The 52,350-nt window shown below is 41.9% G+C and carries 49 protein-coding genes; 13 read left to right on the plus strand and 36 right to left on the minus strand.

Going from position 1 to position 52,350, the window contains the following annotated elements:
* Positions 1 to 66 precede the first annotated feature (66 nt).
* A complete protein-coding gene (locus tag G5T77_RS12680) occupies positions 67 to 273 on the minus strand; it encodes a hypothetical protein (protein ID WP_004782155.1) in 207 nt (68 codons plus the stop codon).
* A 173-nt stretch (positions 274 to 446) separates the two neighbouring features.
* Between G5T77_RS12680 and G5T77_RS12685 the strand changes: the two genes are divergently transcribed.
* Entirely contained in the window at positions 447 to 944 is a 498-nt protein-coding gene (locus G5T77_RS12685; protein WP_159124143.1) for a phosphate-starvation-inducible PsiE family protein, read from the plus strand.
* Between the two features lie 91 nt (positions 945 to 1,035).
* Here G5T77_RS12685 and G5T77_RS12690 read toward each other — a convergent pair whose 3' ends face one another.
* Complete coding sequence (locus tag G5T77_RS12690; protein WP_166138992.1) at positions 1,036 to 1,476, minus strand: RcnB family protein; 441 nt, start codon at positions 1,474 to 1,476, stop codon at positions 1,036 to 1,038.
* A gap of 178 nt (positions 1,477 to 1,654) precedes the next feature.
* Here G5T77_RS12690 and G5T77_RS12695 point away from each other — a divergent pair, with 178 nt between their 5' ends.
* Entirely contained in the window at positions 1,655 to 2,107 is a 453-nt protein-coding gene (locus G5T77_RS12695) for a hypothetical protein (protein ID WP_159124087.1), read from the plus strand.
* Between the two features lie 76 nt (positions 2,108 to 2,183).
* Here the strand turns inward: G5T77_RS12695 and G5T77_RS12700 are convergent, their stop codons facing one another.
* Both G5T77_RS12700 and znuD read right to left on the minus strand, forming a co-directional pair.
* Positions 2,184 to 3,647 (minus strand): phospholipase D family protein, encoded by a 1,464-nt coding sequence (locus G5T77_RS12700; protein WP_166138996.1) that lies wholly within the window; start codon positions 3,645 to 3,647, stop codon positions 2,184 to 2,186.
* Between the two features lie 105 nt (positions 3,648 to 3,752).
* Positions 3,753 to 5,879, minus strand: a complete 2,127-nt coding sequence (gene znuD, locus G5T77_RS12705; protein ID WP_166138999.1) for a zinc piracy TonB-dependent receptor ZnuD — start codon at positions 5,877 to 5,879, stop codon at positions 3,753 to 3,755.
* A gap of 141 nt (positions 5,880 to 6,020) precedes the next feature.
* Between znuD and G5T77_RS12710 the strand changes: the two genes are divergently transcribed.
* The 4 genes from G5T77_RS12710 (at position 6,021) to G5T77_RS12725 (ending at position 9,953) form a co-directional block, all read left to right on the plus strand.
* On the plus strand, positions 6,021 to 6,785 hold the full coding sequence (locus tag G5T77_RS12710; protein ID WP_166139001.1) for a DUF4184 family protein: 765 nt from the start codon (positions 6,021 to 6,023) through the stop codon (positions 6,783 to 6,785).
* A gap of 161 nt (positions 6,786 to 6,946) precedes the next feature.
* Complete coding sequence (gene aspS, locus G5T77_RS12715; protein ID WP_166139004.1) at positions 6,947 to 8,731, plus strand: aspartate--tRNA ligase; 1,785 nt, start codon at positions 6,947 to 6,949, stop codon at positions 8,729 to 8,731.
* A gap of 113 nt (positions 8,732 to 8,844) precedes the next feature.
* Positions 8,845 to 9,066: a hypothetical protein gene (locus G5T77_RS12720; protein ID WP_166139008.1), complete on the plus strand. Its 222-nt coding sequence runs from the start codon at positions 8,845 to 8,847 to the stop codon at positions 9,064 to 9,066.
* Between the two features lie 5 nt (positions 9,067 to 9,071).
* Positions 9,072 to 9,953 carry a lysophospholipid acyltransferase family protein gene (locus G5T77_RS12725; RefSeq protein WP_166139011.1) on the plus strand — a complete coding sequence of 294 codons (882 nt, stop codon included), beginning with the start codon at positions 9,072 to 9,074 and terminating at the stop codon, positions 9,951 to 9,953.
* 76 nt (positions 9,954 to 10,029) lie between these two features.
* On the opposite strand, the gene G5T77_RS12730 is transcribed toward G5T77_RS12725, so the two are convergent.
* The gene (locus tag G5T77_RS12730; RefSeq protein WP_166139014.1) at positions 10,030 to 10,845 is read right to left on the minus strand and encodes a glycosyltransferase family 25 protein; all 816 of its coding nucleotides are present in this window, start codon (positions 10,843 to 10,845) and stop codon (positions 10,030 to 10,032) included.
* Between the two features lie 159 nt (positions 10,846 to 11,004).
* Between G5T77_RS12730 and G5T77_RS12735 the strand changes: the two genes are divergently transcribed.
* The 3 genes from G5T77_RS12735 to G5T77_RS12745 all read left to right on the plus strand — a co-directional run bounded on the left by G5T77_RS12735 (position 11,005) and on the right by G5T77_RS12745 (position 14,924).
* Positions 11,005 to 11,913 carry a glycosyl transferase gene (locus tag G5T77_RS12735; RefSeq protein ID WP_166139017.1) on the plus strand — a complete coding sequence of 303 codons (909 nt, stop codon included), beginning with the start codon at positions 11,005 to 11,007 and terminating at the stop codon, positions 11,911 to 11,913.
* A 60-nt stretch (positions 11,914 to 11,973) separates the two neighbouring features.
* Positions 11,974 to 12,921 carry a hypothetical protein gene (locus G5T77_RS12740; protein WP_004697717.1) on the plus strand — a complete coding sequence of 316 codons (948 nt, stop codon included), beginning with the start codon at positions 11,974 to 11,976 and terminating at the stop codon, positions 12,919 to 12,921.
* 74 nt (positions 12,922 to 12,995) lie between these two features.
* Positions 12,996 to 14,924: an acyltransferase family protein gene (locus G5T77_RS12745; protein ID WP_131230600.1), complete on the plus strand. Its 1,929-nt coding sequence runs from the start codon at positions 12,996 to 12,998 to the stop codon at positions 14,922 to 14,924.
* 3 nt (positions 14,925 to 14,927) lie between these two features.
* Here G5T77_RS12745 and G5T77_RS12750 read toward each other — a convergent pair whose 3' ends face one another.
* The 16 genes from G5T77_RS12750 to mazG form a co-directional block, all read right to left on the minus strand.
* Positions 14,928 to 15,839 (minus strand): capsular polysaccharide synthesis protein, encoded by a 912-nt coding sequence (locus G5T77_RS12750; RefSeq protein WP_004697714.1) that lies wholly within the window; start codon positions 15,837 to 15,839, stop codon positions 14,928 to 14,930.
* A 54-nt stretch (positions 15,840 to 15,893) separates the two neighbouring features.
* The gene (locus tag G5T77_RS12755; protein ID WP_166139021.1) at positions 15,894 to 16,652 is read right to left on the minus strand and encodes a glycosyltransferase family 25 protein; all 759 of its coding nucleotides are present in this window, start codon (positions 16,650 to 16,652) and stop codon (positions 15,894 to 15,896) included.
* Between the two features lie 9 nt (positions 16,653 to 16,661).
* On the minus strand, positions 16,662 to 17,636 hold the full coding sequence (locus G5T77_RS12760) for a Stealth CR1 domain-containing protein (protein WP_166139023.1): 975 nt from the start codon (positions 17,634 to 17,636) through the stop codon (positions 16,662 to 16,664).
* Between the two features lie 41 nt (positions 17,637 to 17,677).
* A complete protein-coding gene (locus tag G5T77_RS12765; protein WP_166139026.1) occupies positions 17,678 to 18,448 on the minus strand; it encodes a glycosyltransferase in 771 nt (256 codons plus the stop codon).
* Positions 18,449 to 18,845: 397 nt separating this feature from the next.
* Positions 18,846 to 19,772: a branched-chain amino acid transaminase gene (locus G5T77_RS12770; protein WP_005232095.1), complete on the minus strand. Its 927-nt coding sequence runs from the start codon at positions 19,770 to 19,772 to the stop codon at positions 18,846 to 18,848.
* Between the two features lie 24 nt (positions 19,773 to 19,796).
* Entirely contained in the window at positions 19,797 to 22,547 is a 2,751-nt protein-coding gene (glnE, locus tag G5T77_RS12775) for a bifunctional [glutamate--ammonia ligase]-adenylyl-L-tyrosine phosphorylase/[glutamate--ammonia-ligase] adenylyltransferase (RefSeq protein WP_166139029.1), read from the minus strand.
* A gap of 86 nt (positions 22,548 to 22,633) precedes the next feature.
* Entirely contained in the window at positions 22,634 to 23,902 is a 1,269-nt protein-coding gene (locus G5T77_RS12780) for a HAMP domain-containing sensor histidine kinase (RefSeq protein ID WP_166139032.1), read from the minus strand.
* A 654-nt stretch (positions 23,903 to 24,556) separates the two neighbouring features.
* Entirely contained in the window at positions 24,557 to 25,090 is a 534-nt protein-coding gene (yjgA, locus tag G5T77_RS12785; protein ID WP_005232100.1) for a ribosome biogenesis factor YjgA, read from the minus strand.
* Positions 25,091 to 25,092: 2 nt separating this feature from the next.
* A complete protein-coding gene (locus tag G5T77_RS12790; RefSeq protein ID WP_034169914.1) occupies positions 25,093 to 25,362 on the minus strand; it encodes an HPr family phosphocarrier protein in 270 nt (89 codons plus the stop codon).
* Positions 25,359 to 26,210: an RNase adapter RapZ gene (gene rapZ, locus G5T77_RS12795; RefSeq protein ID WP_004782131.1), complete on the minus strand. Its 852-nt coding sequence runs from the start codon at positions 26,208 to 26,210 to the stop codon at positions 25,359 to 25,361. Before rapZ ends, G5T77_RS12790 begins: the two co-directional genes overlap by 4 nt.
* Before the next feature lie 18 nt (positions 26,211 to 26,228).
* On the minus strand, positions 26,229 to 27,077 hold the full coding sequence (gene panC / locus G5T77_RS12800; protein WP_004782130.1) for a pantoate--beta-alanine ligase: 849 nt from the start codon (positions 27,075 to 27,077) through the stop codon (positions 26,229 to 26,231).
* Between the two features lies 1 nt (position 27,078).
* Entirely contained in the window at positions 27,079 to 27,888 is an 810-nt protein-coding gene (gene panB / locus G5T77_RS12805) for a 3-methyl-2-oxobutanoate hydroxymethyltransferase (RefSeq protein WP_004782128.1), read from the minus strand.
* A gap of 52 nt (positions 27,889 to 27,940) precedes the next feature.
* Positions 27,941 to 28,426: a 2-amino-4-hydroxy-6-hydroxymethyldihydropteridine diphosphokinase gene (gene folK / locus G5T77_RS12810; protein ID WP_166139035.1), complete on the minus strand. Its 486-nt coding sequence runs from the start codon at positions 28,424 to 28,426 to the stop codon at positions 27,941 to 27,943.
* The gene (pcnB, locus tag G5T77_RS12815) at positions 28,423 to 29,898 is read right to left on the minus strand and encodes a polynucleotide adenylyltransferase PcnB (protein ID WP_166139039.1); all 1,476 of its coding nucleotides are present in this window, start codon (positions 29,896 to 29,898) and stop codon (positions 28,423 to 28,425) included. Before pcnB ends, folK begins: the two co-directional genes overlap by 4 nt.
* A 136-nt stretch (positions 29,899 to 30,034) precedes the next feature.
* Complete coding sequence (locus G5T77_RS12820; protein WP_166139042.1) at positions 30,035 to 30,460, minus strand: ComEA family DNA-binding protein; 426 nt, start codon at positions 30,458 to 30,460, stop codon at positions 30,035 to 30,037.
* The gene (mazG, locus tag G5T77_RS12825; RefSeq protein WP_166139045.1) at positions 30,420 to 31,232 is read right to left on the minus strand and encodes a nucleoside triphosphate pyrophosphohydrolase; all 813 of its coding nucleotides are present in this window, start codon (positions 31,230 to 31,232) and stop codon (positions 30,420 to 30,422) included. Before mazG ends, G5T77_RS12820 begins: the two co-directional genes overlap by 41 nt.
* An 89-nt stretch (positions 31,233 to 31,321) precedes the next feature.
* Between mazG and G5T77_RS12830 the strand changes: the two genes are divergently transcribed.
* Positions 31,322 to 32,092, plus strand: a complete 771-nt coding sequence (locus tag G5T77_RS12830) for an SDR family oxidoreductase (RefSeq protein ID WP_166139048.1) — start codon at positions 31,322 to 31,324, stop codon at positions 32,090 to 32,092.
* A gap of 25 nt (positions 32,093 to 32,117) precedes the next feature.
* Here the strand turns inward: G5T77_RS12830 and G5T77_RS12835 are convergent, their stop codons facing one another.
* Positions 32,118 to 32,756: a 4'-phosphopantetheinyl transferase superfamily protein gene (locus G5T77_RS12835; RefSeq protein ID WP_346773774.1), complete on the minus strand. Its 639-nt coding sequence runs from the start codon at positions 32,754 to 32,756 to the stop codon at positions 32,118 to 32,120.
* Between the two features lie 244 nt (positions 32,757 to 33,000).
* Between G5T77_RS12835 and G5T77_RS12840 the strand changes: the two genes are divergently transcribed.
* Entirely contained in the window at positions 33,001 to 33,570 is a 570-nt protein-coding gene (locus G5T77_RS12840; protein ID WP_166139051.1) for a hypothetical protein, read from the plus strand.
* Positions 33,571 to 33,626: 56 nt separating this feature from the next.
* Here the strand turns inward: G5T77_RS12840 and der are convergent, their stop codons facing one another.
* From der to G5T77_RS12910, 14 genes are all read right to left on the minus strand, one after another.
* Entirely contained in the window at positions 33,627 to 35,039 is a 1,413-nt protein-coding gene (gene der, locus G5T77_RS12845) for a ribosome biogenesis GTPase Der (RefSeq protein WP_166139054.1), read from the minus strand.
* 176 nt (positions 35,040 to 35,215) lie between these two features.
* On the minus strand, positions 35,216 to 36,364 hold the full coding sequence (gene bamB, locus G5T77_RS12850; protein WP_166139057.1) for an outer membrane protein assembly factor BamB: 1,149 nt from the start codon (positions 36,362 to 36,364) through the stop codon (positions 35,216 to 35,218).
* Positions 36,361 to 37,059, minus strand: coding sequence for a tetratricopeptide repeat protein (locus tag G5T77_RS12855; RefSeq protein WP_166139060.1), 699 nt, complete (start codon positions 37,057 to 37,059; stop codon positions 36,361 to 36,363). The genes bamB and G5T77_RS12855 overlap by 4 nt, the downstream gene beginning before the upstream one ends.
* A 30-nt stretch (positions 37,060 to 37,089) precedes the next feature.
* Positions 37,090 to 38,385 carry a histidine--tRNA ligase gene (gene hisS, locus G5T77_RS12860; protein WP_166139063.1) on the minus strand — a complete coding sequence of 432 codons (1,296 nt, stop codon included), beginning with the start codon at positions 38,383 to 38,385 and terminating at the stop codon, positions 37,090 to 37,092.
* A gap of 3 nt (positions 38,386 to 38,388) precedes the next feature.
* Positions 38,389 to 39,510, minus strand: coding sequence for a flavodoxin-dependent (E)-4-hydroxy-3-methylbut-2-enyl-diphosphate synthase (gene ispG, locus G5T77_RS12865; RefSeq protein WP_004782104.1), 1,122 nt, complete (start codon positions 39,508 to 39,510; stop codon positions 38,389 to 38,391).
* 23 nt (positions 39,511 to 39,533) lie between these two features.
* Complete coding sequence (locus tag G5T77_RS12870; protein WP_166139066.1) at positions 39,534 to 40,319, minus strand: helix-turn-helix domain-containing protein; 786 nt, start codon at positions 40,317 to 40,319, stop codon at positions 39,534 to 39,536.
* Positions 40,310 to 41,110, minus strand: a complete 801-nt coding sequence (gene pilW / locus G5T77_RS12875) for a type IV pilus biogenesis/stability protein PilW (protein ID WP_166139070.1) — start codon at positions 41,108 to 41,110, stop codon at positions 40,310 to 40,312. Before pilW ends, G5T77_RS12870 begins: the two co-directional genes overlap by 10 nt.
* A 14-nt stretch (positions 41,111 to 41,124) precedes the next feature.
* Positions 41,125 to 42,360 (minus strand): 23S rRNA (adenine(2503)-C(2))-methyltransferase RlmN, encoded by a 1,236-nt coding sequence (gene rlmN / locus G5T77_RS12880; RefSeq protein WP_005232136.1) that lies wholly within the window; start codon positions 42,358 to 42,360, stop codon positions 41,125 to 41,127.
* A 121-nt stretch (positions 42,361 to 42,481) separates the two neighbouring features.
* Positions 42,482 to 42,913: a nucleoside-diphosphate kinase gene (ndk, locus tag G5T77_RS12885; protein WP_004782097.1), complete on the minus strand. Its 432-nt coding sequence runs from the start codon at positions 42,911 to 42,913 to the stop codon at positions 42,482 to 42,484.
* 109 nt (positions 42,914 to 43,022) lie between these two features.
* Entirely contained in the window at positions 43,023 to 43,223 is a 201-nt protein-coding gene (gene iscX, locus G5T77_RS12890; RefSeq protein WP_005232138.1) for a Fe-S cluster assembly protein IscX, read from the minus strand.
* 88 nt (positions 43,224 to 43,311) lie between these two features.
* Positions 43,312 to 43,863 (minus strand): phosphatase PAP2 family protein, encoded by a 552-nt coding sequence (locus G5T77_RS12895; RefSeq protein WP_004782094.1) that lies wholly within the window; start codon positions 43,861 to 43,863, stop codon positions 43,312 to 43,314.
* 1,165 nt (positions 43,864 to 45,028) lie between these two features.
* On the minus strand, positions 45,029 to 46,045 hold the full coding sequence (ilvC, locus tag G5T77_RS12900) for a ketol-acid reductoisomerase (protein WP_005232140.1): 1,017 nt from the start codon (positions 46,043 to 46,045) through the stop codon (positions 45,029 to 45,031).
* 107 nt (positions 46,046 to 46,152) lie between these two features.
* On the minus strand, positions 46,153 to 46,644 hold the full coding sequence (ilvN, locus tag G5T77_RS12905) for an acetolactate synthase small subunit (protein ID WP_004782091.1): 492 nt from the start codon (positions 46,642 to 46,644) through the stop codon (positions 46,153 to 46,155).
* Positions 46,641 to 48,368, minus strand: coding sequence for an acetolactate synthase 3 large subunit (locus tag G5T77_RS12910; protein ID WP_166139073.1), 1,728 nt, complete (start codon positions 48,366 to 48,368; stop codon positions 46,641 to 46,643). The genes ilvN and G5T77_RS12910 overlap by 4 nt, the downstream gene beginning before the upstream one ends.
* 681 nt (positions 48,369 to 49,049) lie before the next feature.
* Between G5T77_RS12910 and G5T77_RS12915 the strand changes: the two genes are divergently transcribed.
* Positions 49,050 to 49,400 carry a DUF4124 domain-containing protein gene (locus tag G5T77_RS12915; protein WP_166139076.1) on the plus strand — a complete coding sequence of 117 codons (351 nt, stop codon included), beginning with the start codon at positions 49,050 to 49,052 and terminating at the stop codon, positions 49,398 to 49,400.
* Positions 49,401 to 49,522: 122 nt separating this feature from the next.
* Positions 49,523 to 52,144 carry a leucine--tRNA ligase gene (gene leuS / locus G5T77_RS12920; RefSeq protein WP_166139080.1) on the plus strand — a complete coding sequence of 874 codons (2,622 nt, stop codon included), beginning with the start codon at positions 49,523 to 49,525 and terminating at the stop codon, positions 52,142 to 52,144.
* Positions 52,145 to 52,350: the final 206 nt, after the last annotated feature.

A 52,350-nucleotide genomic window follows, 5' to 3' on the forward strand; every position in this document is an offset into this window, starting at 1 on the left:
AACTTATTTCAGGACGGGACAGTGAATCCATATAAAAAGCCCTGCATCTGCAGGGCTTTTTATACACTATACTTTTTCAATCAAGATCGTATCTGGTTGCGTCGTTATTTTAGGATTGAAATGCTTATTTACTATTTTAATTCCCCCTTGCGACTCTAGAGATTCACACAGTTCAAGTACCTTCTGCATCTCTTCAGCCTTGATCCCCGCGCCCAGGATTAATTTTTTTCCTGCTTCTAATTGACTAATTTTTGTTTGAATTTTGTCCAACATTTTTTTTCTCCTATTTATTCAATGTAGTTCTCATACAATATAACAAGTTAGTGCAAAAAAGTGCAAAAGTTCGAATAATTTCACTTTTATTTTATTTTTCTCTTTTTGTGCATGATCTTTGCTAGTTCTTTCCTGTTCATATGTTATTTCACATGAAAAATCTGGAGGAGAACATGAGTAAATCTGAGTCTAAAGTAAAAAGAATAGAAACTCTCCTCGACCGTTTTGGCAACCTTGCCGTTGAAAGTTTCCATTATCTTGCGCTGTTTATTATTGGCTGTATGGTGATCTGGTCCGCAGGTCATACCGTATTTGACATCTTGGCCGTCAAACAGTTTGCCACCATTGACGATATTCTTTTGCTGTTTATCTATCTGGAACTTGGTGCCATGGTCGGCATCTATTTCAAGACCAATCATATGCCGGTTCGGTTCCTGATTTATATTGCGATTACTGCCCTGACCCGTTTACTGATTTCCGATATTCAACATACGCACAAAGCCAGCATGGATCAGGTCATTATTACCGGTTCGATTCTGATTCTGGCTTTTGCCATCCTAGTGGTTCGTTATGCATCCTGGACCTATCCATCCGTCATTCGCGACAAGCATAGCGAAAAGCCATTGCCAGAAGGTAAAACTCCACGACCTGAGGATGATGAGTTGGCATAGTCATAGAAAAGTCCCCCTTTGCAAAAGGTGAGAAGCACTGCTTCGCAAGAGGGTAATTAATCACCTCTCCTAACAAGAGAGGGAATTTCTTTTAACGGTTATTCATCAACACATAACGTCCATTTTCATAAATCCAGTAACTTCCGCGTGGTGGTGCCGGTAATCCCAAACGCTGCCAGTCACTAATCACTGTATATCTCGAACTTTCAATGTGGGCTACATTCGGATCACCATTGACCCAGCTATAGCTATTGGAATTCTGGTAAATCGTGGTTGGTGCCTGATACTGGATATTGAACCCACTTTGGCTCTGGGCAGGAGGATAATATCCACCATGGGATGGACGTTGCGGATAATAAGGCCGCTGCGAATGAGGCGGCTGTGGTGCATAATGAGGACGCGATGGAGGACGATGTTGAGGTTTAGAACGATCAACACCAGTATAGCCTACCCAGGCATTATCCGCCCAAGCGGGCACCGCAATACCAAACAGGAATGAAGCCAGCAATGCACCTGAAGCTAATTTTTTCATAAGTGCGTCCTCCAAAGATTTCTGACCATATTTTAACCAAAATCCATGCAGAAAATATGGATAAATCCCCTGCCGCTGCAAAGTTTTGTAATTGATTCCATGACTTTAATCAGCTTGCGTGATGAGCGCTGAAGTGCGTATGCTAATATCACCTTTTTAATGCTTTGAGTTGCATACTGTGTCTGATTTAAATTTCGATCGTTTATATGAATATTTTTGCAAGGTACCCAGTGTTCAAAAAGGACTGATTGATAGCTATGGCTCGGATGGAAAACAGGCTTGGTGGTTTAAATTTCAGATCAATGTCGATCATCCTTTAGCATGGCAAACTGTGCAGGAACTGGGTCATGTCCTGAACTATATTTCTAAAAATGAGCGCCTGCCGACTCAGTTTCTTCCAGTTTCTCCACCGCCTTATATGAATGGTGTCGCTAAAGATTTCCTGTCTTGGGTCATTCAGTGTAATCATGCCGACTTCCCACCAGATGTAGTGTGCGACTGGCTAGAAGCACGTTTGCCAAATCCGGTGGATGATGAATCTCAATGGAAAATCAAGACTGATATTTCTGAACTGGATGAGCTGACAGATAAAGAACTGGATCAATTGGTTCCGCCTAATCCAGAAAAATAACTCCCCTCATCCCAACCTTCTCCCATAGGGAGAAGGAGTTCCCTCTCCTTTCAGGAGAGGGCTAGGGAGAGGCCAATCAAAACGTCGACCAACCACTCCATTCCATAAAACGGTATAACCAGTATTTCCAGAATGACTCTTCAGCATATTGAGCATAGTCCACGCTCATCGAACGGCCATTCAAATTAGACCAGGCCGTATTGAAATACTGCTGCGCATCGCTAAAGACTTCCGCCTGAGGTTGTCCTACCACACGCAGATTGGTCTCCAGATTATAATTTTTTAGGTTACGTGCCGTGAAATTAGCGGAACCTAAAATCATTTCAGATTGCTGGGCACCATATTTCATCAGAAGTTTATTATGACATTGCTCGCCTTGAGTATTACACCAGCGTACCGGAATACCAGCTTTATGCAGTTCTGAAGCCACCTGCCGGTTAGGGATGCCATTTTTTTCACGCCCAAATGCATCTTTGTTTGGATCAAGTAAAATCCGAAGTTTCACTCCGCGCTCATGCGCTGCAATCAACCCTTTCACAATCTTACGTTCTGACAGATAGAACATGGCCAGATCAATCTGCTCATCTGCTTTCGCCGTTTCAAGCAGCTTTAGAACTCCCTCATAAATGGCTTTTTCAGTTAGCACCTGAACCTGAGGCTGTTTTTTTTCTGCTTCAAACTCACCTGCAATCACAGCCGGCATATTGGCTTGAGACATGATCCCGACCGCCTGTTCTGTCGCAAGAATATCAATCGCTGTTCTGCCCCAGACCAGTAGACCAATATTGGAGTGCCGTGAACTGCCATCATGTGGGTTCATTGAGGTAACCAGTGCTTTCCAGCCCTGATCTGTATCCACGACCAGTGTTTTACGATGATTGGCTTTGAAATTAAACAGGTCGAAATAACTGCGTAAGGTCACTTTTTCTGGACCAAACGGATTTGGCAACCAGCCTTTTTCCGGATTATTGCCAACTCCTTGACAGCACAGATACCAGAAACCTGACCAGCTTGGATTAGAAGCACGTAACGGTGTCAGATTGGTTTCGATTACATCCACCCCTGCCTGACGCAGTTCTCGATAATGCTGCGCTGTAATTCCACCATAGACAGAATTAATCGGATCGGTAATAAATTTGATTTCGACTTCAGGCTGCATCAATCGCTTGTTGAGTAAGGCATCTGTGAGCTGTTTGCTGAGTGCCTGATGTTCTTGCTTAGAGGCACCGGTCTGCTGATTAAACAGAAACATATCCAGCACGATCAGGGATTTTGCTTCCTCAACCATTTTCAGCATTTCATTAAAAATATGATGATCCAGTTGCTGCTTGCCCTGTGCATCCAGATAAGTCTGATCGACCAGAAATTTCACCTGTGCATGGCGCAGCTTACCCGTGTAATTCAGCCCTTCAGGTAACGGTTTATAAGTATGATAAATTGCTGAAGCCAGATAACTGGCCATCAGCACACCAATGATCAAGGCCGCATAACGGCGGTTTGACCAGTTCAGTTTATTGTGAATTCGTTGAAAGATACGCATAAGAAAAAACCTAACCCAATATGCTCAGGCTAGGTTTAATCTGATGATTTTTCAAGTCTATTTCAGTGACAGTACTTGGATTTGGTCAGTTATTTCATCTGAATCCTAGAAATCATATTGTACGCCGACTGTGAAATTACGTCCGACTTGTGGAATATTCGACAGGAATGAGCTATGCGAATAGACCTGATCATCCAGCAGATTATTGGCTTTAAAATAAACCCGATAGGCATTTTTATCAGCAATGCTATTGGCATAGCTTAGACCGACATTGACCATGTTGTAGCCTTGGGTCTCATCTTCATAACTGGCCGTTTTGTCCTGATTAAAGACATGATAATACTCTGCCATTCCTGACCAGCCATCGGCAAAGTCTGCTTCAACCTTGGTTCCTAAGCGGCCTGCTGGAATACGGGGTGCATTTTCACCCTCAATTTTACCGCGCACGTAATCACCGAATACACCAAGCTTGTATGTATCATTTAATGCATAAGTAGCTTCCGCTTCAGCCCCATAGAAACGGGCTTTATCTTGGGTATATTCTACCCCACGCAAATTTCCATTTCTGGCGGTTGTCGCACCGTAGATATAGTCATCAAACCAGTTATGGTAAATATGCGCATGATAATCCAGCTTAGCACCTTCATATTCGAAACCCAGCTCCAGGTTATTCGAGCTTTCTTTATCCAGATCAGGATTACCGACTTCATAGGTATTGGTGGCAAAATGCAGGCCATTGGCATACAGCTCTTGCGCCAGTGGTAAACGTTGCTGATGTGAACCTACAATGGATAACTTATAGTTCGGGGCAAATTCCCAATTCGCAGCAGCAGAAGCAGAGACGCCCGTGCCTGAATAATTTTTCTGTTCAGATTCAACCTGTACTTTCTGATGATCAACACGTGCACCCAATTCGACATGCACATCGCCGAGTTGTTTATGCTCTAAGGCAAATAGACTGTATTTTTCAGTTTTGGTATCTGGCATGACCACGCTTGAACCATGGACATGATGTTCTTCATCATCCTCGTCACCATCTTCATGATGATCATGTTCTGTAGCAGCCAGATTGATTTTCTGCTGGCTATATTGGGTACCAATTACTCCTTCCCAACCAGCAACCGGAACATGGACTAGTTCTAAACGACCATCGTAGCCTTTGCTTTTGAAATTACTAATGACTTCATTTTCTTCCAGCTCATCATGCTCATAATCAGTAAAACTGGCATGGGCACGTAACTTGTCAAAACCGGCAAAAGGCTGTTCCAGTTCAGTACGTACTTCATAACGTTCAGATTTCAGATCTACCCATGGTCCGCCATGCTCTTCTTCATGTTCTGCGGCAACACCCGGCTTTGGACAGCCATGGAAATGATCACCATGTAATACACAGCCATGATATTCATGACTATGCCCCGGCAAGCCATATTCATCCTGACGGTTACTATAAGATAGCCCCACAAAACCACGATCATGAATCCATGATCCACCAATATTTACAGTCTGGCCTTCAGCAAAAGTATTGCCTACACGACGTTCTTTGTGAAAATGTGAATGATCGCCATGAGATTCTTCTACTACATAATCAGGTGCAATATAGTCATTGGCTTTGTGTTTAGTACCTTCGACACGCAGGGCAAAATTTTCACCGACTGCAGCAGTCACGCCTGCACTTGCCAGTTTTTCATCACTGCCCGAGTTGTAACGTAGTCCAGCAGTTCCTTCCAGACCGTCTTCCGGCATTTGGGTTGGGATTTTCTGGTCAGTGACATTGACCAGACCACCGACGGTTCCCGCGCTATAAAGCAAAGTTGATGGGCCACGAATCACTTCGACCTGTTTGGCCAGAATCGGATCAACCGTCACCGCATGGTCAGGAGATAGAGTAGATACATCAGCCGTTTCGGAGGCATGCTGCAAAACTTTGACACGTGGACCATCCTGGCCTCGAATTACCGGTCGGCTCGCTCCGGTTCCATACTGATTTGAATACACCCCAAGTTCATCAGCCAACGCATCACCAATAGTCGTCGCACGTTCAGATAAGGCTTTCTGATCCACCATCAGATCAGCAACTGCAAAATCTGCCGCAGTCTGTACCAGTGGATGAGCTTGTACCTGAATGGTATCCATGGTTTGTACAGGAATAGAAGAAGATGACTGTTCAGCAAATACCGTAGGCGCAACTACAGCAAAAATTGAGAGTGTTATTAGATTCTTAGAAAAGGACATGACCCAAGCTCAAATTCAGCAATTTCGAATAGTGTTATAATATAACATTTCATTGCTTTTGCAATCCTTTACGGTAATCAATGAGATATTTTATTAGAATGTCGTTTGAATATTTTTTATTGCAGTAAGACACTATTTTTTATGCCCTTTACTTTATCCCATGCTGTACTGGCTCCGCCTATTTCATATTTAACCGGCAACAGGCTACCTGTTGCTGCGCTGGCAATTGGCAGCATGGTTCCAGACCTGTACCGCCTTTTTACCCAAAAAGAATCTAATATTACTCATTTATGGTCTTCACTGATTCATCCTGATTTATGGATTGGTCTTATTTTTTGTGCGGTCTGGTATTTGATTTATCGGCCAGTGATTTATCGTTTCATTGGCATACAGCATGATTTAAATATTCATAACCTATTTTCAGCGTTCAGATTTATTTGCGCTATGTGTATTGCAGTGGTGATTGGAACAGCAACCCATATTATTTGGGATGGTCTGACCCATGCGGATTTTCGAACTTTTGCCTTTTATGACATTCTCAGCCAGCAGTATCAAATTTTAGGACGAACTTATCCCCTACACCGGATTTTACAGATCGGGACTTCTGCCCTAGCTCTACCTTTTATTCTGTGGATGAGTCTGCATTACTATAAAACTCATCGGCAATATCTAAGCGTCAGTCACAAGATCCTCATCTTTTGCTGGGGTTTATTAGGTTTATCTACGCTCACAGGTTTATTTTCGACATGGGACTATATGCGCTACATTCCGGATGATGCTTGGCGATCTGATCTGTATTATTTTACCGGCCGCTCTATCAATGAATTTAGCCAGGGCTTTTTAATCACTTTTAGTTTGGGCTGTCTGCTATTTTTATTTCTGGATCGTGATCGGCGTATGGGCTAGGAAAATCTCTCACTTCCTGCTTATTCACTTTAAAATGATACTGTTTTTGCCTCAAGTTCTTGTGACAACATGCCCAAAGAGGCATAATCCTACCTTTGCTAAAGGCGGTACGCTGTTTACGTATACGCTTCCTTAACCCATATAGTTGGATTTTTAACGCTATGATGCGAACTCATTACTGCGGTTCTTTAACCGAAGCTCAAATTGACCAGACCGTAACATTATGCGGTTGGGTACACCGTCGCCGTGACCACGGTGGTGTCATCTTCCTTGACATGCGTGACCGTGACGGTCTTGTTCAAGTGGTTATCGACCCAGATACACCTGAAGCGTTTGCAACAGCAGACAAAGCACGTTCTGAATACGTATTAAAAATTACAGGCCGTGTACGTCGCCGTTATGCGGGTACTGAAAATGCCAACATGGTGAGTGGTCAAATCGAAGTATTGGGTAAAGAAATTGAAGTTCTTGCTCAGTCTGAAACTCCTCCATTCCCATTAAATGACGAAAATACAAGCATTTCTGAAGAAATCCGTTTGAAATATCGTTTCCTGGACATCCGTCGTCCTGAAATGATCGATCGTTTACGTTTCCGTTCTAAAGTGACCAACCTGATCCGTAACTATTTAGACGATCACGGTTTCCTGGACGTTGAAACTCCGATCTTGACTCGTGCGACCCCTGAAGGTGCGCGTGACTACTTAGTTCCAAGCCGTGTATCTAATGGTAGCTTCTATGCTCTTCCACAATCACCACAGCTGTTCAAACAGTTATTGATGGTAGGTGGTGTAGATCGTTACTACCAAATCGCAAAATGTTTCCGTGACGAAGACTTACGTGCGGATCGTCAGCCTGAATTCACTCAAATCGACATCGAAACATCGTTCATGAGCGATGACGATATTATGGATTTGATGGAAGGTATGACTGTTAAGATGTTCGACGAACTTCTTGGCATCAAATTCGACAAATTCCAACGTATGCCTTATTCAGAAGCAATGCGTGACTACGCTTCTGACAAACCAGACTTACGTATTCCTTTGAAACTTGTTGACGTTGCAGACTTGATGCAAGACGTCGAGTTCAAAGTATTCGCAGGTCCTGCTAAAGATCCTAAAGGCCGTATCGTTGCGCTTCGCGTTCCAGGTGCGGGCTCACTGCCACGTAGCGCAATCGATGAATATACTAAATTCGTTGGTATTTACGGTGCGAAAGGTCTGGCTTACATCAAGGTCAATGAACTTGAGAAAGGTATTGAAGGTCTTCAATCACCTATCGTTAAATTCATCGAGCCAATCGTGCTGGATCTGTTGAAACGTGTTGGTGCTGAAAATGGCGACATCGTATTCTTCGGTGCAGACAAAGCCAAAGTTGTGAATGATGCAATGGGCGCACTTCGTGTGAAAATTGGTCATGACATGAACCTTGCAACTTGCGAATGGGCTCCGCTTTGGGTAGTTGACTTCCCGATGTTCGAAGAAACTGATGATGGCAAATGGACTTCTGTTCACCACCCGTTCACGCTTCCTAAATCAAGCGTTGAAGATGTGAAAAGCAATCCAGGCGAAGCATTGTCTGTTGCCTATGACATGGTCTTGAACGGTACTGAAATTGGTGGTGGCTCACTGCGTATTTATACTTTAGAAATGCAAAAAGCGATTTTTGAAGCTTTAGGCATTGAAGAAGAAGAAGCCGAAGAGAAATTCAGCTTCTTACTCAATGCGTTACGTTATGGTGCGCCTCCGCATGGTGGTTTAGCATTTGGTTTAGACCGTTTGGTGATGTTAATGACAGGTGCATCGTCTATTCGTGATGTGATTGCCTTCCCGAAAACCAAGACGGCTGAATGTCCATTGACTCAAGCACCTGCACCAGTTGAAGCCACTCAATTGCGTGACTTGGGTATTCGCTTACGTGAAAAACCAAAAGCAGAATCTCAAGAATAATTTTTGAAACTCTAAGAAAAACCCTGCAAATGCAGGGTTTTTTTATGAATTGAGATAAAGCCAAGCTAGTGGCATAATAGCGCTTCGTTTTGAATTTTTAGTTGAGCGTTACTATGGCTATGCGTCCTGCAGTTCGTAATCGTGGCATTATGCTAATTGTATTTGCTGTCGCTCAATGGTTATTCATGCGTTACATTCTAGCCAATAACCTATTTGCCTTAGACACTAATGACCGTATTTTATACTTTAGCTTAAGTAGTATTGGTGGTGCTTTTGTGATTTTTGTGGGGCTGATCTATATGGTGCTCAAGGGCAATACCGATAAGCAAGACTGATGGTCATGTCGTTTTACATTACCCTACTACGTATTCTACCTTTAACATTTTTGCGTAGTATCGCAAAAGTGGCAGCCTACTTTATCAATCAAAATCCTAGTAAAAGTATGCTGTGGAAAACCCGCGTCAATATTGCTCTCGCCTATCCAGAACTTAACCCAGAACAAAAAGAACAATTGGCACGGGAAAGCGTCACCAAACAATGTCTCAGTTATATTGAGTCTGGAAAATGCTGGGCTATGCCTCCCGAATGGAGTATCCAGCAAATCCATACTGTGCATAACTTAGAAGTCCTGACGAATGCGCTAAAAGACCCGAAAGGTGCACTGATTATTACTCCACATCTGGGTACATGGGAAATGATGAATGCGTGGGTAAACCAATATGGCACCCCGACTATTATGTATAAACCCATGAAAGATAGTGGTTTTAATGCCTTTGCCTTACATGCCCGCCAGCGGCTCAATGCAACACTGGTTCCTACTGATGCCAATGGGGTAAAAGCACTGTTTAAAAACCTAAAGCAAGGTGGATTCAGCGTGATTTTGCCTGATCATGTCCCTCAACCCTCTGGTGGTGTCTTGGTTCCTTTTTTTGGAATTCCCTGCTTAACCAGTACTTTAGCCAGCAAAATGGCACAAAAAACTCAATGCCGCTTAGTGGGATTAAGTTGTTTCCGTAGAGAGGATGGTGAAGGTTTTGAGGTCTACTGTGATGATCTCAATGATCCTGAACTTTATGATCGAGATATAGAAGTTGCGACAACTGCATTAAATAAAGCGGTAGAGCAAATGATCAACCGCTTTCCTGCTGAATATATGTGGGGATATAAGCGGTTTAAGGGAAATCCTAATTTTGAAAATTACTACCAACCATCATCTCAATAATAATCATTCCTTCCTAAATTTAACTAAGCAAATAATCGACTCAGAAGTCTGTTCATCACTCATAACCGCCGCCGTATTACTTAAATTTTATTTTAATCAAAGCCTTACCCTTGATAGATTGAATTCTTTCTTGGAAAAATACATGAACTTGCAAGATTAAACGACTCATTTCACGTTTCATTTTGCCCAATAAAGTTAATTTCTTCTTACTTTTATCCTCACCCTTTCGCGCATTTCTCACGTTTTCAAGTGAACTTGGAAAGTTTGTCTTGCCTTTGGTTAAAATCACATCTTGAATACATATTGCTGGGGACAATTGAAAAATCTTTTCGCCTGAGGACTCAGGGAATTCTCTAAAAATAATATGATCAATTGGTATTAGTTTTGGACTTCGCAATACATACTCCAATAATTCCTTCGCGACATTTAATGAAAGTATATAACCACCTGCACCCATATGTGGCTCGCCCAATAACATGAGTTTTCTATTCAAATGCAAAGGAATAATTGATTGCATCTTAGGAAGTTGAATCTTTTTATTTAAGGTTTCTAATTTAATGATGCCGCAGAAAGATGGTATCCACGCAACATTGGTAAGAAACGAAACAGCCTGTTTACCCAAATAAATATCATCTTCAAAAATAGCAATATAGTCTAACTGTTCATCTACTGCTTTTTTCCACAACACCACATGACTCAATAGACAAGCAACTTCATTCTGATGTAAATCAGTTTGCTTAGTTACTAAGCCTATTGCAGATGAAGTTGCTTGTAATGTCACAGGGGTAATTGCATCAAAAAACTCGAAATCGACCTTTTCTTTAGCAAACTCCGAACTTATATGCGCTCGTCGAAGAGTCGCGCTAGACAAACTAATAACAAAATTTCTCATAAACTAAGGCTAAATTTATTCTTAAATTCAATAATAACAATTTTCTATAAAATTAAACTAGACATTATTTGAATTCATTTTAACAAAGGGTTTTGTATTATTTGCTTTCAGATTATACTTATCAAACTGCTTGCTATCTTCTGCGTGACGAGAATCAGAATGCCCAAAGAAACAATTAAAATTTTTGTTGGCTGTGATCCAAATAACTGTGATTTAGAACAAATGATGGTGCTTGATTATAGCATCCGTAAAAATACACAGCACCCAATTGAAATTACATGGATGCAGTTGAGCCATGATCCTACTAGTCCGTGGTATAGCAATCAAGAAACGCATGAAGGATGGCATACTGAGAAATGGGCAACCCCATTTTCTGGTTTCCGTTGGGCAATTCCTGAATCATCCAACTTTGAAGGGCGTTCGATCTATATGGATGCTGATGTCATCGTTTTATGTGATATCGCAGAGTTATGGTCGCATCCGATGAAAGATGATGCAATCGTCATCGCCAAAGGTGGCAAAAGTTCAGCTCGTTTATGTACTTGTGTTTGGGATTGTAAAAAAGCTAAACAATATTTACCTTCACTTAAAACGTTGCAATCGGATCCAGATGGTCACAAGAAGTTAATGCAACTAATCAAAGACCAACCTCATTTAGTCCAAAACTACAATAATTCATATAACTGTATTGATGGTGAAGGCTTAAAAATAGAAGACATCAAAATTCTACATTACTCCGACATGGGTACTCAGTTTAGCCATAAATACTCGTTACCGCGCCTAGAAAAAAACAATCAAAAACATTGGTTTGATGGAAAAATCATGCCTCATCCAAGACAAGACTTAGTTGAGTTATTTGATCAATATTATCAAGAAGCATTGGATAATGGTTATAAACCTGAAGACTATTTAGTAAAAGCTTATGGTCCATTTCAAAAAGCGACTCAAATCAATTATCAAGGCAATATAGTTACACGCCCTGTCAAAGGGACAACTTGGCTTACAGCTAGCATCAAAGCCATAAAATCAAAGTTTAGTAAAAAACCTAATTTTACTTTAGATGACTAAAATTGGTAGCAGGCTACGTTGTATCCTGTTTCATATTTTCTTACATAGAATTTGATCTTTATGTCTCAACCAATAATCTCAGCCCAACGTTTTTTTTCAAATTATATCCTTAGAAATCTGTATAAATTTATTTACAAGTATAGTCATCCAAAATCATATAAACACAATCGTCGCTATTGGCCATACTATCAAGTAGAACGTAGTCCCGATGGTGATTTGCAAAAAATTTATTTTAAAAAACAACTTATTGTCGATAATTCCCAATTAAATTTTAGTCCCAATCGAAAATGTATGCTAATTGCAACAGGTCCATCTGTGCATCAACTAGAAACGTCATATTTACAGCGATCGGATATTGATTATATTGGTGTAAATGGTGCAATTGCCTTAAGTGGTGTCAAATTTAAATATTATGTGATCATTGATCACAATTTCACCAACAATCGTTTTGATCTAATTGAAAATGTACTTAAAACTTCCTTTTGTACACTATTTACAACACCACGTTGTTTAGACCTGATTTTAAGAAAAATAAAATTAGAAAATATTCTTTGCGACATTAAAGTTGTTGAGCCTATCACTGAAGGTGAAATTGAGCGATTTTTAGGTGAGCGGATACGCGTGACTGAAACTCCAAATTATTTTCATATCTATGACCGCTTAGGGTTTTCTAGTCACATTTTTAATGCTGTTTTTGACTATTTTACAGTGGCTTATGTTGCACTTCAAATCACTTATCATTTGAAATATAAAGACATTTATATTGCAGGTTTGGATATGAATAATTTTTCCCAACCCAGATTCTATGAAAATAAAGAAAATAAACAACCCACTATGTTGAATCAGTATTTAGATGTAACATTGCCTGCATTCGATGCCGCTGCCCGCTTTCTAAAATCTCAGCAAATAAATGTCTATAATTTATCTCAGAACAGTGCAGTAAAAGCTTTTGAAAAAATACCTCCTGAACAATTACAAAATACTCTATTGACACAAAGTGGTGAGTAGAACTTACAATTCACCTGTAATTTCCTTCCATCCTTATGTGAACGCTCAAGTCTTTCTGTAGTCATCCCAAATATATGAATAATCATCAATTTAGAACTGATATTAATGGACTTCGAGCATATGCTGTAGTTTTTGTTGTTCTTTTCCATTTCAATGTATTCGGTTTCTCTGCTGGGTACTTGGGCGTTGATGTTTTCTTCGTGATATCAGGCTATCTGATGACAAAAATCATTGTGGAAAAGCTTGAACACAATAATTTTTCTTTTGTTGATTTTTACTTATCTCGAATTATTCGTATTTATCCCGCACTATTATTCTTAGTCTTAGTTTTAACGGCTTTGGGGCTATTTGTGTTTATCCCAGAAGATCTAAAAAACTTTGCTAAAGATGCGAGATACAGTCTCACTTTCTTATCAAATAATCTCTTCTATGAACAATCAGGAGACTATTTTGCAACTAGTTCACATGATAAAGCATTACTGCATACCTGGTCTTTAGCTGTTGAATGGCAGTTCTACATCCTTTTTCCCATCATTTTGTACACATTTAAAAAGCTTACAAAACAAACTAAATATATAGGCATATTACTTCTAATATTATTTTCTTGCTCATTTTTGTTGTCTGTAAAACTTACACCAGAAAATCCGATATATGCTTTCTTTAAACTCTCAACACGTGCATGGGAGTTAATTGCAGGTGGACTGGTGTACTTTTATTTTAACCAATATTCTTTATCATCGATTAAGCAAAAAATTATTGAATATACAGGTTTTGGACTTTTAGCGCTAAGCTTGATTTTTTTAACCAAAGATACGCCTTGGCCTGGTTATGCTGCATCCCTTCCTGTTTTGGGTACAGTTTTAATTCTAATCGCCAACCGTCAAAACTCTATACTAACGAAACCCAAGTTTATACAGAGTTTAGGCAGTGCTTCATATTCTATTTATTTGTGGCATTGGCCGATCTCATTTTTATTGAGCTATTTCCTAATTCAAAAAAATATTATCAATATCAGTTTTGCTCTTTTATTATCTTTTATTTTAGGATGGTTGAGTTACAAACATATTGAACCCTGTCGTATTCATCTGAATAAAATCAATAAAAAGTATGTTTATCTACTTTTTATCTTAAGTATTGCGATTCTCTATCCATTTTATAAGTTTCTAGGTAAGGATGGGTTAGAAAATCGAGCCGATGCAGAATACCTAAAGCGTATTGAGAAAATACAGATGCCTATGGTCTCGAATGGTTGGTGTTTCTATAACATTAAAGATGATCATAGTCTGACTGTTGGAGAAAATGGATTAAAATGTCATATAGCATCTAACTCAACAAATGCTAAATCAGCTCTTTTGTTTGGAGATTCATTTGCAGGTCACAATATTCCATTTTGGGATCATCTAGGCAAAAAGCTAAACTTGAACATCCATACGATCAGTACGAATTGGTGCTATCCAAGTCTTGATAAAGAATTTACAGGCGACAAGTCATCTACCGCTTATCAGCAGTGCTTAATCAACCGAAACTATCTGAAGAATCATATAGCTCAGTATGACGTTCTTATTTTTGCTGGTCGTTGGACTGATATTGTTCGTCAAAATCAGCAGAATTCATTTAGTGAGCTACTCAAAGTTGCACAAATGAATAATAAGAAAGTGATTGTAATGTCTGAACCATATACTTTTGATCAAAACATCAGCTCAATTTTCAAACGTGCAATATGGTTAGAGCGAGACTTTAATCTAAATGAGTATATGAACAATCCACTCGCTACAAAGCAAAAATATGCAACGAGTGTGATTAATAAAATCGTTTCAGAACATCCGAATACACTCTTGTTAAGCCAAGCAGATCTATTTAAATCAGATCATATGGCAACCAAAAACACACCGTATTCATTTGATGGACGTCATATCTCAATTGTTGGGTCATTAGCATCTGAACAATACTTTGAAACACGACCAAAATTTAAAGTATTAGAAAACTTTATTGCTAAAAAGTAGTGATTAGATATCAATAAACGAGTCGTTAAAATACATTTTTTTACTGTAATAACGACTTAATATTCCCCTTTCTTTTCCTGCCAGTTTGATCAGCTTAGGCTTTTCAACTGGCGGATAATTGAGGGCAAGATCAATCAACACTTTTTCTTTCATCCATTTATTTTTTACTTGATAGAAAAAAGCATTCCGATCACAGTTAATCAAGGTCATACTCGGTAAAGTTGTACGCATAATTTTTTGGCAGGCAACATAAGCAACCAAATATTCTAAACGGCCTATCTCTTGAAAATAGTCCTGATAATTTTCGTTATTTTCTTTAATCTGCTGAATATAAACCTTTGGTGTTAATTCTATAGCTTTTAATAACTCCTCAAACCAAGACTTAAAAAACATATTTTTGGCAGAACTTGCCAATAACCAATTCTCTAAAACAGGAAAGTCTGGGCAAGTCGTATTTTTCTTTCGATAATAGGCAAAACTGTTAGTTTGATGTTGAGTAACTAACCTTTCAATCCAATCTAGATTTTCATAAACAATTGTACTGGCATCTAACCATATCCCACCGTGTTGATAAATTAATTCAAATCGAATGAGATCAGCTTTCTGTTGTGGTGTCGCATGCTTTAAACGACCATAATCAATATCACAAAACTCTTTGACATTATTAGGTGTTAGAAAGTTTACAACATAGTTTGGATTGTTCTTTTTTATATTATCAACGCACTTCTGCACAAACTCAGGGAGTGAGCCTTCCCAATACATCCAGATAATTTTGGGAATAACTGCATTTTTCTGACCAGGATTGAGAACGATCAGGTCCGCGTAGTTATCTATTGACTCATTGATTTCTCTTTTTTGGTTTGAATACATTGTATAAAATTTCAAAAGATAGAAGAGCTTCTTAAAAAACTTCATAAAATGTACTCAACAAAATAAAGAAAATTATTTATTACAGTCTATAACTAGGACTCAAGACATTAAATGTTTAATTGCATAAAAGCGATCACGCCACATACGCTTCTGTTTCTTAAATCCATGAGAAGCACTTCGATTCTCAAGTTGCTTCCGTTTGATACCTTGAGCAGCAACAGTACCTAAAATATCACTATCCAGACCTGCTGGCTGCACAAATGGCTGCCAAACGCCAAGCCCTTTTCCTGTTTTACTTAACCAACTTTGGAAGAAAATATCGACTGGAACGGTCATGATTTTACCCAGTTGTACAAACTGTTCAGCTCCTTTTCGAGACCAAACCAAGCCTACACCACGTATTGGGAAATAATATGCATGCCACAAGGTATAATGATCAAACTCAACAATGTCTTTTGCTAATTTTTTCTTTTTAGCAGCAATATTGACGGTATACCAATCCAACTCTTTATGTTGATCTAAATAACTTAATAAAGATTCAAGCTTCTGTTTAAAGTTAGGCAACACTTCAATGTCATCTTCTAAGACAACTAAATAATCGGCATCCGTTTCTAGAAATTTTTCAGCACAACCGTAGTGACTTAGATAACAACCCAACTCAGAATTCATTAAACTACGCCCTAATATTTTCTGAGCAGCAAGATCATCGTAGTTTTCAAATTCAGATAAGGCTTTACCTCGCCCATCGTATGCAGCAAAACGTTCGAATTCCCAACCGACACTATTAAGTTGTAGAGTTGCATCAGCCAGCCGTTTATCACTTCCGTCTAAATTAATTAAATAAGTTATAACTTTCATGGCTAGCTCTTAGTAATGATGAATAAATAAAGGCAAATAATCTTTAAATTTAGTTATTAAAGCAGAGGTTATCTTTAACGATTGTTCAGGATTTAATTGATCTAAACTTTGTACACAGCCAAATTTAATAGTTGTGTCATTCAAGTCAGATAGAAATGAAGATAATGAGGCTTCATTTTTAAGATAAGCAATATTTATATCATCACATAATATCGCTTTACTAGCTTGAATTTTTAAATGATTATTTAATCCAACCGGTAAAAACTGTAAAGCACTTCTAAAACGGTATTTAATCTGTTGATGTAATATTTCAGGATACTTTGTAAAATACTCTTTCAAAAATTCACGATCTAGTATATGGGGACGGTGATGAATTTCATAATATTGATTTAATCCACAAAGGTCAGCACTAAGCATTTGGGCAATTGTATATTTAGGCTGTAAAGACTTACCAAAATATTTATTAAGGCCTTTACGCAGATTAAATTTTGCTTTAACTAACGAACTGCGTTCCCAATGCCCATAAATTTTAATTTGATCATTCGCTAAAAAATCCTCAAATTCAGAAGGTGCATTGAAGAAGAAATCATCATTTAAATAAATAAAATAGCGAGATAAGCTTGGAATATTCCAAAGCATAGTTTCAATACTTAAAGAGTTAAATGTAGGCAAGTATTGCTCATACCCAGTAAATATTGTTCGATGATCAATTATTTTTATCTGATCCGGATTACATAACCCCTGTTCGACGAAATCATAAATATTTGCTGGTTGTTGTTCATCAGTAATAATATAAATTGTTCCACAATAAGGAACATACTTAAGAATTGAAGCAATTGAAAAGTAGATTTCATTATTACTGGCAAATCGAGTTTCCTCGGCAGCACCTTTGGCAATATTAGCAGGCTGAAACTGTTGTCTTTTAAGTCGATGTTTTTCATCCTTACCATCAACCCAAGTAATAACAAAATCTATTTTTTCCATAATTTTTCTAATCAATAATCAGATTATGTAAGTCTTAGGACTTACTGCCAAGCATCCTTGATCCATTGGGATGGCAACACATAGCGATACCATTTACCACCACCACCATTAATGGCATCAGGTGGGTTAATCTCCCCATGGAAAATAATAATTTTTACGCCCTCAGGCTTTACTGGTGGCTTGAAATAAGCCATTGGAATTTTTTGCAGACAATGATATTTATAACTCTTGCACCAGCTATCCGGCCAATAACTAAGTTTCTTCTCCTGATCTACATACCAAGAAAGATAAGCCTGTTCATTACGGAATTTTTGACGGATTTCATCAAAGTGTTCGCGGAAATATGGCAATAGACCTGGGAAAGCACCAAGTTTAAAACGATAAACCGAACTATTACCTGTAATACGCCAAGGACGTTTCCAATCATGAATGATGAGAAAATCTCCAGGGTATGTGAAGAACTCGTCGATGTTATCTACGATAACAACATCTAAATCCAAAAATAATGCATTACCCTTTAAGCCATACAAATCCGGCTCAAAAGTTGATAGTTTATTCCAACCACGTTCTGGTGCACCTTCTGGCAAAGCCAACGGTGGAATAGGAAAGCATTGCACATTTGGATCAATCCCTTCGGTACGGTCAGTTAAACACACCATTTGAAAATCAACGGTTGTGTGTCGCTTCACCATATTGTAAAGGCGATTGACATATTCAGACCCATATTTTGTGCCCCATTTCATACAGATCACAATATTTTGCTCAGGTGATTGTTCACCCTGAGTCTTAAGGTCATTTTGCTTTGCGTTCATGCACCCATCATCCACCTATGCAATATCAGTATCATACCATTACTGGTACTGACTGAGCCTATTGCTTTTCATTTCTGCACAGTTTACCGCAAATCTCATGAAGAAATATAATCTTCATTTTTTCATCATCAGAATTGAATATTTTTCCAGCAACTTAGATCGAAATAAAGTTCATATTTGGATAATAAATATGGAACAACACTAATTTTAGTTGTTCGCTACGCTTATTAGTTTATTTTTATAGTGAATATATAACTTTCCATAATATAAGAATCGTCATTTTTTTCTGCGATTTATTGATTTTTCTACCTAACAACCTAATCGTTTTCATATTTTAATGAAAGTTCATTAAAAATAAAAAAAGGACTCAAACGAGTCCCTTTTTCATGGATTTAACTTATTTTACATAAGTTAACCAGTGTGCATATTTAGGATCTTTGCCCTGAACGGCATCGAAGTATGCTTTCTGGATTTGAGTCGTGATTGGACCACGAACCCCTTCACCAATTTGACGATCATCGTATTCACGAATTGGCGTGACTTCAGCAGCAGTACCAGTGAAGAATGCTTCATCTGCAATATAGAATTCGTCACGGGTAATACGGCGTTCTACTACTTCATAGCCAAGATCTTTAGCAATAGTAATAATCGATTGACGAGTGATACCATCTAATGCACCACCAGCGATGTCTGGAGTGTGAATTACGCCATCACGTACTAGGAATACATTCTCGCCTGAACCTTGGCATACATAGCCTTGCGGATCAAGCAGCATTGCTTCATCATAACCTGAATGTGCCACTTCTTGATGAGCAAGAATCGACAATGTGTAGTTACCAGATGCTTTTGCTTTACACATCGTCACGTTTGGATGATGGTGTGTGAATGATGAAGTTTTTACGCGAATACCTTTTGCCATCGCATCATCACCAAGGTAAGCACCCCAGCTCCACGCTGCAACCACAGCATGAATGGTATTGTCAGTTGCGGCAATACCCAGTTTTTCAGAGCCAATAAAAATAATTGGACGTAAATAGCAAGATGCCAATTTATTTTCACGAACCACATCAATTTGAGCTTGTTCTAAAGCTGCGTGATCAAATGGAACTTTCATTTGATAAATTTTTGCAGAATTGAGCAAACGTTTGGTGTGTTCTTTCAGACGGAAAATAGCCGTTCCATTCGGGGTTTCATAAGCACGGACACCTTCAAACACACCCATGCTGTAATGCAAAGTATGTGTTAATACGTGAGTTTTCGCCTCACGCCAGTCTACTAGTTGTCCATCTTGCCAAATGAAACCATCACGATCAGCCAAATTCATGCCACAAACTCCAATTTTTCACAATTATTCACTATCCAGTGCAAATACTGCACTTGGATCAATCAGTCTTTGCCATAACTTGCAAACGGTCTTTCGGGTATCGTGCCAGTCGCTTGCAGACACTTGCATGGATTGATTTGCAAGGGCTAAGCGGTGGCTCTCGGCGCGTTCACGGAGATAAGCTTGAATCAGAGCAGTCGCATCGTCGCTGGATAAGCAACCTGATTTTGCGGCATCCTCAAGGATTCTTACATTGTCGGAGTAATGGGCGAGATCTTTATTCGTCCCACTCCAAGCTAACACCGCATACTGTGCCATAAATTCGATATCAACGATACCACCTGCATCTTGTTTTAAATGAAAAATCCCATCTTTTTTTTGCTCTTTGGAAGAACCCAGATGATCTTTCATTTTCTGACGCATTTTCAGAACTTCACTACGTACATGACAGATATCGCGTTTCTGGGTAAGAATTTTACAGCGTAGTGCTTCAAATGTCTCTCTCAGGCTATCTTCCCCAGCAATGGAGCGTGCACGCACCAAGGCTTGATGTTCCCATAGCCATGCATTTTTCAATTGATATTGCTCAAATGCTTTCAGGCTAGTGACCAACAGCCCTGCTTCTCCAGAAGGACGTAGACGGGTATCGACTTCATAGACACGTCCATCCAGTGTTTGTGTGGTCATGAGCGACATAAACTTCTGTGCTACACGCATAGCGAACTCAAAACCGCTAATTGGCTTGAGACCGTCCGTATCTGCCTGCTCACCCATATAGTGAATGAAGACCAGATCCAGATCCGAACCATAGCCCAACTCAATGCCGCCAACTTTGCCATAGCCAATCACGGCAAAAGCCATATGTTCTATCGAGCAGCGCTGCCCTTCTGCATCCAGCGGAAAACCATGTCGTTTGGCCACAATCTGATAGGCCAGATGCAACGCAGCATTCACTGAGACTTCTGCAATATCTGTTAAGGCATCCGAGACTTTCATTAAAGGGCTTTCCGCCAGCACATCACTGGCAGCTACCGCAAGTACATTGGATTTTTTAAACAGGCGTAGCACCCGCATCTGGTCTTCGACCTGATCAATTTCGATTCTGAGCAATTGCTGACGCAGGCTATCTTCCAGATCCTGACGTTTAGGCAATTCAAAATCCATCGACAGGAACTCATCCAGCAATACCGGATAATGGGTAAGTTCCTCACAGATCCAGGGGCTGACAGTCGCCATTTTCACCAAACGCTGTAAAGCACCTTTACTTTCAATCAGCATCACCAGATACACCGTACGACGCATGACTGATTCAACCAATGGCATCAGGCGAACCAGTGCAACTTGTGGTTTATCTGATTCTAGAATCGCCTCTATCAGATAAGGCCAAAATGTTTTTAAACGTTGAATGGCTTTAGCTGGCAGTTTTTTTAAGGCATGTCCATGCCAGAATTCATGTACCAGATTTTTCGCATGATCATCTAAAACTTCATTCAGCTGTTGTTCGAGTTGAGAAAAACTTTTGCCTTGAGGCTCTGGTCCATTTTCCTTGATCAAGTGCTCAAACTGGTAAATCACTTTAGCGCGTTTTTGATCCAGCACTTCCATAAAGGCGGACCAGTCTGAAAAGCCCAAAGTATCCACAATACGTTGACGTAAATCTGGCTCAGTCGGCAAACACTGGGTCTGTTGATCATGCAGCGCTTGAATAGCATGCTCTACCCGGCGCAGGAATAAATAGGCATCTTCGAGGTCAATCACCGCCTGCTCATCCAGCAGTTCAGCCTCATCCAGATGATTCAGGCTAACCAAACATTGCCGGTCTTGCAGCTCTAACTTGGCTCCGCCATAAATCAGCTGAAAAACCTGCACAATAAATTCAACTTCACGAATCCCGCCTGCGCCAAGCTTGATATCGTCTTCAATATTGCGGCGCTGTACTTCACGCTCAATCATTGCTTTCATTTCACGCATCGCTTCGAAAGCGCTGTAATCGACATATTTACGGAAAACGAAAGGACGGGTCATGTCCAGCAGTTCATCACCTTCTGGACTCGGATTAACGATGCGGGCTTTAATCCAGGCATAACGTTCCCATTCTCGACCATGCTGGCTAAGATATTTTTCTAGTGCGGCATGACTGATAGCTAAAGCAGAACCATCACCCCAAGGGCGCAGACGCATATCAACACGGAAAACGAAACCTTCAGCAGTGATATGATCCAGCAGATAGATTAACTTTTGCCCCCACAGAATACAGAACTGTTGAACGTCAATGCATTTACGCCCATCCGTTTCACCCTGTTCATCAAAGGCAAAAATCAGGTCAATATCACTGGAAAGGTTAAGTTCCTGCGCACCCAACTTGCCCATTGCAATGATAATGAGATCCTGAACTTTACCGTTATAACCAATTGGCTGGCCATATTTGGTGACTAGAGGAATACGGGCAAACTCTTTGGCAGCACAGATACAGGCATCAGCGAAATCAGACAGCTCTCGAGTCAGCGTGATGACATCGGTGAGTTGATTAGCATCCTGCCAGATCCAGCGGAACATCAGGCGAGCACGCAGAATACGTAAACTACGCATCCACATGGTTTCATCACTGATATTTAATAAATTGGCCTGAATTAAATTTTGAATCTGTTCAGTGTCGAGTGATCCCTGAAACTGATCAATTGCATAATCCTGATTCAATAGATCTTGATGATTGGCCAATACCTGTTCTGCATATTGACTGGCTCTTAAGGTTTTCTGCAATTGTACCGCGTCCATCACTCGATGATTCCCTCAAAACTTTTATTTAGTTATAGCAGGAGTTCACGTCGAGTGGGAACGGTTTTAATAGAAATTTATGATTTTCAGGACTTTTCAGTATGCAGGTCTTCAAGTACCAATGCCTGATGATCATTGGTCACTTTAGGTAAATGCACAGTAAAGGTGGTTCCAGCGCCTTCTTTAGAATCTACGGCAATCTGTCCATGGTTCAGGTCTACAAAACGCTTACACAGTACCAAACCCAGACCTGCGCCTTTCTCATTGTCCGTGCCTTTTAAACTCACCGTGAGATTTGGTCTAAACAGATTTTCCATTTGCTCTTCAGTCATACCGAGACCAGTATCCTGAACAGTGATCTTGACTTGCTCACCTTCCATTTCAGCAGCCAGAATCACCTGTCCACCCTGATCAACTGGAGTAAATTTCAGCGCATTCGATACTAGGTTCTGCAAGACCGAAGTAATCATGTTGATATCAGCATGCACCTTGATATCTTCAGGAACCTGGTCAATTACTTCAATATTCTTTTTCAGTGCCAGACTTTTCAGTACATCACAGACAATTTTAGTAGACTGTTTTAATTCATAGTTAATTGGATGATAAACGAAACGCCCACCTTCGGCCATCGCCCAGGTCAACAGACTTTCTAACAAGTTATAAGTCGATTGAGCCGTATCATATAAATAATCAGAAATACTCTGGATACTGGGTTCATCCAGAGTGTTACGTTCCTGCGCCAGCACTTCTGAGAAGCCTAACAGGCCATGGAAAGGTGCACGCAGGTCATGAGCAATAATCTGGAAGAATTTGGTTTTACTGAAGTTTTGCGCACATTGCTGTTCATATAACTCTTTCAGTTCAGTATACTCTTCATTCAGTTTGACTCGCTTGACTAAAGTTTCAGCAAATTGCTGGGCGATAATAATAGCTTCCTGATCAAATACTTCAGTCTGATCATCAAAGAAAACCACCTGCCCCAGAAACAGGCCTTGGTCTGATCTTAAATTGAATGCTACCAGTCGCTGATGAGCTACACCAAGGCTTTTTACGTGATCTGATAGTTCTGCATATGCAGCATGACTTTGATCAATCACATCTGTTTCTTGCAGATATTTAGGGATGTCCACATTCTGGGGTACGTGCAAACCGCGAAAACCAAGCGGACAGCTGTACCAGATATAGGGTTCCGTATGGAATCCGATGATACAGGTCTTGGCACCGAGTACTTTACGCGCGACCTTACAGAAGGTGTCTAATAAATTGTCAGAGGTATAGACACCTAAAATGAGAGATATACGGCACGAGCTTAACTGCTCCGTATTCTGACCGATCTCTAGCAGTTTTAGTTCCATGTCTGCCTCTCTGGATGTTATGGAATATAGGTTAAAAATTACAACCGACTAAATTGATACAATCAATAACAAAGATTCTATATTTACTCAACGTTAAAATCTCATTTATCGACTAAAGGATTTGTTAACTTATTTCTCTAAAGATACATTGATAGCTTAATACCTTGATATTTAAATATTAAGAATTACTTGAAAAAATATTCTTCTTATAAAAAATTACATATAATTATTTGAAATTCTTTAATTCTTTTCAAATTGTTTCAATATCATCAGAGTTCTGAAATCTAAGGAAGATAAAAACAGCTCATTTTTCTTCTGATCTGTAGGCAAATAAAAGCTTTTGAATTTTCAAATATATAGAAAATGCTTATTGTCACTTTCTGAAAAAATATAGTGTTAATAATATTAACCCTGACCTAAATTTATTTCTATCTTTTAAATATTCTTAATAATCATAAAATATTGAGAGATTTAAATAGTTTATTTATGCACTAAAACCAATTTCTTACGTAATCAAAAATATTAAAAGTTTACATTTTTTTACAGTTAACAATGACTTATAGGAACATTCTTGAATTTTCATGGAAAATAAAAATTAATTAGAGTGAATAAAAAAAGCGACAAAATGTCGCTTTTCTTTAACTCAGATTACAATCAATTATCTGAAATCAGGGCAACTTGCTGCACATAGTTAAACAGCTTTTGCTTTGAGGCTGCCACTTCTTCTTCCGGTGCCTGATTTTTTAGATCACGATGTACACGTAAATAATGCTGACGTAAGGTATGACGTTCTGTCGCATTATAGGTTTTGGTAAATTCGTTAATCGCAGGATCACCATCTTTCACAATACGGTCAACCCAACGCTGCAATTGTGCTGTCTTTTTCAAGCCCTGTTTCGGAGTCAGATAAGACAGAATCACGGTTTCATTTTCATTACGGAGTAATTTACCAATACGTGAAAATTGACGACGGCGTGCTTCATGTGAACTGATTTGCTGGACATCCAGCAAAGCTTCAATCAGACGTTCTTCAACGGGTAAATTTTTAATTTGTTTCGCACTCAGTTCTGCCAACTGTGCGCCTAAAGCAGCCATACGCTGAACTGCTTTTTTCTGTTCGGTTTTACTTGCGCGTCCCTCTAAAGATTCAAAGTCTTCTTCAGTTAAACTGCTCGGTCGACGTGCCACGATTAATCTGCCTCATAAAATTTTGCCGCAAACAGTGCCTGAATTTCAGATAAGGCCTTTTCCTCATCTGCACCTTCAATCACTAAGCGTAAAGTTGTTCCTTTGCCCGCACCAAGCATCAGCAAGGACATAATATTTTTGGCATCAACCAATTTGTCCGACTTGCCAATCTGGATACTGGAACGAAATTTGGTGGTAACTTCAATGAGTTTACCTGATGCACGCGCATGTAAACCTAGTTTATTAATTACGTCAACAGTCGTATCAATCATGACCAGTGCTTCATTTCTCGGTGGAGGACTTGAATAGACCATTTTGCCTCAAGCGCTTTTTTTAGTCTATCCACAATATAAACAGAACGATGCTGGCCGCCAGTACAACCAATCGAGATGGTCATATAATGACGATGACCCTCAGCAAAGGTCGGCAGCCATTTGTCTAAAAAATGATAAATATCCTGGAACATGTCTTCGACCTGATCACTTTTTTCCAGGAATTCCTGTACCGGCTGATCCAGGCCTGAATATTTACGCAGTTCGAGTTCCCAATGCGGATTCGGCAAATGACGGACGTCAAAAACATAGTCAGCATCTAAAGGAATGCCATGCTTATAGCCAAAAGATTGCAGAATCACAATCAGGTTATCAGTCTGTCCTAGCTTATACAGCAAGGTATGTTTCAGATCATGTACGCTTTTATCAGTGGTATCGATATGCACTGTAGAACGTAGCTGGATCGGCATCAGCAGGACTTTTTCTTCCTGAATACACTGATGCAGGCTCTTGAAACGGGCAGCCAAAGGATGCGGACGGCGTGACGCACTAAAACGGGCAATCAGCTCCTGATCCTGCGTGGTCAGATAGATGACATCCACCGTACCATGCTGTTGCAGCTGTTCAAATACATGGTCGAATTCCTGCAAATCTGCACGGGTACTACGAACATCCACCCCAAGCGCTAACTGTTCCAGATTATTTTCACAATCCAGCTTCGCCACAATTTCAGGAAGTAAGGCCAAAGGCAGATTATCAATACAGTAATAACCCAAGTCTTCAAGTACCTGCAATGCAGAAGATTTACCTGAGCCAGATTGTCCTGTCACAATTAAAATGCGCTTCATGCCTTACGATCCTTTTACTTATCCAGCTGCATATTTGATCTGCAGATTATCAATCAGACGAGTTTTCCCTAATTTCGCCGCGATCAGAATCACGACATCCTGATTAAATTCATCAATTTTCTGCAATTCCGGTGTACGGGCTTCTACATAGTCCATTACCAGACCTGCATCTGTCAAAGTCTGACGGATACCAGCCAGTGCTTCCTCCAAAGTTTTACCTGCATGTAACTGCTGCTCAGCAGTTTTCAGACTCTGGAAAATAACCGGTGCTGTCGCACGTTCCTGCTCGCTTAGATAGCCATTACGCGAACTGAGTGCCAGACCATCTTCAGAGCGGGCAATTGGCACACCAATCACTTCCAGTGGAATATTCAGGTCTTGAACAAACTGACGAATCACAGCCAGTTGCTGATAATCTTTCTGACCAAAGAAAGCATAGTTAGGCTGAACAATATTAAATAATTTGGTCACCACGACCGCTACACCATCAAAATGACCTGGACGCTGTAAGCCACATAGATCATTGGTGATACCAGATACACTGATATTGGTCAGACGTGGCTTGTTACCATACATCTGCTCTACAGTTGGGGCAAAGACAATATCACAACCCACATCTGCCAGTAACTGCTGATCCTGCTCTAAAGTACGTGGATAATTATCAAAATCCTCATTAGGTCCGAACTGGATCGGATTAACGAAAATACTCACAACAACGACATCACACAGTTTACGCGCCTCACGCACCAGATTCAGGTGACCCTGATGCAGGTTGCCCATGGTCGGGACAAAACCAATAATTTTACGCGCAGAACGTGCAGGATTGAGCGAAGCAGATAATCCTTGGATGGTTGTTTCTGTTTTCATGTTACAACTCGACTTGGAATGTTTGTTCAGGTGCTGGGAATGAACCATCTAAAACAGCCGCATGATAGGCTTTAAATGCATCCAGAATTGCAGTCGCACCAGACTGTTCTTTCATAAAGTTACGTACAAATTTTGCAGTGTGGCCAAAGGTCAGACCGAGCATATCCTGAACGACCAGTACCTGGCCATCAGTGGCTGCCCCTGCTCCAATGCCAATCACTGGAATATGCGGGAATAGTTCAGTAATTTCCTGACCCAATTGTGCAGGCACACATTCCAGCAACAGCACTGCTGCACCGGCTTCAACCACTGCCTTACAGTCAGCAATCAGTTGATCGGCCGCTTCACGGGTACGGGCCTGTAGCTTATAGCCACCAAAGACATGCACCGACTGCGGAGTGAGACCCAAGTGAACACAGACTGGAATCCCGTTACGGGTTAGAACCTGAACGGTTTCCGCCAGCCAGGCACCACCTTCCATCTTGACCATTTGTGCACCGGCCTGCATCACCGTTTTTGAGCTTTGTAATGCATCATTCAGAGTGGCATAACTCATAAATGGCAGATCAGTCATAATCAGTGCATGCTGATTGCCACGGCGTACCGCTGCGGTATGGTAAGCCATATCTTCTACAGTCACAGGCAAGGTTGAATCACGACCTTGAATCGACATACCCAAAGAGTCGCCTATCAGAATACTGTCAACTTCAGCAATTTCCATGGCTTTGGCCATACTGGCGTCATAGCAAGTCAGGCAAGAAAATTTGCGTCCTTCCGCTTTATATCGTCTTAAATCACTGAGACTGATCATGAAGATGTTCCTCTATTATTGAAGTTCTCTCGAACATGCCAATAATTAAAAATTAAATATTTGCCCAATTCGTGCGGTCAAAAACCGTTAAGGTTGATTGCTTGACGATGTCCAGATCTTTTAATGTGTTTCCATTCAGCTGCAAGTTGGCATCAATATCCAGTAATGGCACCAATACAAAATCACGTTCCAGCACGCCAACATGCGGCACGGTTAAACGTTCATTTTGAATTTGTTCATCACCGTAAATGAGCAGATCCAGATCCAAGGTACGTTCACCCCAATGGCGTAGACGTACACGCCCAGCCTCCTGTTCGAAGGCTTGCAAACGATCCAACAGATCCAGCGGTGCCAGATCCGTAATTAACTGTACGATAGCATTAAAATAATTCGGCTGATCTTGTGGCCCCATGGGTGGGCTTTGGTACAAGTGTGAGGTTTTTACCTGCCCCAAACTTGTCAGCTTTTGCACGGCTTCAGCCAGAATCTGACGTGAATCGCCCAGGTTACTTCCTAAACCGATATAGGTCACTGTCATTGTGTGGGCCCAAAAATAACCTGGCTTAAATCACGCTGCACCCGTTTACGCTTGGTAATTGGATGGTCTGCACCAATGTCGCCGCTGGCACTGGCCGCCACATGAGAAATCGGTTTGCTACGCTCATTCTCAAATTTGGCTTTACGCGCACGACGGCTACGTGGTTCCGGCTCATTCACCAGAGGTTCAATCTCGGTTGCTACATCTTGTGCAGCCAGGCGCTGTTCCAAGTGTTCTTCCTGAGAAGCCTTACGACGGCTCTTGGCACGCTGACGATTATATTGAGCAATGGCACGCTCTTTTTCATCGCTGCCCATTTGCTGATAGGCTTCCCACCAGCTTCCCATACCCTGTGCAGTTTCATCGCCTGATTTTTCACGCAGCAACAAAAAGTCAAAGCCGGCACGGAAACGTGCATGACCTGATAATGCTTCAATTTGCTGTGGTTTTGGATTGAGCAAGCGGGTTTGCATTTCCCAGACTTCACGAATGAAAGTTTCCGCAAAGCGTGGAATCACAGTACGGGTAGCCTGACGTTTCAGTACATCCAGTCCTGCCTGTGCACGTGCTTCTGCAGGCACGACCCCTTTGGACAGATAAAAATCACAGCGCTCCAGGAACGGTTGCCACAACAATACTGCATAGAAGAATGCCGGATTTATGGTCTTGCCAATCGAAATACGCTGATCGGTATTTTTCGCTGCTAGTTCAATAAACGCGGTAATGTTTGGCTTAATATCAGCAAAAAGTTGACGCCAGATGCCAAAATCAATCAGCATTGGCATTACACGATTCAGATGTCCCATGGTGAACAGCTTTTGCGATTCATCATAGAGACGGTGCGGAGACACATCACGTAGAAGCTGGGTCATTTCCGGAGTAAAAATATCCAGAATGGCTTCATCAATACTGAAATTGAGTTTGGCTGCAAAACGTAAAGTTCGCAGCATCCGGACTGGATCTTCCTCAAATCTTAGAGCCGGATCACCCAGTAAACGCAGCGTTTTATGTTTAATATCCTCTACTGCATTGCAAAAATCCAGCACGATACCTTTGCGTGGCTGGTAATACATGGCATTGATCGAAAAATCTCGACGAGCAAAATCCTGCTCAATGGTGCCCCAGTTATTATCGCGCAGAATCATCCCTGCTGCAGAGGTCACCGCTTTTTTAGGAGGCGCACGGAAAGTTGCCACTTCAACCAGTTCACGGCCCGAATAGACATGCGCCAGCTCGAAACGTCGTCCGATAATACGACAACGCCGTCCGAACACTTCTTTAACCTGAGCTGGTGTAGCATTGGTCACTGCATCGAAATCTTTGGGATTTAAACCCAGCATCAGATCCCGGACACCACCACCTACGATATAAGCTTCATAGCCTGCCTTGGTTAAGGCATCAATCACATCGAGAATATAAGAAGGTAATTGAGCGGTTGATAAACCACATTTTGACGCGCGCAAAGTTTGCAAAAGACGCTGTCTCCTACGTCTGAACGTAAAATTCTAAGATGACGCTAATCATATCGCTTACACCGCTAAAGGGCAATTTGATTATGTCATTCTCATGGTTCAGATGGATGGCCTATTTACAATAAATTCAGCATGCTTACAAAGCCAGTTTATCCTTGTTTTTAGCAAATAAGGCTGGTCCGATTCCTTTGACCTGTTGAATATCTTCAATTGTTTTAAATTTACCGTTTTTCTGCCGGTATTCAATGATCGCTTCCGCTTTCTTCTGCCCGATACCATTTAACTGCTGTAACTGCTCAATACTGGCCTGATTCAGACTAATTTTATCAGCAGCTGAAGAGGCGGATAATGCAGGTTTAGCCAGATAATGATTATTTTCAGAAGGTGATGTAGCATTAACTTTCTTTTTCAGGCGTGTATCATGTTGCTGCTGACGTACTTTCCATTCTGCATAATCGGTTGCAGTTGCGTGTACTGTTCCAATTGAAATATAGGCCAGCCAAATGCCTAGCAGGACAGTATTAATCCATGCTGGGCCTATGCGATGTTGTACTTTGTTCATGAGCGGCTCTTTGTTTTAATTCTAATTTGGCCTGTTCCCAGAGCTGATCCAATTCAGCCAATGACAGGCTTTCCAGATTGAGTTGCTGTTGTTCTGCCCGATCTTCCATCAGGGCAAAGCGGGTCCGGAATTTATGGATCGTGCCCAATAATGCCATCTCGCTTGAGACACCAAGTTTACGACCAACATTCACCAGTGAAAATAAGCAGTCACCAAATTCTTCGAGTATTTCATCGGAATTTTGTCCAGCAACGGCTTCTTTGAGTTCAGCCAGTTCTTCTTCCAGCTTGCTATAGGCACCCGCAACATCTGGAAAATCAAAGCCAATTTTGGCGACATTTTTCTGAATCTCCTCCGCCTGTTGCAGTGCAGGCGCATGCTTAACCTCATCCAAACGAGAACGTGGCTTACCCTGTTTTTCTTTCTGCTTGATTTCTTTCCAGAGCACCGAGACATCTTCAGAGCTCAGCTGTGCAAACTGTTCAGCCTGAAATACATGCGGATGGCGTCGGATCAGTTTATCGGTAATCGCCTGCACCACATCCTGAAAATCAAAAGCGCCCTGCTCGCTATACATTTGTGACTGAAACACGACCTGTAACAGCAGATCACCCAGCTCATCCCGCACTTCATTGGTTTGGCCAGAGCGCACCGCTGCTTCAACTTCATAGGCTTCTTCAATCGCATATTTGGTCAGAGATTTGGGAGTCTGTTGCTGATCCCATGGACATTTTTCACGTAACTCACGCATGACTTGGAGTAATTGTTCCACCGTAAAACCTCTTCTTTACCAAATAGCCGCATTATTTTACCTGTTTCTTGCTATGCTCAAGAAAAAAAGACAATAAGGAGATCAAGCACATGCACAGTATATTGATTAGTGGTGCAGCACAAGGAATCGGTGCCGCAACAGCCAGGCTATTTTACCAGCAAGGTTATAAAGTCGGAATTTATGATATTAATCATGAACAGGCAGAACAATTGGCCCAGCAACTCGGTGAACATGCCAAAGCCGGCTTTCTGGATGTAACCGATTATACTTCATGGGAAAGAGCCTTATCTGAATTCGCATCCTGGGCCGGTGAAATCAATATTCTGGTAAATAATGCCGGAATTTTATATTCCGGTCCTTTTGAAGAAACCAATATTACCAATCACCATCGCACCCTTGACGTGAATATCAAAGGCGTTCTGAATGGCTGTCATGCTGCTTTGCCTTATTTAAAGCAGGCTTCCTTTGCCCGGGTCATTAACCTGTCTTCAGCCTCAGCGATTTATGGCCAAGCGGATCTGGCTTCTTATGCAACTAGCAAATTTGCGGTTCGAGGTTTGACCGAAGGCTTGGATATTGAATGGCAAAAATATGGCATTCGGGTATTTGATGTGATGCCGCTTTTTGTTAGCACTGCAATGGTGAAAGATATGCAGGCTGAAAGTATCAAAAAAATGGGTGTGCATTTGAAAGCTGAGGATGTTGCACAAGATATTTTCAAATTGGCACAGTTAAAGGACTCCATCTGGCAAGTGACGCATCATCCGGTCGGATTCAAGAGTAAGTTTTTATTCCATTTATCTCGAATGAGTCCACAGTTCGCTAACCGGCTGAGTAATTTAATGATTACCAAACAATAAGAAATATTTTGGGCTTACTCTACTTTCAAATAGCTTGATGAATCTGAATCGTTGGAAATCTTAGACCTTTACAGGAATGCTCGCTTTGCCAGGCCACAGTGAGCATGCAGCCCGCTAAAATATAATTTTGATAGGCATAAATTCCAATTTCTGGATGTTCACAACGTCCTCCATCCTGATGTGGATGAATCTGGGTATTCAGCTCATTCAGGTTTATCCGGATTCCAAGTCCTGACGCTTTTAGAACCGCCTCCTTGGTGGTCCAGACTTTAAACCAGTATTCAGGATCATAACCCAATGCCTGCCACTGTTTCAGCTCTTCAGGATGAAAAGCATGTTGGGCTAAGGCTTCAAAACGTACATTTCGATTAAGTTCTTCGATATCGATCCCCAAATTCTGAATACTTTTGCTTGTTGCTAATGCATAGAAGTTTTGGCTATGGGTATGATTAAAACCAAAGTCTGGATGGGCTGGAAAATAAGGCTTGCCGTATTCGGTTGTAGTAAAGTCCTGCTGGTCAATAACACAACCTAAATGTGCAGCTAGCAACTGATTACGATAGTTATAAATTAATTGTTTACGCTGCTGAATATAGGTTTTCCGATCTAAGTCTTGTAAATGTCTAAGTCGTGGTGCCAGCGCGATCCAATCAATATGAATAATAGACTTCAAAAATAGTCGCCCTTATAAAAAATGTTACTTTTAAGGCCTTCAGTATAAATCAACCTGATTGCCTCTCTGACAAACTATAGGTAATATCTTAAAATATATTTTAATAAAACTTAATTAAAACAATAAAATATACTGTAAATCAAAATAAATAATTGAGCTTTCAAGCTATTTTTAATCGAATAAAAAATAGTTACAATCCAGCTACAATTTTATACATAGAAAAACAGAGGGTCATATGTTTAAGCGAATCATATTCAGTACGACAATTGCTGCACTATCATTTTCAACACAAGCTGGCTCCTGGCTAGAAGCTGCTACTGCAGTTATGGGAGCTAGAAACGGCGCCATCATGGATCAGGCTGAAGCAAATATGGAGCGTAGCCGTGCACAGGCGAATGCTGCTGTTGCACGTGCAGACCGTGCCTATGCTTCTAATTATAATAATGCTTCAAATCAAAATAACGGTGTCTACTCAACAACATATTTAAAAGGTTTAGATTGTACGGATTTGGCAGTAGAAGCGCGCAGTTTTGAACGCTCCTTAGAAGCAAGTCAAAATGCACTCAACCAAGCGAATGCTCAAGCCAATAATCCTATTTCTAAATTGGCAGGTATTGCAAGTGGTGCACTATCTGCTTTTGCAGGTCAATCACAAACAGTTGCGCGCGCAACTGAAATTACCAATGCTTTTACTGGCAATAATAATCAAAATAATATTGCTGCTTCTCAAGCCGATGCTGACGTAGCTTTAGCTAATCTTGAAAATATCCGTATTTATCAAAAAGCAAAAAAATGCTCAATCTAAAATATGAATAAATAAAAAAGCCTGCTTTCGCAGGCTTTTTTATTTAAATATGGCAATTAACCACGTTTAAATTTTTTCTCGGCTTTCTTGAATTTCTGTACATAACGACGGCGACGCGCAGCAGTACGTTCGTCCAGTTGTGACTTGCGACCTTCAAACGGGTTCTCTGAGGTTTTAAATTCAATTTTTACTGGTGTACCTTCAAGTTTGTACACTTTACGGAATACGTTTTCCAGGTAACGGCGATAGTCCGCAGGTGTCTTATCTACTTTATTACCATGAACCACGATAGTCGGTGGATTCTGTCCGCCCATATGCGCATAACGCATCTTGATGCGACGACCTTGTACAGTAGGTGGTTGGTGCGCTTCAGTGGCATCATTCAGGATCTGGGTCAGCTTCGCTGGTGATACTTTCAGATGTGAAGAATCATAAGCACGGTGAATCGATGGATACATCTCACCGACCCCTGTACCATGTAGCGCAGAAATCAGGTGGATTTTCGCCCAAGGAATAAAGTCAAAACGACGTTCCACATCCAGCTTACATTGTTTACGATCATATTCAGACATGTTGTCCCATTTATTGATCGCAATCACCATGGCACGGCCAGCTTCCAGTGCATAACCGATCAGGTGCAAGTCCTGCTCTACAATGCCTTCACGGGCATCAACAACAACCACAACTACGTGCGCATCTTTCATCGCCTGTAAGGTTTTCACAATTGAGAATTTCTCAATCATTTCATCAACTTTACCTTTACGGCGTACCCCAGCGGTATCAATCAGGGTGTATTGACGACCATCACGCTCAAAAGGAATATAAATTGAGTCACGCGTTGTACCTGGCTGGTCAAACGCCACAACACGCTCTTCACCCAATAGGCGGTTTACCAGTGTTGATTTACCTACATTTGGACGACCAATAATTGCAAGACGTAGACCAGTATTCTTGTCATGTTCTTCAGGGCTTTCATCTTCAGGCACATCTTCAAGTACTTCTTCCAGCATTTGCTGTACACCACGGCCGTGGCTAGCAGCCACTTGCATCGGCTCGCCCATACCGAGTTTATAAAACTCGACTAGAGCAGCTTCAGCATGTACGCCATCAACTTTGTTAGCTACAAGGAAAACTTTCTTGCCCAAAGTACGCAGTTCACGAGCGATCTGTTCATCAGATGCCAGAAGTCCTGCACGTGCATCGACCACAAAAATGATCATGTCAGCTTCATGGATCGCAGTTTTAGACTGCTCGGCCATATAGGAGTCAATACCGCCTTCATTTTCACCGATACCACCAGTATCCACGACAATGAAAGATTTGTTTTGATAGATCGCATCGCCATATTTACGGTCGCGTGTCAGACCTGCAAAGTCTGCCACCAATGCGTCACGGCTCTTGGTTATCTGGTTAAACAGAGTTGATTTTCCGACGTTCGGACGACCAATGAGCGCAATTACGGGTTTCATAGATTAACCTTTATTCAATATCAGGCTGTCTAAAAATGGCCTGAACATCAGAAAGTTTTGGAAGAAAAAGGGAATAGGATTAAAGCCTAAAATAAATAAAAACACGGGGCATTGAACATTCAATCACCCCGCGTAAAAAATACGGTTGGCTTATTTTAGCATAAGCCAAACAAAAATTAACGATTCTGCCAGATGCTTAATGCACCCTTGCGAGTCGAAACATAGAGCTGGTTGTCAATTACGCGTAAATGACGTACTTCACCAGAAGTTTTAGCACGGCCAATAATCTGCCCTGTTGATGGATCCAGCAGGTGCAATACTCCGTCCAGATCACCTACGACAAGCTCAGTTCCGAGCATTACCGGATTGCTCAGCTGACGATTCAACAACTGATCATTTTCCCATAAAGGCTGGCCAGTGGTAATTTCATAAGCGCTAATTTTACCATCGGTTTGGGCAACGAAGACGCCATTGCCCACCACTTCCGGACGCTGGATACTGCTGGCATCTTCACTCCAGATCACCTGTTGTGAAGCCAGATCAAATACAGTCACCTGACCTTGATAGCTGGTGGTCACAATAAACTGACCTGCTACGACAGGATCACCGTCAATATCGATCAAACGCTGAATGTCCGAACGACCATCCGAGATCGCAACACGACGCTGCAATTTAGGCACGCCACTTAAGGCATCGATTGCATAAATATAAGCATTTGAAGTCGCAATCAATACATTACGCGCGTCTAAAGGCACCGGAGCCGCCATGCCACGCAGGCTAAACTGGACATTCGGTAAATCATAGGTCCAGACCTGAGCGCCTGAAGCCACTTCGTGGGCATATACAGTACCGTCATTAGTGACAGTAATTACGCGACCTGCATGAATCAGTGAAGGCGTCAAGATGGCACCAGTCAATTGTGCAGTCCAGCGTTGTTCGCCAGTCTGCTGATCCAGTGCGATCAATTGGCCTTTGTTACTGCCAACCACCACGATCCCATCAGCGGCTTCAACGCCAGAGCTTAAAGTATCTTTGCTGACTTTTTTCTGCCACAGGCGCTGCTTGCCATTAAAAGCAGTGATTTCACCCTTAGGATCGATCGCAAATACGACTCCGTTATCCGCATCCAGACGTAGACGTAGCGGATCAGCCTTCTCTGTTGAAGAAACACTGGTCGAAAATACAGGAACAAGTGTTTTAGTCTGACTGATTTTTGGAAGTGGATTCGGTTTTACTTCTGGTACTTTATTGGTCTTACCCGCACAGCCAGCGAGTGCAAGAGTTAAAACAGTTAAAGCACAGGTGATTTTATATGTTCTGTTCATTCAGCTTCTTCCACTTGTGTTTCTATAATTGGGCGTTCGATTTCCGGGTCATCGACCAACACGCCTACGCTTTCGAGCTTAATTTGTAAAATTTGACGTTCTTCTTTACGTTCAATCAAAGCATCCCATGCACTTTGATATACTTTTTTGGCATTTTCAATATCATTTTTGGCAATATAGATATCGCCACGTGCTTCATCGGCGGTTGCTTTAAATGCAGGTTCAGTCACTGCATCCAAAGTTTTCAGGGCTGCATCATATTTTTTCTGTGCTAATTGTGCATAAGCCAGACGCAATTTAACGACCTGAACCAGGCCTTTATCATCAACTTTAGAGTTTTCAACTTTTTGTAATGCTTTCTCAGCGGCAGCATAATCCTGCTTGTCATAAGCCAGTTTCGCCATGACCAACTGGGTTTGAATCGCTTGAGCTGAATCTGGCGCTTCTTTGACAATCTTGTCTGCAGTTTCAGATAGCTTGGCAAAAGCATCACCATCTGCAGCCTGTGCTTCATCCATCAGTTGCTGAACCTTGGCAGTCTGCATTTGCGATTCCGCCAGGTTTTTCTTCTGCCAATATTCCCATCCGAAAAAGGCAATCAGCGCAACCAGAATCCCGATAATGATCGAAGAACCATACTTCTTCGTGAAGGATTTTAAACTTTCAAGTTGTTCATCATCAGTCATTGCGCTCATGCGATTACCTTTTTCCTAATGTTTTATCGATTATTTTGAAGAAATTTTAGTACTGAAAAATGCGATAAAGTCAGCAAATGGCACAGTAGATTGCTCTGCAGTCGCCAGCTCTTTCACCGTAAAGCTTTGTGCTTCCAGCTCACGCTCACCGATAATGGCTGCATATAAAGCACCGGCCTGATCGGCTTTTTTCATTTGCGACTTCATTGAACCTTGTGAGCCGACTTTCAGACGAATATTACTGCCTGCAGCTTCCAATTGATCACGAATCTGTTCAGCCAATACCAGTGCTTTACCCTGAGAAGCAGGATCGGCAACCAGGAATACTTCGCAATCACGTACTGGCGTATTATCTTCAACCTGTTCCAGTAGAAGCAATAAACGCTCCATCCCCATCGCGAAACCAACTGCAGGCACAGATTGATCTGCCTTGCCTTTCAATTGACCGACTAAGCCGTCATAACGACCACCGGCACACACAGTACCTTGCGAACCTAAGTGAGTAGTGGTCCATTCAAATACGGTTTTGTTGTAGTAGTCCAGACCACGTACCAGTTTCTGATTGATGACAAAGCTGATACCGGCATCTGACAAATACTGTTGTAACTGGTTAAAGTGCGCCAGTGTTTCTTCACCCATAAAGTCGTGAAGTTTTGGCGCATTTTCTAGGATACTTTGAGTTTTGACATCTTTGGAATCCAGAATACGCAGCGGATTAGTCGTCAGACGACGTTGAGAATCTTCATCCAGATCCGCTTTATGCGCTTGTAGGAAGTCTACCAGCGCCGCACGATACGCTGCACGTTCATCAGACTCGCCCAAAGTATTTAGCTCCAACTGCACCTTGTCAGCCACACCCATACGTTTCCATAGACGTGCTGTCATCAGGATCAATTCTGCATCCTGATCAGGCGTTGCCACACCAAATGTTTCCACACCAAACTGGTGAAACTGGCGGTAACGGCCTTTTTGCGGTTTTTCATAACGGAACATCGGTCCGATATACCAGACTTTCGGGGTCGCACCACGAAGCAGGTTATGTTCCAGCATCGCACGTACACAGCCCGCTGTTCCTTCAGGACGTAAAGTCAGAGACTCAGGCGGATTACCTTTGTCCAGGAAGGTGTACATTTCTTTTTCAACGATATCTGTGGCATCACCGATTGAACGTTTAAACAAATTAGTCTGTTCAACTATCGGCAAACGGATCTGTTGATAGCCATAGGCATCCATCAGACCTGACAGATGCTGTTCAAGACGTCTCCAAGCTGGGGTTTGCGTTGGGAGAATGTCATTAAAACCTTTGATTGCGACGATTGAACTCATGATCTACTCAGAAAAACTTGTGCGAATAATTTCTTTTGATTTGGCTTCTTCAAGCTCGGAAACACGTTGACGAACCATTGATTCGATTTCATCAACCAGTTGATTGGTATCGATTAAATGGCTCTTTTCACCATTACGATACACCAGTGAGCGCGGACTTGCACCTACTACACCGATATCGGCTTCTTTGGCTTCGCCCGGACCATTCACTTTACAGCCAATTACAGACACATCCATCGGAACACGGACATCTTCCAAACGTTCTTCAAGGGTCTGCATTACTTTAATCACGTTAAATTCCTGACGTGAACAGCTTGGGCAGGCAATGAAGTTAATTCCGTTAGAACGAAGGCCCAGCGATTTCAGGATATCAAAACCAATCTTGATTTCTTCTTCAGGCTCAGCTGCCAGAGAAATACGCATGGTATCGCCAATACCTTCCATCAGCAGACCACCCAAAGCAATCGCTGATTTCACTGAACCAGTACGATACACACCCGCTTCAGTCACACCCAAGTGCAGTGGATTATCAATCTGTTTAGACAGCAGACGATAGGCATCCATCGTCAAAAACACGTTTGATGCTTTGACCGATACTTTAAATTCATGGAAATTCAGACGATCCAGAATGTCGATATGACGCATCGCAGATTCCAGCAATGCTTCACCTGTTGGCTCGCCATATTTCTTTTGAATATCTTTTTCCAGTGAACCGGCATTCACGCCAATACGCATGGAAATGTCGTTATGACGTGCAGCCGCCACGACTTCACGAATCTTGGCTTCTGAACCGATATTACCCGGGTTAATACGCAAACAGTCTGCACCCAGATCAGCAACAGCCAGCGCAATCTTATAGTCGAAGTGAATATCTGCAACCAGTGGTACGTCGACTTGCTTACGGATTTCACCAAATGCAGCCGCTGCTTCCATACTCGGCACAGAGACACGCATAATGTCTGCACCTGCATCTACACAACGCTGAATTTGTGCAACAGTTGCTGCGACATCGCAGGTTTCAGTATTGGTCATTGACTGAACAGTGATCGGTGCATCACCACCGACATAGACAGAACCGACACGGATTTTACGTGTTGGACGGCGCTGAATTGGATTTACGATCATGATTTCGCCCTATCTGCTCACCATTAACGTGATAAACGGAAATCTGCTTTTCCGTTAACCGTATAAGGTGACAATGCAATACTTTCATTATTTAAACTGAGTGATACTGCTGTCGCATCATCCAGTCGGATCTGGAATGGCGCTTCACCGCTCAGCTCTATAGTAGACGCTTGACGGCCAGTGGCCAGCACGTTACCGCCTGCATCTACAATATGCACAGAGGTCGGACGGCTAAAATCAAGCTTGAGCTGATCACCGGACATGGCAGCACCGGCATCCAGATTTAAAATTTCGACCTCGGAAGAGGCGTCGGCAACTTCGGCACTATTCTCGCTGCTCTCTGACCAGTTCTGGATCATGGCGACCAGTGCACCCAAAATCAGTACTATAACCAGTGCAATCAGGCCACGCTTTAACCATTTGCGGTTACGATCACGCTTTGAACCTGGCAATTTACCCATGATCTTGATTGGAGAATCTTTCAGGGCGTGCGTTGCAACCATACCAGTATCATTGGCATAAATTTCATCAAAACGCTGAATCAGGCTAGAAGCATCGACACCGAGATATTTGGCATAGGTGCGGTAATAACCCTTAATAAAAGTCGCTTCAGGCAAGGATTTATAATCATCCTTTTCCAAGGCATTCAGGGTTTTTACCGGAATATTGAGTTCTTTGGCAACGTCTTCAAGCTCACGTTGCTGATTAATACGAATCTTGCGTAAGTACTCGCCTGGACGCTGAACATTTCCTAACGCGTTTGGAGCTACGCTCGAATTATTCGAATCTGAATTAGGATTTACTTCCATACGGCCTCAGTACTGTACTGTAATTGCAAATAACGTTGGTATTCCGGGCTTTCAGGGAACAATGCACGTAATTGATTCACCAATACCTGCATGCCTAACTGATCGCCACTGGCACGCGCAGTGCGAATGCCAATCCAGAGCGCACGGGCACTCTGGTTTTTCTGCCCCACGCCACGCACAAACTGTTCATACATTTGAGTCGCGGCCGGGAACTGCTGGTTCAGATAAAAAATTTCTGCCAACTCTAACATTGATATATACGAAGCGCGATTAGCCTGTAGTGCCTGTTTGAATGATTTTTCAGCATTCACCAGATCATCCTGTTTCAGGTAAATCCGTCCCATATTTTCAAGGGCACGAAATCGCTGGTCATAACCTAAAGTTGCGCCGGCAATTTCGAACTGCTCGATCGCATCTTTATAGCGCTCAAGCTGATATAAATAGGTGCCATAGTTATTTCGTGCCTGGGCATTTTTTGGATCTGCCGAAATTGCACGCTTGAAATAACCTTCGGCCTTTTCCAGATTAGGTTTGCTGCCTTCCTGCTGAAGCAGCACACCCATCATCATATTGGCTTGCGAATCACGCGGATTAGTTTCCAGTGCCTGATCTAGCGCACGTTTGGCTGAATCCAGATCACCGTTTTTAAGATATTCAACCGCCAACTGAGTACGAACCTTGGTGGCTTTTTCCGGATCCTTCTGACCTAGATCTGGCGTTTGACACGCAGTTAAAACCAAAGACCCACATACTACTGAAACCAAAGCAAGTTTAGATGTCAGATTACTCAATTGGCGACCTCTTGTTATCCTTGTGAGCGCATAATCTCATTGGACTGCGCAATTTTCTTTTTCCACTGTTCCGCACGACGGGTACGGTCAGCAACTTGTCCTACCAGTTGTCCACACGCAGCGTCGATATCATCACCACGTGTCTGACGAATCGTACACACAAAACCGGCATCAGACAAAGTTTTTTGGAAAGAAATAATCCGGTTACGGCTTGAACGGCCATATGGCGCATGCGGGAACGGGTTAAATGGAATCAGGTTAATCTTGCTTGGCAGATCTTTAAGCAGCTTGATCATCTGCTGGGCATGTTCAGGTTTGTCATTTACGCCATCCAGCATTACATATTCGATAGTCACGTGCTTACGCGCACTTTCATTACCATCTTTAGTGATGTAGCGCTGACAAGCGGCAATAAGCTGCTCTAGCGGATATTTTTTGTTGATTGGCACCAGTTCATTACGCAGCTCGTCATTGGTTGCGTGTAATGAAATCGCCAAAGCCACATCAATATCTTGCGCCAACTGGTCAATTTTCGGCACGACACCAGATGTTGAAAGCGTTACGCGGCGTTTAGACATGCCATAAGCAAAATCATCCAGCATAATGCGCATAGAGTTTAATACAGCATCATAGTTCAGCAATGGCTCGCCCATGCCCATCATCACCACATTGGTCACTGAACGCTCACGCTCAGCCACAGGCACTTCTTCCATATAGGAGTAGTTGGCCATCCATAACTGACCAATGATTTCAGCTTGAGTCAGGTCACGCTGGAAACCTTGCTTACCGGTTGAACAGAATGAACAGTCCAGGGCACAGCCCACTTGTGAAGAAATACACAGGGTCTTACGTGAGCCGGTTTTGTCTTCTGCCGGAATCAGGACAGTTTCAACCAGAGAGCCATCACCATCACCGACACGGAACACCCATTTACGGGTACCGTCTTTGGAATAGTTTTTATGCACCACTTCTGGCGCTTTAATTTCACAAATCTTTTCCAGTTTTTCACGCAGTTTGCCCGAGATATTGGTCATCTCGGCAAAATCAGTCACGAAATACTGATGAATCCATTTCATCACCTGACCGGCACGGAACTTCTTCTCGCCCATATCTTCGAAGAATTTTTCCATTTGCGGACGTGACATGCCTAGTAAGTTCACTTTTTCCACAGAATTTTGCTGTGCAGGAGTGGACGGAGATTGTTGCTGTGCATCAGAAACTGCTGATGTAGCGACCACTTCAGTACTCATGTGTATACCTAAACCATGTCTAAAGATGAAAGGAGAAGCTCAATATCTGAGCAAAGAATTATTCAGAGAATAAAAAAACCAGATAAGTATAATAACACTTATCTGGTTTGAATACTGCGTATTAACGAGTACGTGGAGCAATCTCAGTTTGCGCGAAGAAGTAGTTAATTTCGCGGTCAGCAGATGCTACAGAGTCAGAACCGTGAGCAGCGTTTTCGTCGATGCTTACAGCGAAGTCTGCACGGATTGTACCAGGAGCAGCTTCTTTAGGGTTAGTCGCGCCAAGGATGTCACGGTGAGCAAGAACAGCGTTTTCGCCTTCAAGAACTGAAACAACAACTGGACCAGAAGTCATGAATGCAACTAGGTCACCGAAGAAACCACGTTCTTTGTGCTCAGCGTAGAAGCCTTCAGCTTCAGCTTGAGTCAGGTGTTTCATTTTAGTCGCAACGATTTTAAGACCTGCTTTTTCGAAACGAGCAAAGATGTCACCGATGTGGTTTTTAGCAACTGCGTCTGGTTTTACGATAGATAATGTACGTTCAATAGCCATGATTGGCTCCTTAAGTCAATTGTTGACATGAAAATTTGCCGCATTATACCGAATAATGGACTTTTTTCTGCCTTTAAACTGTAAAAAAATTGCTTTTTTCAATTGGCAATTAACGTGCTTCGTCAATCCATGCCATTTGAATGGCTTCCAGAAGCCCTTCGGTTGATTTGGTTGGATCGTCTTCAAAATCAGGAAGCGCACATACCCAGGCATGCAGGTCGGTAAAGCGAACCCATTGCGGATCCACGTCTGGATGCGCTTCATACAATTCAATCGCGATATCGAGGGTATCTGTCCAACGTAAACCCATGTCTATTCCTAAGCCTATTTACTGTGATGTAGTACTTTAGCAAATCTGCAAAATTCTGCGAGCCTTTGCCAGATCATCTCGTGATTTTTTACAACATAATATTAAAAAAAGGTGCCGTAAATACAATCATGGTGGCCACCAGCGCGCCCAATATGGCTCCTACCGCCACATCACTTGGATAATGCAAGCCTAAAACCATTCGGGAGATCGCGACCAGAATGGCAAATGGCAACATTAAAAACAGCAAAAAAGGTACGATATAGCCCAGCACAATGGTCACCATCACTGCATGCAAGGTATGTCCCGAAGGAAAACTAAAATGATCCAGCGGATGCTCACAGAGCCGAATCACCTGATGCACCTGATAAGGACGTGGACGTACTGTTTTAGTTTTTAACAGTTTATAAATTAAGGTTCCGACCATACTGCCAAACACCAGATAAACAATCTGCAAGGTATACATCAAACCCTGAATCAGCCAGACGGCAATGAGCATCAAATACCAGAATACGCCATTGCCCAACCGGCTAATGATTTTAAAAAAAGCTGCAATGCGTTCCGAATGTGAAAAATGATTAAGATAAATACAGCCTTTTAAATCAATTTCTAAAAATTTTAGTTTTGCATTCTGAAATTTCATTGTAGAGCTCTTATTGTTTTATGCCCTGTATTTCAGTTTTTGTACGACTGAAAAATAGAGCTTGTTCAAATTGACGCATGAGATAATCGCTATTCACCTTTTTTTAATTTCTTAATGCCTGCATCCTTCTGTAATCGTTATAAATCGCTGAATTCAGACATCTAAAGATGAATTCTTACTACTATCTCAACCTACTCAGCCAACTTTTCCGATCATGTTGCAGCTGTAAACAAGTACATCCATGATCATTAGCGATCACTGCTCCACCGCTGGCCATCGCCTCCTGCACTATATTTTCTAACCTTTCAATCCGACCTATCTGAACTGTTAATAGATGATTTATGTATACTGGCATTCATTGAAATACGTCTGGATCACTACATTCAATTCATTCTTTAGGAATATTTATCTAGCCTTCAACAAAACCTGAGAAGGATCGAATGTGTTTCGAGTATAGTGTAGTTATAGCACCCAAGACTTTGGTGAAAATGTATCTGTGAGCCGCTTCTTGCCTTGCTCTTACTCAAAATTTGGCTATTCCCAAGCATTCAAAAGTTAATGAGATATAACTATCTATACTTTTAAGTATGGGGCTCGGGTGTGACTGTTTTATGAATTGATTTATGGGAGCTTAGCATTTCTTACATTATCAAACTTGCTGATGCTTTATGTCTGTTCCATCTACCTTTTCAATTTCTTTACTATACTTATGCTCAACCAATAACCGATTAAATACCTGATCCATGCCAATGAATTCAACTTGTAAAATAGTTGCCATTTTTGAATATGATTTATTTTTTGAGATAACATTTTATCTTCAAATCCCCAGTCAACCAACAAAGCTGCTCCAAGCAATAAAATTAAAATTAAGACAGCTAACCACAAACTTAATGAAAGCCAACTACCCCCACAATACATCACGATAAATAATCGTTTGGATTTGCTGCCATGAAGTTTTGGTATTTTTTAATTCGAATGCATATTGCTCAAACTCTTGATCACCTGCTCCTACTTCAATCCAAACATAGATATGATTTTCTATATTAAAAATTCAGTTCAATCTTTCATCTTATCTTTTTATATTTATTTAAATTATTATTCGACTATATAAAAAAACCCACTCTAGTGAGTGGGTTTTCGCATTCAAATCAAATGATTCAAGAAATTAGTTTTTCTCTTTATCAACGATTTTGTTTGCTTGAATCCATGGCATCATCGCACGCAGTTTAGCACCAGTTTGTTCGATACCGTGTGCAGCATTTTGACGACGACGAGCAGTCATAGATGGGTAGTTCAACGCACCTTCTTGGATGAACATCTTCGCATATTCACCAGATTGGATACGTTTAAGCGCATTACGCATTGCTTCACGAGACTGTTCGTTGATTACTTCAACACCAGTTACGTATTCGCCGTATTCAGCATTGTTAGATACTGAGTAGTTCATGTCAGCGATACCGCCTTCGAACATCAAGTCAACGATCAATTTAAGTTCGTGTAGACATTCGAAGTAAGCCATTTCAGGCGCATAACCAGCTTCAACCAGAGTTTCGAAGCCCATTTTAACCAGTTCAACAGCACCACCACAAAGAACCGCTTGCTCACCGAATAAGTCAGTTTCAGTTTCTTCACGGAAAGAAGTTTCGATGATACCTGTACGGCCGCCACCTACACCTGAAGCGTAAGAAAGAGCTACGTTACGTGCATTACCAGAAGCATCTTGGTGGATCGCGATTAAGTCAGGAACACCTGAACCACGTTGGTATTCAGAACGTACAGTGTGACCAGGAGCTTTAGGCGCAACCATGATTACGTCTAGGTCTTTACGTGGAACTACTTGGTTATAAAGAACAGAGAAACCGTGAGCAAATGCAAGAGTCGCGCCTTCTTTGATGTTTGGCTCGATCACGTCGCGGTAAAGTTGAGCTTGGAACTCATCTGGAGTCAAGATCATGACTACGTCAGCTTGAGCTACAGCAGCAGGAACTTCAGCAACTTTAAGACCAGCGTTTTCAGCTTTTTTCCAAGAAGTAGAATTCGCGCGTAGACCAACAGTTACGTCAACGCCAGAATCTTTAAGGTTAAGCGCGTGTGCGTGACCTTGTGAACCATAACCAATGATTGCTACTTTCTTAGATTGGATAATAGATAAGTCGCAGTCTTTATCGTAAAAAATTTGCATTGCTGTCTCCGCTTAAATGCTTGTGTGTCCGTTTCATCAGGCAATGATCCTTTATCACATTGCCTGAAGCCCCCTTCTTATTAGAATGAGGAAATAATTTAAAAAATTTAGATGGTTAGTACTTTTTCGCCGCGTGCAATACCCGACACGCCTGAACGCACCACTTCCAAAATCGTGTTTTCTGCTAATGCGTCAATAAAACCGTCGATTTTTTCAGTCGTACCTGCGATTTGAATCGTGTAAGTTGTTGGCGTTACGTCAACCACCTGGCCACGGAAAATATCGGTCGTACGTTTGATTTCATCACGGGTTGCGCCTAAAGCTTTCACTTTGATCAGCATCAATTCACGTTCAATGTGTGCACCTTCAGACAGATCCACCACTTTAACCACTTCTACCAGCTTGTTCAGCTGTTTGGTGATCTGTTCGATCTTGTGATCATCACCATACGTGGTCAAAGTCAGACGTGAAAGTGTTGGGTCTTCAGTTGGCGCAACGTTCAATGTTTCAATGTTGTAGCCGCGTTGTGAGAATAAACCCACCAAGCGAGAAAGCGCGCCTGCTTCGTTTTCTACGAGTACAGAGATAATATGTCTCATTTCGTGCGCTCCCCTTTTGCTAACCACATATCCTGCATCGATTGACCCGCAACCAGCATTGGATATACGTGTTCTGTACGGTCAACCATTACGTTAATAAATACGCACTTATCATTGATTGCCATCGCTTCTTCTAGCTTAGACTCAAGCTCGTCTGCATGGTCAATCTGAATACCTACATGACCATAAGCTTCCATCAATTTTGCAAAGTCAGGTAAAGACTCTACATAAGAGCTAGAATGACGGCCTTCGTAGTTCATGTCCTGCCACTGTTTCACCATACCTAAGGCACGGTTGTTCAGGCACAGGATTTTAACGTTCAAGCCATATTGCTTACAGGTAGAAAGTTCCTGGATACACATCTGAATAGACGCTTCACCAGTAATACAAACCACTTGCTGATCCGGGAATGCAAGTTTCGCCGCCATCGCATATGGCAGACCTACACCCATCGTACCTAGACCACCAGAGTTGATCCATTGACGAGGACGTTTGTAGCGATAGTGTAACGCGCCGAACATCTGGTGCTGACCAACGTCAGACGTGATGATCGCTTCACCATTGGTGATTTTGTCTAGAGCACGAACCACTTGCTGAGGCTTCATTGAGCCATCAGTCGGTACATCGAACTTCAAGCCATGAACCTGACGCCATTCATCAATCTGTTTCCACCATGCCGCAATCGCTTCAGGATTTGGCTTGGACACATTCATTTGCTTCAACTGGTTCAGCATTTCGTTCAGCACAGGTTCTACTGCACCCACGATTGGAATGTGCGCCATGATGGTTTTAGAAATGGTCGCCGGATCGATGTCAATGTGAATGACTTTGGCATTCGGACAGAATTTCGCCGGGTTATTGGTTACACGGTCATCAAAACGCGCGCCTACACACAGAATTACGTCTGCATTGTGCATGGTCATGTTGGCTTCGTAAGTTCCGTGCATACCCAACATGCCGATGAACTGTGGATCATCGCCCGGGAATGCGCCAAGACCCATCAGGGTATTCGTAACCGGGTAACCCAATAGATGTGCAAGCTCAGTTAATTGTGCTGAAGCATTGCCCTGAACCACGCCGCCGCCTGAGTAAATGACTGGGCGTTTCGCATGAATCAGTTCATCAATCGCTTTACGGATTTGACCTGAGTGACCACGATATGGTGGTTGATACGAACGCATCTTCACTTTTTCAGGATATTCGTAAGCAAATTTCTCTGCCGGGTTGGTTGCATCTTTAGGAATATCAACTACGACTGGACCTGGACGGCCAGATGACGCGATATAAAATGCTTTTTTGATAATTGAAGGAATTTCGCTGGCATGGCGAACCTGGAAGCTGTGCTTCACGATTGGGCGAGAAATACCGACCATATCAGTTTCTTGGAACGCATCCTCACCGATCAAATGGCTTGCAACCTGACCAGACAGGATCACCATTGGAATGGAGTCCATATAAGCCGTTGCAATTGGAGTAACGGTATTAGTCGCGCCTGGGCCAGAAGTGACCAGCACAACACCAGTTTTACCTGTTACGCGTGAGTAAGCATCCGCCATGTGACCGGCAGCTTGTTCGTGACGTACGAGGTAATGATTAATTTTGTCTTGTTGAAATAGCGCATCATAAATATGCAGTACTGCGCCGCCTGGATATCCAAAAACATGTTCAACGCCTTCATCCGCTAATGCGCGAACGAGCATTTCACCACCAGATAGAAGTTCCAACGTGATTCACCCTATATTATTCACTGCACAAATGGGAGGCATTTGCAGTGTTCATTCATTAACTGTCTGCACTGTTATAGCACACAAATTTCATAGTTTTCAAAGCAATAGGAATAAAAAATCCGATCTACCTGCTGTTCGAGCAATACAAGATCTAAAACATGTTGGGGTAAACATATTTTGTTCGCTTTGTTCAATTTTTCGGCTAGAAAAATTGCCCATTGCATGACATGACACTTATTCGAAGGGTGATCGATCTAAGGCATATAAAACTATTGCTGCATTCTTGTGTTTTCAGCCTTTAAAGTCAAGTTTAAAAAACAGGCTATTATTGTTTATACGTCTAAAATTTGCTGCTTTTACAGGCAATTTCGACTTTAACTCTGGTTTTTAGCTTTAAAATTCTAATTTAAATTAATAAATTTCATATACTTAAAACTTTAATTTTATAAATTTTTAATATGTCTTATATAAAAAAATTGAATGAATTTTTAAGAAATTCAATGCAACTGTTTATAAATAAATTTTTTTTATATAAAATTACTCTTTTTAGGTATCAGCTCAAAACATTAAGATCACTACTGATCACAAAATTAATTGAATTAAAAATCATCTTATGGCAAAAAATTCTCTACAATAACAACCCTATTTAACCGCTTGAAATTTTCAGGACTTTTACTCATGAAAAGATCTTTCCTGACCGCATTAAGTTTTGCCACTACGTTTGTTTTAGGTGTAGCAAGCAGCTCTGCTTTAGCGATTGAATATTATAAATGGGTCGATGCCAAAGGCGTGACTCACTATACCAAAACCCCGCCTCCTAAAAATACCAAGCACAAAAGCAAAGTAGAAACCTATGGCTGGAACAATTCCGCGCCTACCCCAGCAAGAACAACCGAAAATGAGAACCAGACCGAAACGGGTAACTCAAACTCATCTGCAGCTGTGCCTGTCGTTTCTGAAAATGAGCAGCAACAGCGTGAAGCCAATGAAGCTTTACAACGTGGTCAGTCTGAGCGTGTAGCCTTCTAATCATACTCGTCTGCCAATTTAGATTTTTCCTGCAGAATCCCGTACGCAAAATTCACTTTTAGGTGCATTTTGCGCTATGCTGTGCCTTATATTTTTTTTAACCGTTCTCTTGTATTACGTATATGACTACTCACATTGACTCAGAATATCAAGCCAGTGCGATTGAACCTCAAGTCCAGCAGGACTGGGAATCTCGCAAAGCCTTTAAAGTTGCCGACACTGTAGAAGGTCCACGTCGTTATATCCTCTCGATGTTCCCTTACCCAAGTGGCAAACTGCATATGGGTCATGTGCGTAACTATACCATTGGTGACGTGATCAGCCGCTTCCATCGCCTAAAAGGCGAAACTGTATTACAACCCATGGGTTGGGATGCTTTCGGTCTTCCTGCGGAAAATGCTGCAATTGCACACCAGGTCGCTCCTGCAAAATGGACTTTCGAAAATATTGATTACATGCGTAATCAGTTGAAGAAACTTGGCCTGTCTGTAGATTGGGATCGTGAATTCGCAACCTGCACACCAGAATACTATCGCTGGGAACAATGGCTATTCGTTCAGCTTTATAAAAAAGGCCTGATCTACCGTAAACTTTCTACAGTCAACTGGGACCCAGTAGACCAAACAGTTCTTGCCAATGAACAGGTTGAAAATGGTCGCGGCTGGCGTTCAGGTGCATTGGTTGAAAAACGTGATATTCCAATGTACTACTTCCGCATCACTGATTATGCGCAAGAATTACTGGACGATCTTGAAACACTGAAAGACGGCTGGCCACAACAAGTCCTGACTATGCAACGCAACTGGATTGGTCGCTCACAAGGTATGGAAATCACCTTCCCTTCAGCGAATCCGGAAGTTTATGCAGACGGTTTAACTGTATTTACCACGCGTGCCGACACATTGATGGGTGTAACTTATGTTGCAGTTGCAGCAGAACACCCAATGGCGTTAAAAGCTGCGGAAAATAATCCTGAGCTTCAAGCATTCATCGAAGAATGCCGTATGGGTTCTGTGGCAGAAGCGGATCTTGCGACTGCTGAGAAGAAAGGCATGGCAACAGGTCTTTCTGTGAAACACCCTGTAACAGGTGAAGAAGTTCCAGTCTGGATCGCAAACTACGTTCTTATGTCTTACGGTTCAGGTGCGGTGATGGCGGTGCCTTCACATGATGAACGTGACTTCGAATTTGCCAATAAATATGGCTTAACCATCAAGCAAGTGATTGATGCCAAAGGTGCAGAAGATACAGACTTTGACGCAACTCAATGGCAAGAATGGTACGGCTCTAAAGACGGTAAACTGGTTAATTCAGGCGAATTTGACGGTTTAGACTTCCAAGGCGCATTTGATGCCTTCCTTGCAAAATTAGAACCACAAGGTCTTGCGAACGTTAAAGTTCAATTCCGTCTACGTGACTGGGGTGTATCTCGTCAGCGTTATTGGGGTTGTCCAATTCCAATGATCAACTGTGACAAATGTGGTCAAGTGCCAGTGCCTGAAGATCAACTTCCTGTGGTACTTCCAACTGACGTGGTTCCAGATGGTTCAGGTAACCCACTCAACAAAATGCCTGAATTTTATGAAACCAAATGTCCATGCTGTGGTGGTGACGCGCGTCGTGAAACAGATACGCTAGACACATTCGTAGAATCATCTTGGTACTATGCACGTTATGCATCTCCAGACTTTACTGATGGCATGGTAAAACCTGAAGCAGGTCAAACTTGGCTTCCTGTAAACCAATACATCGGTGGTGTTGAACACGCGATTCTGCACTTGCTCTATGCACGTTTCTTCCACAAATTGATGCGTGACGAAGGCGTGGTACAAGGTAACGAGCCGTTCACTAACTTGCTCACTCAAGGTATGGTGCTTGCGGATACTTATTACCGCGAATCTGAATCAGGCAAGAAAACCTGGTTCAACCCTGCCGACATCGAACTTGAGCGTGATGAGAAAGGTCGCATCACTTCTGCGAAATACAAAGGTGATGGTCAAGATGTCATCGTTGGCGGTCAGGAAAAAATGTCGAAATCGAAAAACAACGGTATCGACCCGCAAGCGATTATTGACCAATACGGCGCAGACACTGCACGTGTGTTCATGATGTTCGCAGCCCCACCTGATCAATCACTTGAATGGTCTGATGCCGGTGTTGAAGGTGCAAACCGCTTCCTGAAACGTGTATGGCGTTTGGCAACCGGTTTCCTTGAAAAAGGTAATACCGCGACTGACTTCGATAAAGCCGCTCTTTCTACAGCTGCGCAAGATTTACGCCGCAAGACTCACGAAACCATCCAGAAAGTGGGTGATGACATTGAACGTCGTCATGCATTTAACACTGCCATTGCAGCGATGATGGAACTGTTAAATGCGAACAACAAGTTTGAAGCGAAAGATGACAATGACGTTGCTGTAGCTCGTGAATCGATCACTACGCTTTTAACTTTGCTTGCACCATTTGCACCACACTTAAGCCAGACTTTATTGGCTCAGTTTGGAATCGAGTTAACTCAAGCGCAGTTCCCACAAGTGGATGAATCTGCATTGACTCGTAATACACAAACCATCGTGGTTCAGGTGAACGGTAAGCTTCGTGGCAAACTTGAAGTGTCTGTGGATGCATCGAAAGATGACATTCTTGCTCAAGCCAAAGCATTGCCAGAAGTTCAGCAATTCTTGACTGGTCCAACCAAGAAAGAAATTGTGGTGCCGAATAAGTTAGTGAACTTGGTGGTTTAATTTCCTTGAAGCCTCCTTGAGCAAGATATAAAGCACTGCTTTATATTGAAGCGCAAGAAAGGGAGGTTTGGAGGGATTTAATCTCCCCTAACCCCTCTTTAATAAAGAGGGGAATTCCCGTCCATATATAAAAAATGGGTTCTCCTCCCTTTTTTAAAGGGAGGTAGGGAGGGATTAAAAAACAAGGCTCTAGACTAGCAGGTTTA

Origin of the sequence: Acinetobacter sp. GFQ9D191M, from assembly GCF_011174875.1 — a bacterium.
Lineage (GTDB): Bacteria > Pseudomonadota > Gammaproteobacteria > Pseudomonadales > Moraxellaceae > Acinetobacter.

What these genes read in the sequence shown, in the direction of transcription:
- G5T77_RS12855 (WP_166139060.1), bottom strand. Translation starts at nt 37,059, where the DNA reads ATGAGCGCAATGACTGATGATGAACAACTTGAAAGTTTAAAATCCTTC.
- G5T77_RS12680 (WP_004782155.1), bottom strand. Translation starts at nt 273, where the DNA reads ATGTTGGACAAAATTCAAACAAAAATTAGTCAATTAGAAGCAGGAAAA.
- panC (WP_004782130.1), bottom strand. Translation starts at nt 27,077, where the DNA reads ATGAAAACAGAAACAACCATCCAAGGATTATCTGCTTCGCTCAATCCT.
- G5T77_RS12730 (WP_166139014.1), bottom strand. Translation starts at nt 10,845, where the DNA reads ATGAGAAATTTTGTTATTAGTTTGTCTAGCGCGACTCTTCGACGAGCG.
- G5T77_RS12790 (WP_034169914.1), bottom strand. Translation starts at nt 25,362, where the DNA reads ATGATTGATACGACTGTTGACGTAATTAATAAACTAGGTTTACATGCG.
- G5T77_RS12780 (WP_166139032.1), bottom strand. Translation starts at nt 23,902, where the DNA reads ATGGAACTAAAACTGCTAGAGATCGGTCAGAATACGGAGCAGTTAAGC.
- hisS (WP_166139063.1), bottom strand. Translation starts at nt 38,385, where the DNA reads ATGAGTTCAATCGTCGCAATCAAAGGTTTTAATGACATTCTCCCAACG.
- G5T77_RS12760 (WP_166139023.1), bottom strand. Translation starts at nt 17,636, where the DNA reads ATGGAAAAAATAGATTTTGTTATTACTTGGGTTGATGGTAAGGATGAA.
- G5T77_RS12915 (WP_166139076.1), top strand. Translation starts at nt 49,050, where the DNA reads ATGAAAAGATCTTTCCTGACCGCATTAAGTTTTGCCACTACGTTTGTT.
- folK (WP_166139035.1), bottom strand. Translation starts at nt 28,426, where the DNA reads ATGACAGTGACCTATATCGGTTTAGGAAGTAACCTGGGCGATTCACGT.
- ilvN (WP_004782091.1), bottom strand. Translation starts at nt 46,644, where the DNA reads ATGAGACATATTATCTCTGTACTCGTAGAAAACGAAGCAGGCGCGCTT.
- ndk (WP_004782097.1), bottom strand. Translation starts at nt 42,913, where the DNA reads ATGGCTATTGAACGTACATTATCTATCGTAAAACCAGACGCAGTTGCT.
- znuD (WP_166138999.1), bottom strand. Translation starts at nt 5,879, where the DNA reads ATGTCCTTTTCTAAGAATCTAATAACACTCTCAATTTTTGCTGTAGTT.
- leuS (WP_166139080.1), top strand. Translation starts at nt 49,523, where the DNA reads ATGACTACTCACATTGACTCAGAATATCAAGCCAGTGCGATTGAACCT.
- G5T77_RS12710 (WP_166139001.1), top strand. Translation starts at nt 6,021, where the DNA reads ATGCCCTTTACTTTATCCCATGCTGTACTGGCTCCGCCTATTTCATAT.
- rlmN (WP_005232136.1), bottom strand. Translation starts at nt 42,360, where the DNA reads ATGAGTACTGAAGTGGTCGCTACATCAGCAGTTTCTGATGCACAGCAA.
- G5T77_RS12685 (WP_159124143.1), top strand. Translation starts at nt 447, where the DNA reads ATGAGTAAATCTGAGTCTAAAGTAAAAAGAATAGAAACTCTCCTCGAC.
- G5T77_RS12745 (WP_131230600.1), top strand. Translation starts at nt 12,996, where the DNA reads ATGAATAATCATCAATTTAGAACTGATATTAATGGACTTCGAGCATAT.
- G5T77_RS12690 (WP_166138992.1), bottom strand. Translation starts at nt 1,476, where the DNA reads ATGAAAAAATTAGCTTCAGGTGCATTGCTGGCTTCATTCCTGTTTGGT.
- G5T77_RS12770 (WP_005232095.1), bottom strand. Translation starts at nt 19,772, where the DNA reads ATGAATTTGGCTGATCGTGATGGTTTCATTTGGCAAGATGGACAACTA.
- G5T77_RS12700 (WP_166138996.1), bottom strand. Translation starts at nt 3,647, where the DNA reads ATGCGTATCTTTCAACGAATTCACAATAAACTGAACTGGTCAAACCGC.
- G5T77_RS12725 (WP_166139011.1), top strand. Translation starts at nt 9,072, where the DNA reads ATGTCGTTTTACATTACCCTACTACGTATTCTACCTTTAACATTTTTG.
- ispG (WP_004782104.1), bottom strand. Translation starts at nt 39,510, where the DNA reads ATGATCGTAAATCCAATTCAGCGCCGTCCAACACGTAAAATCCGTGTC.
- der (WP_166139054.1), bottom strand. Translation starts at nt 35,039, where the DNA reads ATGAAACCCGTAATTGCGCTCATTGGTCGTCCGAACGTCGGAAAATCA.
- G5T77_RS12840 (WP_166139051.1), top strand. Translation starts at nt 33,001, where the DNA reads ATGTTTAAGCGAATCATATTCAGTACGACAATTGCTGCACTATCATTT.
- aspS (WP_166139004.1), top strand. Translation starts at nt 6,947, where the DNA reads ATGATGCGAACTCATTACTGCGGTTCTTTAACCGAAGCTCAAATTGAC.
- ilvC (WP_005232140.1), bottom strand. Translation starts at nt 46,045, where the DNA reads ATGCAAATTTTTTACGATAAAGACTGCGACTTATCTATTATCCAATCT.
- G5T77_RS12750 (WP_004697714.1), bottom strand. Translation starts at nt 15,839, where the DNA reads ATGAAGTTTTTTAAGAAGCTCTTCTATCTTTTGAAATTTTATACAATG.
- bamB (WP_166139057.1), bottom strand. Translation starts at nt 36,364, where the DNA reads ATGAACAGAACATATAAAATCACCTGTGCTTTAACTGTTTTAACTCTT.
- G5T77_RS12820 (WP_166139042.1), bottom strand. Translation starts at nt 30,460, where the DNA reads ATGAACAAAGTACAACATCGCATAGGCCCAGCATGGATTAATACTGTC.
- G5T77_RS12870 (WP_166139066.1), bottom strand. Translation starts at nt 40,319, where the DNA reads ATGGAAGTAAATCCTAATTCAGATTCGAATAATTCGAGCGTAGCTCCA.
- G5T77_RS12740 (WP_004697717.1), top strand. Translation starts at nt 11,974, where the DNA reads ATGTCTCAACCAATAATCTCAGCCCAACGTTTTTTTTCAAATTATATC.
- rapZ (WP_004782131.1), bottom strand. Translation starts at nt 26,210, where the DNA reads ATGAAGCGCATTTTAATTGTGACAGGACAATCTGGCTCAGGTAAATCT.
- G5T77_RS12720 (WP_166139008.1), top strand. Translation starts at nt 8,845, where the DNA reads ATGGCTATGCGTCCTGCAGTTCGTAATCGTGGCATTATGCTAATTGTA.
- glnE (WP_166139029.1), bottom strand. Translation starts at nt 22,547, where the DNA reads ATGGACGCGGTACAATTGCAGAAAACCTTAAGAGCCAGTCAATATGCA.
- G5T77_RS12755 (WP_166139021.1), bottom strand. Translation starts at nt 16,652, where the DNA reads ATGAAAGTTATAACTTATTTAATTAATTTAGACGGAAGTGATAAACGG.
- G5T77_RS12765 (WP_166139026.1), bottom strand. Translation starts at nt 18,448, where the DNA reads ATGAACGCAAAGCAAAATGACCTTAAGACTCAGGGTGAACAATCACCT.
- G5T77_RS12735 (WP_166139017.1), top strand. Translation starts at nt 11,005, where the DNA reads ATGCCCAAAGAAACAATTAAAATTTTTGTTGGCTGTGATCCAAATAAC.
- iscX (WP_005232138.1), bottom strand. Translation starts at nt 43,223, where the DNA reads ATGGGTTTACGTTGGACAGATACCCTCGATATCGCGATTGAATTGTAT.
- G5T77_RS12895 (WP_004782094.1), bottom strand. Translation starts at nt 43,863, where the DNA reads ATGAAATTTCAGAATGCAAAACTAAAATTTTTAGAAATTGATTTAAAA.
- G5T77_RS12830 (WP_166139048.1), top strand. Translation starts at nt 31,322, where the DNA reads ATGCACAGTATATTGATTAGTGGTGCAGCACAAGGAATCGGTGCCGCA.
- panB (WP_004782128.1), bottom strand. Translation starts at nt 27,888, where the DNA reads ATGATCAGTCTCAGTGATTTAAGACGATATAAAGCGGAAGGACGCAAA.